This window comes from Cyanothece sp. BG0011 (genome assembly GCF_003013815.1).
GTDB lineage: Bacteria > Cyanobacteriota > Cyanobacteriia > Cyanobacteriales > Microcystaceae > Crocosphaera.
On sequence record NZ_PRLH01000054.1, the window covers coordinates 1 to 43,107 of the forward strand.

The 43,107-nt window shown below is 38.0% G+C and carries 38 protein-coding genes, 1 tRNA gene and 2 pseudogenes; 17 read left to right on the forward strand and 24 right to left on the reverse strand.

Translation table 11 applies throughout. The features are described 5' to 3' along the window. From C4E06_RS07975 to bchD, 3 genes are all read right to left on the reverse strand, one after another. Positions 1–690, reverse strand: a 690-nt coding sequence (locus tag C4E06_RS07975; protein WP_198648410.1) for an AvaI/BsoBI family type II restriction endonuclease, incomplete at its 3' end; no start/stop codon positions are given. After that, positions 687–2,099, reverse strand: coding sequence for a DNA methyltransferase (locus C4E06_RS07980; RefSeq protein WP_107667590.1), 1,413 nt, complete (start codon positions 2,097–2,099; stop codon positions 687–689). The genes C4E06_RS07980 and C4E06_RS07975, both read right to left, overlap by 4 nt. Before the next feature lie 89 nt (positions 2,100–2,188). Further along, positions 2,189–4,210, reverse strand: coding sequence for a magnesium chelatase ATPase subunit D (gene bchD / locus C4E06_RS07985; protein ID WP_107667591.1), 2,022 nt, complete (start codon positions 4,208–4,210; stop codon positions 2,189–2,191). Positions 4,211–4,488: 278 nt separating this feature from the next. On the opposite strand from bchD, the gene C4E06_RS07990 reads away from it, so the two are divergent. Together C4E06_RS07990 and C4E06_RS07995 are read left to right on the forward strand one after the other, a co-directional pair. After that, positions 4,489–4,974: an allophycocyanin subunit alpha-B gene (locus C4E06_RS07990; protein ID WP_107667592.1), complete on the forward strand. Its 486-nt coding sequence runs from the start codon at positions 4,489–4,491 to the stop codon at positions 4,972–4,974. Positions 4,975–5,155: 181 nt separating this feature from the next. Beyond that, a complete protein-coding gene (locus C4E06_RS07995) occupies positions 5,156–5,674 on the forward strand; it encodes a hypothetical protein (protein WP_107667593.1) in 519 nt (172 codons plus the stop codon). A gap of 11 nt (positions 5,675–5,685) precedes the next feature. On the opposite strand, the gene C4E06_RS08000 is transcribed toward C4E06_RS07995, so the two are convergent. After that, entirely contained in the window at positions 5,686–7,254 is a 1,569-nt protein-coding gene (locus C4E06_RS08000; protein ID WP_107667594.1) for a hypothetical protein, read from the reverse strand. 178 nt (positions 7,255–7,432) lie between these two features. On the opposite strand from C4E06_RS08000, the pseudogene C4E06_RS29510 reads away from it, so the two are divergent. Both C4E06_RS29510 and hemJ read left to right on the forward strand, forming a co-directional pair. After that, positions 7,433–10,956: pseudogene (locus C4E06_RS29510) on the forward strand (AAA-like domain-containing protein). A 113-nt stretch (positions 10,957–11,069) separates the two neighbouring features. Beyond that, positions 11,070–11,633, forward strand: a complete 564-nt coding sequence (gene hemJ / locus C4E06_RS08010; RefSeq protein WP_107667595.1) for a protoporphyrinogen oxidase HemJ — start codon at positions 11,070–11,072, stop codon at positions 11,631–11,633. Positions 11,634–11,905: 272 nt separating this feature from the next. Here hemJ and argS read toward each other — a convergent pair whose 3' ends face one another. Further along, positions 11,906–13,663 (reverse strand): arginine--tRNA ligase, encoded by a 1,758-nt coding sequence (argS, locus tag C4E06_RS08015; RefSeq protein WP_107667596.1) that lies wholly within the window; start codon positions 13,661–13,663, stop codon positions 11,906–11,908. 153 nt (positions 13,664–13,816) lie between these two features. Between argS and C4E06_RS08020 the strand changes: the two genes are divergently transcribed. The 4 genes from C4E06_RS08020 (at position 13,817) to C4E06_RS08035 (ending at position 18,488) form a co-directional block, all read left to right on the forward strand. Beyond that, the gene (locus tag C4E06_RS08020) at positions 13,817–14,689 is read left to right on the forward strand and encodes a GGDEF domain-containing protein (RefSeq protein ID WP_107667597.1); all 873 of its coding nucleotides are present in this window, start codon (positions 13,817–13,819) and stop codon (positions 14,687–14,689) included. A gap of 1 nt (position 14,690) precedes the next feature. Continuing rightward, on the forward strand, positions 14,691–15,998 hold the full coding sequence (locus C4E06_RS08025; protein WP_107667598.1) for an alkaline phosphatase PhoX: 1,308 nt from the start codon (positions 14,691–14,693) through the stop codon (positions 15,996–15,998). Positions 15,999–16,547: 549 nt separating this feature from the next. Beyond that, complete coding sequence (locus C4E06_RS08030) at positions 16,548–17,579, forward strand: AI-2E family transporter (RefSeq protein WP_107667599.1); 1,032 nt, start codon at positions 16,548–16,550, stop codon at positions 17,577–17,579. Between the two features lie 6 nt (positions 17,580–17,585). Next, positions 17,586–18,488 (forward strand): amino acid ABC transporter substrate-binding protein, encoded by a 903-nt coding sequence (locus tag C4E06_RS08035; RefSeq protein ID WP_107667600.1) that lies wholly within the window; start codon positions 17,586–17,588, stop codon positions 18,486–18,488. 1 nt (position 18,489) lies between these two features. On the opposite strand, the gene C4E06_RS08040 is transcribed toward C4E06_RS08035, so the two are convergent. The 4 genes from C4E06_RS08040 to C4E06_RS08055 form a co-directional block, all read right to left on the reverse strand. Beyond that, positions 18,490–19,389: a F0F1 ATP synthase subunit gamma gene (locus C4E06_RS08040; protein ID WP_107667601.1), complete on the reverse strand. Its 900-nt coding sequence runs from the start codon at positions 19,387–19,389 to the stop codon at positions 18,490–18,492. A 195-nt stretch (positions 19,390–19,584) separates the two neighbouring features. Beyond that, on the reverse strand, positions 19,585–20,022 hold the full coding sequence (locus tag C4E06_RS08045; protein WP_107667602.1) for a hypothetical protein: 438 nt from the start codon (positions 20,020–20,022) through the stop codon (positions 19,585–19,587). Between the two features lie 186 nt (positions 20,023–20,208). Continuing rightward, positions 20,209–20,670, reverse strand: a complete 462-nt coding sequence (locus C4E06_RS08050) for a type II toxin-antitoxin system HicB family antitoxin (protein WP_107667603.1) — start codon at positions 20,668–20,670, stop codon at positions 20,209–20,211. Next, positions 20,657–20,806, reverse strand: a complete 150-nt coding sequence (locus tag C4E06_RS08055; RefSeq protein ID WP_198648415.1) for a type II toxin-antitoxin system HicA family toxin — start codon at positions 20,804–20,806, stop codon at positions 20,657–20,659. Before C4E06_RS08055 ends, C4E06_RS08050 begins: the two co-directional genes overlap by 14 nt. Positions 20,807–20,962: 156 nt before the next feature. Here C4E06_RS08055 and C4E06_RS27710 point away from each other — a divergent pair, with 156 nt between their 5' ends. After that, entirely contained in the window at positions 20,963–21,115 is a 153-nt protein-coding gene (locus C4E06_RS27710) for a hypothetical protein (RefSeq protein ID WP_198648416.1), read from the forward strand. On the opposite strand, the gene C4E06_RS08060 is transcribed toward C4E06_RS27710, so the two are convergent. The 5 genes from C4E06_RS08060 to C4E06_RS08080 all read right to left on the reverse strand — a co-directional run bounded on the left by C4E06_RS08060 (position 21,102) and on the right by C4E06_RS08080 (position 25,512). Further along, on the reverse strand, positions 21,102–21,437 hold the full coding sequence (locus tag C4E06_RS08060; protein WP_107667604.1) for a hypothetical protein: 336 nt from the start codon (positions 21,435–21,437) through the stop codon (positions 21,102–21,104). The genes C4E06_RS27710 and C4E06_RS08060 overlap by 14 nt on opposite strands. A gap of 26 nt (positions 21,438–21,463) precedes the next feature. After that, positions 21,464–22,183: a hypothetical protein gene (locus C4E06_RS08065; protein ID WP_157951125.1), complete on the reverse strand. Its 720-nt coding sequence runs from the start codon at positions 22,181–22,183 to the stop codon at positions 21,464–21,466. A gap of 391 nt (positions 22,184–22,574) precedes the next feature. Next, positions 22,575–22,647, reverse strand: a tRNA-Ile gene (locus C4E06_RS08070). A 101-nt stretch (positions 22,648–22,748) separates the two neighbouring features. Next, positions 22,749–24,539 (reverse strand): fatty acyl-AMP ligase, encoded by a 1,791-nt coding sequence (locus C4E06_RS08075; protein WP_107667606.1) that lies wholly within the window; start codon positions 24,537–24,539, stop codon positions 22,749–22,751. A gap of 172 nt (positions 24,540–24,711) precedes the next feature. Next, entirely contained in the window at positions 24,712–25,512 is an 801-nt protein-coding gene (locus tag C4E06_RS08080; RefSeq protein ID WP_107667607.1) for a hypothetical protein, read from the reverse strand. A gap of 361 nt (positions 25,513–25,873) precedes the next feature. Here C4E06_RS08080 and C4E06_RS08085 point away from each other — a divergent pair. After that, positions 25,874–26,287: pseudogene (locus tag C4E06_RS08085) on the forward strand (helix-turn-helix domain-containing protein); the annotation flags it as partial. Here the strand turns inward: C4E06_RS08085 and C4E06_RS08090 are convergent. Beyond that, entirely contained in the window at positions 26,259–26,918 is a 660-nt protein-coding gene (locus C4E06_RS08090) for an MBL fold metallo-hydrolase (RefSeq protein WP_107667609.1), read from the reverse strand. The pseudogene C4E06_RS08085 and the gene C4E06_RS08090 overlap by 29 nt on opposite strands. A gap of 113 nt (positions 26,919–27,031) precedes the next feature. Between C4E06_RS08090 and C4E06_RS08095 the strand changes: the two genes are divergently transcribed. Continuing rightward, a complete protein-coding gene (locus C4E06_RS08095; protein WP_107667610.1) occupies positions 27,032–28,528 on the forward strand; it encodes a site-2 protease family protein in 1,497 nt (498 codons plus the stop codon). 101 nt (positions 28,529–28,629) lie between these two features. Here C4E06_RS08095 and C4E06_RS08100 read toward each other — a convergent pair whose 3' ends face one another. Then, positions 28,630–29,667: a metal ABC transporter solute-binding protein, Zn/Mn family gene (locus C4E06_RS08100; RefSeq protein ID WP_107667611.1), complete on the reverse strand. Its 1,038-nt coding sequence runs from the start codon at positions 29,665–29,667 to the stop codon at positions 28,630–28,632. Between the two features lie 48 nt (positions 29,668–29,715). Here C4E06_RS08100 and C4E06_RS08105 point away from each other — a divergent pair, with 48 nt between their 5' ends. From C4E06_RS08105 to C4E06_RS08115, 3 genes are all read left to right on the forward strand, one after another. After that, complete coding sequence (locus C4E06_RS08105) at positions 29,716–30,465, forward strand: metal ABC transporter ATP-binding protein (RefSeq protein ID WP_107667612.1); 750 nt, start codon at positions 29,716–29,718, stop codon at positions 30,463–30,465. 32 nt (positions 30,466–30,497) lie between these two features. Continuing rightward, positions 30,498–31,373: a metal ABC transporter permease gene (locus C4E06_RS08110; RefSeq protein WP_107667613.1), complete on the forward strand. Its 876-nt coding sequence runs from the start codon at positions 30,498–30,500 to the stop codon at positions 31,371–31,373. A gap of 88 nt (positions 31,374–31,461) precedes the next feature. After that, complete coding sequence (locus C4E06_RS08115; protein WP_107667614.1) at positions 31,462–32,262, forward strand: DUF4198 domain-containing protein; 801 nt, start codon at positions 31,462–31,464, stop codon at positions 32,260–32,262. A 41-nt stretch (positions 32,263–32,303) separates the two neighbouring features. Here C4E06_RS08115 and C4E06_RS08120 read toward each other — a convergent pair whose 3' ends face one another. The 3 genes from C4E06_RS08120 to hemB all read right to left on the reverse strand — a co-directional run bounded on the left by C4E06_RS08120 (position 32,304) and on the right by hemB (position 35,404). Next, the gene (locus C4E06_RS08120; protein WP_107667615.1) at positions 32,304–33,371 is read right to left on the reverse strand and encodes a WD40 repeat domain-containing protein; all 1,068 of its coding nucleotides are present in this window, start codon (positions 33,369–33,371) and stop codon (positions 32,304–32,306) included. Next, a complete protein-coding gene (locus tag C4E06_RS08125) occupies positions 33,359–34,330 on the reverse strand; it encodes a GTP-binding protein (RefSeq protein ID WP_107667616.1) in 972 nt (323 codons plus the stop codon). Before C4E06_RS08125 ends, C4E06_RS08120 begins: the two co-directional genes overlap by 13 nt. An 84-nt stretch (positions 34,331–34,414) precedes the next feature. After that, positions 34,415–35,404, reverse strand: a complete 990-nt coding sequence (gene hemB, locus C4E06_RS08130; protein ID WP_107667617.1) for a porphobilinogen synthase — start codon at positions 35,402–35,404, stop codon at positions 34,415–34,417. A gap of 95 nt (positions 35,405–35,499) precedes the next feature. Here hemB and C4E06_RS08135 point away from each other — a divergent pair, with 95 nt between their 5' ends. Then, complete coding sequence (locus tag C4E06_RS08135; RefSeq protein WP_107667618.1) at positions 35,500–36,720, forward strand: FAD/NAD(P)-binding protein; 1,221 nt, start codon at positions 35,500–35,502, stop codon at positions 36,718–36,720. A 1-nt stretch (position 36,721) separates the two neighbouring features. Here the strand turns inward: C4E06_RS08135 and C4E06_RS08140 are convergent, their stop codons facing one another. Further along, positions 36,722–37,618: an alpha/beta fold hydrolase gene (locus C4E06_RS08140; protein WP_107667619.1), complete on the reverse strand. Its 897-nt coding sequence runs from the start codon at positions 37,616–37,618 to the stop codon at positions 36,722–36,724. A gap of 289 nt (positions 37,619–37,907) precedes the next feature. On the opposite strand from C4E06_RS08140, the gene C4E06_RS27715 reads away from it, so the two are divergent. Further along, positions 37,908–38,198, forward strand: a complete 291-nt coding sequence (locus C4E06_RS27715; RefSeq protein ID WP_198648418.1) for a hypothetical protein — start codon at positions 37,908–37,910, stop codon at positions 38,196–38,198. 2 nt (positions 38,199–38,200) lie between these two features. Beyond that, positions 38,201–39,298, forward strand: coding sequence for a rhodanese-like domain-containing protein (locus C4E06_RS08145; RefSeq protein ID WP_198648419.1), 1,098 nt, complete (start codon positions 38,201–38,203; stop codon positions 39,296–39,298). A gap of 225 nt (positions 39,299–39,523) precedes the next feature. Here C4E06_RS08145 and C4E06_RS08150 read toward each other — a convergent pair whose 3' ends face one another. From C4E06_RS08150 to C4E06_RS08165, 4 genes are all read right to left on the reverse strand, one after another. Then, positions 39,524–40,690, reverse strand: a complete 1,167-nt coding sequence (locus C4E06_RS08150) for a zinc-dependent alcohol dehydrogenase (protein WP_107667620.1) — start codon at positions 40,688–40,690, stop codon at positions 39,524–39,526. Positions 40,691–40,885: 195 nt separating this feature from the next. Beyond that, positions 40,886–41,305, reverse strand: a complete 420-nt coding sequence (locus C4E06_RS08155; protein WP_107667621.1) for a hypothetical protein — start codon at positions 41,303–41,305, stop codon at positions 40,886–40,888. A gap of 32 nt (positions 41,306–41,337) precedes the next feature. Next, a complete protein-coding gene (locus C4E06_RS08160) occupies positions 41,338–42,030 on the reverse strand; it encodes an SRPBCC family protein (RefSeq protein WP_107667622.1) in 693 nt (230 codons plus the stop codon). A 493-nt stretch (positions 42,031–42,523) separates the two neighbouring features. Further along, positions 42,524–43,107, reverse strand: a 584-nt coding sequence (locus tag C4E06_RS08165) for a GTP-binding protein (protein ID WP_198648420.1), incomplete at its 5' end; no start/stop codon positions are given.

The window sequence follows — 43,107 nt, forward strand, 5'->3', positions numbered from 1 at the left end:
TAATGACATGAGTTTTTTATTCTTGCCTCTTATAAATTCCTCTGGTTTAGAGTTAAGTAAACAAAGATCAACATTTTTTTTAACAATGGGAACAGTGAGGTTATAAATCAAAGTTCGGTACTGATTATTCTTCTTCCAAGACAGTCCTTTTAAAAATATTTCAACATCAGCATCATCTTGAGAACCGACTAACCATTCTTTTGATTTTGAATGTAAATAGCAATAACTTATCCCTTGTAAACTTAGCGTTGCTATGAGCATCCTAGTAATTTTTCTTTCACCTAATACACCTCCTAAATTTCTTATAATTCCTCCTAATGAGTCACCTCGTGTTAATAAAAAACGGTAAACTAACTCATCAACAAAATTTTCTCCTGCTGGTTCAAGAAAATTGTCAATCAGTCCTTTTATAGCTTCATTTTGATCATTTTCTGTTAGATACTTTTTGGCTTTATCAGAAATACCTGAAGCAGTTAATAAAGCTAATTTTATTTCAGTAACATTAATTAATTCAATTGGACTTTCAATTTTGGAAGCCATAGATTTTAGAGCTTTTGCTTCTTCAACAAATGGAGTAGCTTTTCTATTTTTTTCTAATGCAAGAGAAATAAAACCTGCTCTTGTTTGTTCATAAGATGTTACTAAAGATTCCCAAGAACTCAAATGTTTTTTATAATCAAGATTGGTCATTTTTTTCTCCATACATAAACACACTTTCTTAAGGGTTTTCTTCCATGAGTTCCCATTTGTTGACTACTGTTTCCTTTACCATTTGGTAAAACTAAAATTTTTTCTATCATAAATCCTAAATTTTCAGCAATTTTAGACAATATTAAGTCAACGGGTATACTGGCTCCAGCATAACGAACATTATCATTAACCATAAATAAAAATCCATCATCTTTTAGTATTCTAAAAGATTCTTGTATCACACATGACATTTCATAAAAGTAACCCTTAACCATTCTTAAAATACCGTTATTATTTAGCTTTTTAATTTCTTTTTGATAGTATAAATAACTCAGAATTGTTTGAAAAAGTTGCTCGTTATCACAAATTTTAATTGCTTTTTTCCAATCTTTATTAATTTCGAGTAACGCTTTTTCCTTATTTTCAACTGTACAACTTAATAACTCTTGTCTTAAGTGTCTTAACTTTTCTTCATCGACTCCTAATAAAGCTAATTCTAAGGCATAGGTTCGAGTATAATCATATCGATTACAATAAGGAGGTGAGGTAATAATTGCAGTGTATTGATTAGCTTCAATTTTCGGTAATATATTTAAACAAGATCCTTGATATAACTTAATATCACCAGATTTTATTAAGTTATCATTAAATAATGATAATTGTTTTTCATCACCTTGCAAATCATTAATAATTTCCTCAAGCTTAATAGTAATAGCTTCTTGAAAATTATAAATTTTTCCTTTATCAAACGGACGACTTTTTATTTGTCTTCCCGAACGATAATCCCATCGTAAATATTGACCATCCTTTCTGGTAAAACTGACAGATTCAAGAATACTTAAAAGTGCTGTTAACAAAATTTTCTGAACCACTTCAGATTCTCTTTTGATTGTATATAAATATTGTCTTACCTGAATTTCTGTTTCTTTTGGATAAGCGCCTTTAGTAATTTTTAAAAAAGTTAAGTCATCTAAACCTTTTGACTGTTGCCAAGGCTGATTTTTTTGCCAATATTTTAATCTAGATATTTCAGAAGTTTGTGCTTTATTCACTCCATGTATTTTATTTTCAATCAGTTCAATTCCAATAGGTAATAACTCAATTCCCTCAGTATTATATCCTAATTCAGATGCTGCAAAAAGGGTTGTTCCTATCCCGGCAAAGGGGTCAAAAACAATTCCCCTTTGTACTTGATAGTCTTGCAGTAGAAATTTAACTAAACGTGATGAAAACGCTTCTTTATATTTATACCATCGATAGAAAGCTTCTGTCTTATTAGCTTGAAAACTAACCAATGTTCTATCTAATTTATTGTTAACTACTAAGACATCGTTAAAGTGTCTTAAAAGTTGTTCATCTAAGCGATTAATAGTAAATAGTAAATTTTCGGATTTTGGATCAGCTATCATCTTAATACAATGAAAGGTAATACTTTTACTTATATCCTAATCTTTTAGGGATAATTGGTTGTTGATGACGGTCTTATCCCTATTTATTTCTACTTTAAATCAGCGATCGCTCCTCTGGCCATCTGTGCGATCGCTTGATCCGTTGCCCTAGGTAACTGATAATAAGTCCCTCCGGCGGTTTGGGCCAACTCCTTACCAAACCCGGTCGAAACAAATTTTTTCTCCGTATCTATCACCAATAATTTAATGCCTAACCCCCGAATTTTTCCGGCAATATCTAACAATTCTTGTTTAATATCGGGCTTTTCTCCTTCGGGTATGGGTTCCCCTAAGGACTTAGATAAAGGAATATTTCCCCGTCCATCGGTGATGGCAACGATCACCACTTGACCAATATCCCCGGACATCTTTGCATTCATCCCCACATGAACCGCCTGAGTTAACCCGTGGGCCAAAGGTGAACCACCGCCACAGGGCAAGGTTTCCAGGCGTTTACGGGCTAAAGAAATGGAACGGGTGGGGGGTAACAATACGTCTGCTTGTTCCCCTCTGAAGGGGATTAACGCCACTTGGTCCCTGTTTTCATAGGCTTCTGTTAAGAGACGCATCACTGCACCTTTAGCGGACTGCATCCGATTCAAGGCCATGGACCCCGAAGCGTCCACCACAAACACGATCAAAGCCCCTGCTTTCCTTGCTAAACGCTTAGAACGGATATCCCCCTGTTCAACAATGACATTGCGGCCAGGATACCTTAACCGTCGGGCTTTTTGATAGGGGGCAGCCGCCCTTAAAGTGGCATCGACGGCAATCCGTCTCACTTTCCCTTTAGGTAACATGGGTTTAACGTAGCGTCCGCGATCTTCAGAAAAGATCAAACCTCGACTTCCAGAATTTCCTTGATTTTGGGCCATCTGTGCAAAGTACAACACACTGGGATCTAAGATGACCCCTTCGATATCAAACACGAAGTCGTCAGGAATGCCGGGGGGTTCTTGTTCCGGTTCTTCGTTGTTGTCTTCTTCCTCTTCTTGTTCCTCTTGATCTTGGTTAGACTCATCTTGAGGTTGTTGGGGTGGGGGAGGAGGAGGAGGAGGTTGAGGGGCATCCTCTGGAGGAGGTTGCATCATGGTAGAACGGGGGACGATCACCAGTTCTACCGCCCGTCTGAGGTCGTCTGAATTGATGGTATTTCGTCCATCTAGGGCGGCGGAAGCTTTAGCGACGCGAACGGCAAACAGTTCGGCGCGATGGCCTTCTACACCCCCTCTGATAGCCTCCTCGACTAAATATTGAATTTGATCAGGGGTAATGATCACTTCTTTTAACCATTCTCTAGCGAGGATAATTTGAGTTTTAATGTCGTCGATTTCGTCGTCATATTGAGCGAGAAAGGTTTGAGGAGAGTTAGCATAGTCGAGGGCTTGGTTTACGGCTTGTACTCGTTGATCCAGGGCTAATACGCCATCTGCTGATAAGGCGATCGCAATTCTATCTAATAAATGCCGTCTTAATGGTCCTTCTTCGGGGTTATAAGTGGCGATAAGAATAGGTTGACAGGGATGTTGAAAGCTGATCCCTTCCCTTTCTATTTGGTTTCTGCCGTCGGTTAATACGCTGAGGAGTTGGTTAGAGATTTGATCGTCTAACAGGTTAATTTCATCGACATATAACACCCCTCTATGTGCCTGTGCCAATAATCCTGGTTGAAAGATCGCTTCCCCTTGTTTCACGGACTCTTCTACATCAACTGATCCTAATAATCTATCTTCTGTGACACCAATGGGAACTTGAATGAAGGGGGCGGGTACGATTTCGGTGGGGATATTTTCAGCAGAGGTGTTTAAATATTGTTCTTGGGTGTTGTCATCCCAGTCACTGGGTTTATTGCGATCGCAGTTAAAGGGATTATCTTCTATTCTTTCAATGGGGGGTAAAAGGGCGTGTATTCCCCTGGCAAGCACTGATTTTGCAGTGCCTCGTTTTCCTGCAATGACCACACCCCCTAAACCTGGGTCCACTGCTGCTAATAATAGGGCAAGTTTGATGGCTTCTTGGCCAACAACGGCAGTTAGGGGAAAACTCAAAGGGGGTCTAGTAAGGGTAGGCATTCGAGAATGTGCATGAACTATTAATGCCAATGTATCATGAACCCTGTCCGTAAATATACCACTGTCGGAGTTTAATCCCATTAAACTCTTCTACAACTTTTATATAAATTGTTGGTGTACACACGGCGACTGATAGGACTGTATTTTAGGGTTTGTTGGTGAACATTTGTATTAATGGAGAGGAAAGATAATCTAATCTGTACTATAAGATTCCTGTGCGTTTGTCCTCGTTTTCAAGATAAACTACAGTATGATATAAGATTGTTGTTGATATCATTATGAGTGTAGTTAGCCAAGTTATTCTAAAAGCAGACGATGAACTCCGATATCCTAGCAGTGGTGAACTCAAGGGTATCCAAGCGTTTTTAAGTACAGGAGAACAGCGTGTTCGCATCGCTGAGACCCTTGCTGAAAACGAAAAGAAAATCGTTGATCAAGCTCAGAAAAAATTGTTTCAAAAACGCCCTGATTTTCGCTCCCCTGGCGGGAATGCTTACGGCCAAAAGCAGTATAATCAGTGTTTACGAGATTATGGCTGGTATTTACGTTTAGTCACCTACGGGGTGTTAGCAGGAAGCAAAGAACCCATTGAAAAAATTGGTTTGATTGGTGTTAAAGAAATGTATAACTCCTTAAATGTTCCTGTTCCTGGGATGGTAGAAGCGATTCGCTGCCTTAAAGAAGCAGCTTTAGGACTATTGAATAATGAGGATGCAGCAGAAACTGCTCCTTACTTTGATTATATGATTCAGTCCATGTCCTAACATTGCATTGATGAAACTATAGCACTATGCACTGAGAGATAGGCGATCAATCTGAACATTGTCTTGATTTTAATGTGTGGTGCCATAGAGCGAAAAGACACGAGCAACTCGTGTCTTTTTTGATTGCAAGAAAAATATAAATTTTTGCTGATGGCTCCATCTTCATCGGTACAATAAAACTATGGCAAAGTTGATTCGTCTTCCTTTCTTTTGTATCGCTATTGTTATGCTAACCTATGGTTCGTTTGGTTGGTATGTTGCCCAATCTGCGAGTCCCTGGAGTCATTGGTTAGCTTCTCAAGGAGAAGCTTGGGGATGGGTTTTAGAAGACGACACTATCTTTTTACTGCTTCACATTTTTGCAGGGACTCTAGTTCTCGTAATTACCGCTAGTTTAATAGCACCAGTGGCTATTATCACCATTCTATTTGGCAGTAGTTTTAAATCAGATAATAAAGCGATTATAGCCGTTTTATTGTGGTCTTTTGTTGTGGTGATGATGCTGCGTTGGATTGCTATTTCTGCTCACCTATTGTTGTTAATCTCGGCTGCTATTTTAGCTAAATTAGAATTACAAAAACTAGGGTATTCCCAATGGAAAGTGATGTCCATTTTAGTGTTCATCTGTTTGGGAGGATTTACATTAGGTTTGTTGAGTTCGTATCATGTTGATATTAGAAATTTGATCATCAATTACTAGCTCAGCATCAATTATCGATATTGAGTCATTTGTGTGGGTTGTGCTTGATGAAGGGCGCGGGTTTGTTCTAAAATATTCTCAATACTTTCTTGGGAGAGATTTTGAACATAATTAATTTTAATTTCTTCTAGTAAATCATTGAGTAAAGATTCAATTTGATCAATACTGTGTTCTGCTTGTAATTCAGTTCCTAAAGACTTACTAAATTTCTCAACTAATTTCTCTAACAGTCGATCAAATTCGGGATCTTCAATTAATAATCCTTGTAGTCCCCCTTCTAACCCTTGATACAGTTGAGAAACTAATCGTTCAGTTAATTGGTGCTGCATAACTTTAACCCCTGGAAGGTTCTCTAAACCCCGATAAGCGGGGGTTTGGGTTAAAGCTTTATCGACGTTATATCGTAAAAATTCTTCAGCTTCGGGGCGAATTTCAGGAATGACTTTTGTAATGACTAAATTAGCCATCAGTTTAACTAATTCTGAGGTTTCATTAACATCATTAATATCGATATATTCCTTAGTATTTTGTCTTGTTAAAATCTCCCGAACCGTTCCATCCTGAATGGTTCCTTGAATTTGGTTAACCACTTGAATAATAACGACTTCGGTAATATCTTGGGCAATTCCTGCTACAAACCCTTGACTTGCTTGTTTTTTAATGGCTTTTAAATCGATTAAGTTTGATTGATCTAAACGAACAATTAAAGGAATAATTCTCAGGAAACGAAGGATGGGAATTAATAAGAAAATATCGTACCAACGCCATAACATCGCATCAAACCAGCTAACCCCTGTATGACGACGACTAATATACCAAGTGCGGGCTAAAAATTCCGTTAAAAATAATAGGAAAAATGGAAAATCAATTAAACCAAAGTTTTCTACAGGTTCCCCATTTTCTCCTACAGGGCGAAAGTAATTAGTAGCAATTAAAGGAGCAATTTCTTGATCAAAAAAGTTAAGTTCGTTGCGCCAACCATTGCGTCGAAAATTCTCCTCACTCCAAAACTGCTCAAAAGCATCTTTTGCAGAACTTGCTTCTGTGTCAAAAACGTGTTCTCGCATCTTATTTTTAATCCGTTCTAAAGTTCCCGTCTTATTAGCAACTTGAAAGGGATTATCGGCGATCATTTCTCGACTTCTTTCTCGAAGATCCGCTAATATTTCATCAATATTAGATCGAGATTCTCTATTTTCTGCTATGTTAGAATCCGTAAATGCCTGTTGAGTAATAAGCTCATTAACGGCTTCGCTTAAATCTTCTACTCTATCTAAATATAAGGCAGTCTCTCGATAGGGTTCAATACCTTTGATAATATCATATTGGGTAATAACATCGGAAACCGATTGAGGAATAACTTTTAAAGGGGGTTTAGGAATTTCTCTCTCAAAAGCACCAAGTTTTATATAAAACTGGGCCCTACCTTGTAACCAAAAATCTCGTAAAGGAATATAAGTTAAATCAAAAATGACTAAGATATAATTCACTAAAACGATCAAAGCCATGATTTTTTCAAACCAACGGCGAGGACGAAAAAATTTTTTTTGAGATTCAGAAGACACTTTTGTTATTGTCATATAAAAATTATACCACCCTCGAAACTTTTATTAAAATAGGAGCTAGACTTATTATAAAGGAACTTTCTTATTTGTCTAGGAAGTCTTATATAATAGATTAAAATCAACCAGACGGAGATCACAACTTAGCTATTTTTCTTGTAATATTCTTACACCCTAACATTAATTAGAATTAATAATGACTGCAAATCTTCAAAAATCTTATAATTATAAAGTCGGTGGAAGTCTAGGGTTTGATCATCCTACCTATGTAGAAAGACAAGCAGATACAGCTCTTTTTACAGCATTAAAAGAGGGAAAATTTTGTTACGTTTTTAACTGTCGTCAGATGGGAAAATCGAGTTTAAGGGTGCGGGCAATGCACCAACTTCAAGCACAAGGAATGAGTTGTGCATCTGTGGATATTACCAGTTTAGGTAGTGATATTAGTCAAAAACAATGGTACAGTGGCATCATTACCCAATTATTTTTAGGGTTTAATTTAATTGGCAAAGTTAACTTAAAAGTTTGGCTCAGAGAACGAGAAGACTTATCAGGAATTCAAAAATTTAGCGAGTTTTTAGAAGAGGTTTTATTGGTTCATTGTTCAGGAGAAAAGGTTTATATTTTTATCGATGAAATTGATAAGGTTCTCAGTTTAAATTTTTCTTTAGATGACTTCTTTTCCGTCATTCGTTTCTTTTATAATCAAAGGGCAGAAAATCCAAAATTTGAACGATTAGTGTTTGCCTTATTTGGGGTAGCCACTCCCACTGATTTAATTCAAGATAAAACTCAAACCCCTTTTAATATTGGTTTTCCCATCGAATTAACGGGTTTTACCTCAGAAGAAATAGAACCCCTTGCCCCTGGTTTAACCCCCCTTACTGACCATCCTCAAAAGGTTTTAAACAGTATTTTATATTGGACGGGGGGACAACCTTTTTTAACCCAAAAAGTCTGTGATTTACTCTTAACGCAATCAGCCATTATTCCCCCAGGACAAGAAAAGAATTGGGTCGATAAAATGGTACAAGAATTTATAATTGAAAATTGGGAATCTAACGACGAACCCGTACATTTAAAAACGATTAGAGAGCGTCTTTTTAGGAATGAAAAAAAAGCCGGACGACTCTTAGGAATGTATCAACAAATTTTACAACAAGGGTTCCTAAAAAGTGATGAAAGCCCCGAACAAACAGAATTGAGACTATCGGGGTTAGTGGTTAAAAAGAATGGTAAATTAATCGTTTATAATCAAATTTATCAAGAAGTTTTTAACGAAGAGTGGGTTAAAAAAGAACTAGAAAAGATTAGACCTTATTCTGAAATGTTGACAGGGTGGGTTAATTCTAACTATGAAGATAATTCTCGTTTATTACGAGGACAGGCGTTAAAAGATGCCTTAACTTGGGCAATGGATAAAAGTTTAAGTAACCTCGATTATAAATATTTAACCGAAAGTCAAAACTTAGATAAACGAGAAGCAGAAATCAATCTAGCAACCCAACAACAAGCCAATGAAATTTTAACCAAAGCAAATCAAAAAGCACAACGAATGATCCGTTTAGGGATGGGCATTTTAGCCGTTTCTTTGGTGGGTGCAACCATTGCCTTTAATCAAGCCTGGATAGCCTTCCAAAAACAAAAAGAAGCACAAATGGGAACCCAATTAGAACAAATTGGAGATAGTGCCTGGCGACAATTTGAGTTTGAACAATTAGAAGGATTAGTATCAGCCATAGAAGCCAATCAAAAGTTACAAACCTTAGTCAAAGATAGACGACTCTTAGAAGATTATCCCGCTACTAGCCCCATTTCAGCACTGGAACAGATTCTCAACCGTATTCAAGAAAAAAACAAATTGATCGGTCATCAAGACGCTGTTAATAGTGTTAGCTTTAGTCCCGATGGTCAATGGATAGCCACCGCTTCGAGTGATGGAACCGTTCGTTTATGGAACCAACAAGGACAACAAAAAGCCATTTTAAATGGTCATGAAGGTAATATCTATGGGGTGGCTTTTAGTCCCGATAGTCAAACCCTGGCCACTGCAGCCCAGGATAATACCGCTAGAATATGGGACTTACAAGGAAAACAATTAGCCGTTCTCAGGGGTCACACTGCCTCGGTTTATAGTGTCACCTTTAGCCAAGATGGTCAACGCTTGGCCACCACCTCACGGGACAATACCGCGAGAATTTGGGATAAACAAGGTGATCTCTTAGTGGTGTTACAAGGTCACACGAGATCAGTGGATGACGTGGCTTTTAGCGCAGATGGTCAATACATTGCCACCGCTTCACGGGATGGAACCGCTTAAATTATGGGATAATCAAGGAAATTTAATTGAAACGTTACAAGATGATCAAGTAGCGTTTTATAGCATTAGTTTTAGTCCCGATGGTCAGCGTATTGCTACCGGTGCCAGGGATGGAACGGTTAAAATTTGGGATAAACAAGGCAATTTGACCTTAACCTTGAAAGGCCATCAAGAATTAGTTAATAGTGTGGTATTTAGTCGAGATGGCAACTGGATAGCCAGTGGTTCGAGTGATGGAACCGCGAGACTCTGGAGTAACCAGGGCCAAGAAATCACTGTGTTAAAAGGGCATCAAGACCCTATTTATGATGTCGCCTTAAATCGTCAAGGCACAGAATTGGCCACCGCTTCGAGTGATGGAACCGTGAAATTATGGGCAGTTAGACAAACTCCTAACAATGGTTTTAATACTTTAGACACTTATGTGACCAGCGCCGACTTTTCTGAAGATGGTAAACTATTAGCGATCGCCGATGAAAGGGGTCAAGTTTATCTGTGGAATTTACAAGGAAAAAAGTTACGAGAATTTGAGGCACATAACAGTGGAATTAATGCCATTAGTATTAGTCCCAATGGTAAAATAATCGCCACGACGGGGACGAATGGGAATGTTAAATTATGGAATTTACAAGGTCAGTTATTAGGGGAATTAAAGGATAATAATGTACGAATTTATAGCCTTGATTTTAGCCATGATAGCAAAAGGTTAGCCATGGCCAATCGTTCGGGAGAAGTTTGGTTATGGGATTTAGACACCAACCCTTATCAATTGCTGAAAAAAATTCCAAGCCCATAATGATACCATTACCTATATCAGTTTTAGTAAAAACGCTCAAACCATAGCCACTTCATCTATAGATGGACAAGCAAAAATATGGGACTTAGACGGCAATTTACAACAATCTTTATCGGGCCATTCTGATCCCATTAATTGGTTAAGTTTGAGTCCTAATGGACAATATTTATTAACCGCTTCTGAAGATAGTACCATCAAATTATGGAATCAAACAGGAGAGTTAATGACAACTTTAAAAAGTGATTTATTTCCTATTTCTCGTGTTACCTTTAGTCCCAATGGACAATATTTTGTCACTGCTTCTCAAGATGGAACCGTAAGATTATGGGACCAGGAAGGAAAACTACATACAAAAATGAAAGGCCATCAAGAATCCATTGAAAGTCTGCAATTTACTCCTGATAATCAAACTATACTAACTATTGGTAGAGATGGCAAGGTCAAAATGTGGCCCGTCGAACCAGAATATGCCCGTTTAACCTCACTTTTAAACCAAGGATGTCAGTGGTTAGAAGATTATTTAGTCACCCGTCCCCAAGAACAAGAAAAATTGTCAAGTTGTTCGACTTCTAATATCAGTCAAATCAATAACCCATCGGAATAATTCCTATCTTAATTAAAAAAGTCTTAATTTTTATTTAAAATTGAGTCAAACTTGTCCCAAAACCGATAAAGTATGTTTCAGGGATTATTCAAGGAGAAATAGTTTAGACAATTATGGCATATTCTTGGTTCAAAGCGTTTCATTTAATTGGTATTGTCGTTTGGTTTGCTGGATTATTTTATCTCGTTCGTTTATTCGTTTATCATGCTGAAGCGTCAGAGAAAAAAGAACCGGATCAAAGCATTCTTAAAGAACAATATGAAATTATGGAGAAACGTCTTTATAATATTATTACCACCCCTGGCATGATTGTCACTGTCGCCATGGCCATTGGTTTACTTTCCACTGAACCTGAAGTTTTAAAGTCAGGATGGTTACATATTAAATTAGCGTTTGTGGCTTTATTATTGGCATACCATTTTTACTGTGGAAGAATTATGAAGCAGTTAGAAAAAGGGGAATGTCAATGGACGGGACAACAATTTAGGGCATTAAATGAAGCCCCCACGGTTTTGTTAGTTATTATTGTTTTATTAGCCATCTTTAAAAACAATTTACCTCTGGATTTAACCACTTGGCTAATTGTTGCTTTAGTGATTGCTATGGCAGCTTCTATACAATTATATGCTAAAAAAAGACGACTGGCTCAAGAAAAATTAAGTTCTTCTACGGATTAAATAGATTTGTAGGGGCTTAATAATATTAAGCCCCTACATAAGTTATTTTATTTTATTCATATCTTGCACCAGTACAGAGAAACTTGAAAATAAAACAAATAAAATCAATTATCAAGCAGTTATAGTCAAAAAAAACCCTGTTCCCCGTTCCCTATTCCTAACCCCCCACACCCCCCACACCCCCCTTTATAAGGGGGGCAGGGGGGGTTAGGGGCAGGGGGGGTAGGGGTAGGGGGAGTGTGGGAGATTATCGGAGGTACAAGATATGAGTTTTACATTCTTTCTAACACAGAAATGCCTAATAAAGACAACCCTAATTTAAGGGTTCTTGCGGTTAAATCACACAGTAATAAACGGGATGTTCTCACCGGTTCATCTGACTTTAAAACAGGACAATTCTCATAAAAACGATTAAATTTCTTACTCAGTTCATACAAATAGTCACACAGACGGTTAGGCAGTAAGGTTTTTTCTACTTCTTTGATAGTTTCACTCAGTTGTAATAGATATTTTCCTAGTTCAATTTCGGTGTCTTCTTTGAGAAGAATTTGTATGTTTTCCCCTAAGTTTTCGTAGTTAATATTCCCTTCTCTGCTAATACTTTGGATTCTAGCATAAGCATATAACATATAGGGGGCTGTATTGCCTTGTAATGCTAACATCTTATCGTAACTAAAGATATAATCACTGATACGATTTTGACTCAAATCTGCATATTTGACTGCGCTAATACCCACCGTTTCAGAGACATGGTTGATAAACGCCTCTGACTCTTTTCTCTCTTCTGTTTGTAAGCGATTTTCTAAGTCTTTTCGGGCATAATTAACCGCTTCATCTAATAAGTCTTTCAGTTTAACCGTTTCCCCGGAACGGGTTTTTAATTTTTTGCCATCTTCTCCTTTTACTAACCCAAAAGGAACATGAGTTACTTCTACACTATCGGGTAAAAAATTGGCTTTTTGGGCAACTTGAAAAACTTGAGCAAAATGATTGGATTGCCCGGCATCGGTTACATAAATAATGCGTTTGGCGTTATCTTCTTTGATACGGTATCTTAAGGCAGCTAAATCGGTGGTTGCATAGTTATAACCCCCATCCGATTTCTGAACAATTAAAGGTAAAGGATCACCTGATTTATTAGTAAATCCTTCTAAGAAAACACACTGGGCACCTTGATCTTTTTCTAAGATGCCTTTTTCATCTAAAGCCTTAATAACATCGTCTAAATAAGGGTTATAAAACGATTCTCCTCTTTCTGTTAATTGGACATCTAAACGATCATAGATTTTTTGAAATTCTCGACGGGATTGATCACAGAGTAACTGCCAAGCTTTTTGACTTTCTTCGTCTCCTGATTGCAATTTTACCACTGCTTCTCTGGCCGCTTCTTGGAACTTAGGATCTTCATCAAATCGTTTTTTTGCTTGTTTATAAAAGTTGACTAAATCCCCAATTTCTAAAACATCAGCTTGGGTTAAGGCATCGGGATAAACTTCTTTTAAATAGGTAATTAACATCCCGAATTGAGTTCCCCAGTCCCCTACATGATTCAGTCTTAAAACCTGATAGCCCAAAAATTCTAAAGTCCGCGCAATACAATCACCGATAATGGTTGATCGTAAATGTCCCACGTGCATTTCTTTGGCAATATTAGGGCTAGAAAAATCGACAATGACTTGATCAGCATCCTCTACTTTTTCAATGCCTAAACGCTGATTCTGATACAAGGATTTTAATTGACTTTCTAAGTAACTGGGTTTCAGTTTTAAATTAATAAAACCAGGCCCCCCAATGGTAGGAGGTTCACAAATAGTATCTAAGGATAAATTATTAATAATAATTTGAGCAATTTCTCTGGGATTTTTTCCTAATTTTTTAGCTAAAGGAAGGGCAATATTAGCCTGATAATCTCCATGTCTAAGATCCCTCGCTGTGGTTACCTGGGGATCAATTTCTTTAAATTCTTCACCAAAGGACTTGACTAAAGCGTCTTGAAAAATCTGGGTTAGTTGTTCATTAATAGAAGTCATAATACTGAAAAATATCTTCGTAACATTTAACGACTTTTTTAGCTTTTTTAGCTTATCATAATTAATAGGGTAATAACTATAAATTGATCACAAAGATTTATCTAAAGGCTTATCTCTCCATTTACCTAGATAAGAAAACAGGGAAAAATAACTATGAAAAACAATTTAAAGAAAATTACCCAAATCTTAGATAGTCTACCCCCATCTTTGATTATCGGTTTGGGTCTACTTTTAGTTGCTGTTATTACTGCTCTAGATTACTCCATAAAAATTGATCTAGGTATTTCAATTTTTTACTTGTTTCCCATTGCTTTAATAACCTGGTATAGTAATAAAAAAATAGGGCTGATTTTCTCTTTTATTTCTTCTCTTTGTTGGTTTTGGGCTGAAAACAACATTAGCAAAAATCCTCAACTGTGGTTAGAAGAATGGAACGCTGTTGTTAGATTGTCTTTCTTTATTATTGTAACCTATTTATTATCAGAACTTAAAGCAGCTTATGAAAGAGAGAAAACATTAGCCCGTACTGATGGTTTAACAGGAGCAGTGAATCGGCGTTTTTTTCGTGAAATCTTAGGACAGGAAATTGAGAAACTTTCTCGTTATCATCATCCTTTTACTTTAGCCTATTTTGATGTCGATAATTTTAAAAAGGTCAATGATCAATGGGGTCATAGTCAAGGAGATTATTTATTAAATGCCATCGTCGATATTGTTAAAATTAATATTAGACAGACAGATACCCTTGCTAGACTAGGAGGAGATGAGTTTGCCTTGATCTTATTAGAAATCGATTATGAAAAGGCGAACCTTGTTTTAAACCGTATTCAAGCAGAACTTTTAATCATGGCTGAATTAGAAAAAATGCCAATTAGCTTTAGTATTGGTGCTATTACTTATTATACAATTCCTGACTCTATTGATCATGCCATTGAACAAGTGGATCATTTAATGTATTATGTTAAAAATAATGGTAAAAATGGACTCAAACATAAACTTAATAATCAAATAAAAATAAGACAATAAAATGGCTCTATCTCGTAGAAATTTTCTGACTTTAACAGGGTTAAGTTTTACCAGTGTTGTTGCTGCTAATTCCTTAAAAAATTACTACCATCTTGTGGCTAAGGGAAACCCCACCATCACTGATAAATTTGGTCAATTAATTCCTGATCCTAATGGTATCTTGGATTTACCTAAAGGGTGGCAATATCAAGTGATTTCCTATGGCGGAAAATCCATGCATGATGGTAATATTGTTCCTCCTGCTTTTGATGGCATGGCAACTTTTTCGGGTAACAATGATGAAATCATTTTAGTTCGCAACCATGAATTAAGTCCTAATTCTCCCTATGGAGTTAACGGATTAGAAAATGATAAATATGACCCCATTTCCCAAGGAGGAACAACCACTTTAATTCTCAATAAAGACGGCAGTTTAAAACAAGAATTTGCCTCTTTAGCAGGAACCAATCGCAATTGTTCGGGCGGTACAACCCCCTGGGGTTCTTGGATTAGTTGCGAAGAAGATACCACGATTTCTACCATAAAATCTCCAGATAATTCTCATCCAATCATTAAGAAACATGGATATAATTTTGAAGTCCCTTCCCTAGGAAAAATGGCAACAGCAAATCCCTTAATTGACATGGGAAGATTTCGCCACGAAGCCATTGCCGTTGATCCAAAAACCGGTTACATTTATCAAACCGAAGATCAAAACGATAGTTGTTTTTATCGCTTTCGTCCTCATGAAAAAGAAAATTTACAAAAAGGGGGTATTTTAGAAGCATTAGTCATTGAAGGAATGCCAAGAATTGATACTAGCAAAAATTATCCCATTAATGAACCGAAATCGGTGCAATGGGTACAGCTTGAAACCGTTGATCCCGATGAAGATACCTTACGTTATGAAGCCCAAAAAAAAGGGGCTGCAATTTTCAAACGAGGAGAAGGTATTTGTTTGGCAAAGGGTGAGTTTTATTTTACTTGTACCAGTGGGGGAAATGCAGAAAAAGGTCAAGTTTTTCGCTATAATCCGGTTGAGGAAACTATTAGCCTATTTGTTGAATCCCCTGGTGCAGAAATCTTAGATTATCCCGATAATTTAGTTATGTCTCCTTTTGGGGATTTAATCCTCTGTGAAGATGGTTTAGGGGAACAATTTTTAATCGGGGTGACTCCAGAAGGTCAATGTTATAAATTAGCTCGCAATGCTTACAATAATAGTGAGTTCGCTGGTGTTTGTTTTTCTGGCGATCGCAAAATCATGTTTGTTAATATTTATTCTCCCGGACTAACCCTCGCTATCCGGGGCGATTGGTCAACTATTTAAATCTTAATCATAAGAATAGTCAAGAATGTCTACAACATAATCTCCCCGACTCCCCACTCCATCTAAAGTTTCTGCCTTGGAGGGTTAGTCTTCAAGGCGAACTCAGCTGATTATGTCTTGAATTATTGATAAAAATTCTCATCACTGTTGACAAATATTTTTAATAAGCCTATGATGAAATCAATAAGTGTTCTCCTCTCAAGGATGGATCGGCAGGTGGAATCGTTCAGCAATACCAGAAACGGTTCCCCTATTTTTTTTATCTATCGTGCTACCCACTGGGCAATGGGGAATGGACAAGGGTTCTCCCCCTCACAAAAGGGGGAGTTAGAGGGGGTGGCAATAGTAGATTCGATAACAGTTTTAAGGTTAACGAGTGTCCTAATTTTTTGTAGTGCTATATTGTTTAACTGACAAAGCTTTCTATGGTGTATTGATGAGATGCACAATTAAATCAAATCAAGATATAATCAATCCAGTTTCAAGCTTGATGAATAAGTGTAACGTTTATTATTATCCCCGTACTTAAAGAACAGTCCTTAAAATTCCATGAATCTTGGTCAGTGGCTTGGCTTATCTAGTTTAATTATATCTGGTTATATTCTTTGGCAAATTAGACAGGTATTATTATTGGTATTTACTGCAGTTGTTTTTGCTACGGCGTTAAATCGCTTGGTTAAGTGGCTTGAACAATTTAAAATTAGACGTAACTTGGGCATTATTATTGTTGTCATTGCCATTGTCATTTTAGGTCTTTTATTTGGTTGGTTAGTGGTTCCTCCTTTTGTAGACCAATTTCAAAAGTTACTCGCACTCTTCCCTACAGTTTGGGAGAGGTTGCGAACGAATTTAATTGTGTTATCAGAAACCCAAAGTCGTTTTGATTGGTTACCCCAACCCCCTTCTTTAAGGGATTTATTGACTCGTTTACAACCTTTATTAACGGATATTTTTACCAATTTTTTCACTGTCTTTTCTAATTCTTTGGTCATTATTTTACAATTAATTTTTGTTTTTTTCTTGACAATTACAATGATTATACAACCTCAAAACTATCGTCGTTTATTTTTAAAACTATTTCCTTCTTTTTATCGTAAACGAGGGGAAGAAATTTTAACTCTTTCAGAAATAGCATTAGGAAATTGGTTAACAGGGGTGACCATTAATTGTTTGTTTATTGGCATATTAAGTGGTGTTGGGTTATGGTTATTACAAGTTAACTTAGTGTTAGTTCATGCCTTATTAGCCGGGTTACTTAATTTTATCCCGAATGTGGGTCCTGCCACCAGTGTGATTTTCCCTTTAATGGTTGCTCTATTAGATAATCCTTGGAAAATTTGGGCGATTCTGATTTGGTATTTTATTATTCAAAATATTGAAAGTTATTGGTTAACCCCTACCGTTATGGCTAAACAAGTATCTTTGCTTCCGGCAGTCACCTTAATGGCTCAAATCTTTTTCGCTCAAACCTTTGGTTTGTTGGGGTTATTATTAGCTCTTCCTTTAGCTGTTGTGGCTAAAACCTGGATTGAAGAAGTTTTATTTAAAGATATTTTAGATCCTTGGAATTCTGCTAACTAAAAAATCATGAAAAAATTGTTTTTAAATTTATCATTGATTAATTTATTGCTACTCTTATCCTGTGCGTTACCTACCTCCGCTCAAGAACAAACAGTGTTAGAAAAAATTGACGAAACCGGTTTATTAGAAGTTGGCATTAGAGAAGATGCCGTCCCTTTTGGTTATCGAGATATTAACGGAAATTTAGAGGGATTATGTTTAGATTTTATTGCTATTTTAAGAGAAAAATTAAAAGAAAAACTGAATAAAAAAGTGATCGCTATTAAATTATATAAATCAACCCTTTATAATCGCTTTGAATTAGTGAGCGATCGCATTGTGGATCTCGAATGTGGACCTAATACCATTCGAGAACTGCCTGAATATCGAATACAATTTTCTCAACCCTTTTTTTTAACAGGAACTCAATTATTAGTTAGCACAGAAAAAGCTAAAAGAATTAATCCGAACCGAAATTTACGAAATGTTGATATTGGGGTATTAAGAAACACCACCAATGAACAAATCATGGCCGAAAAATATCCTTTAGCTAACTTAGTTCCGTTTCAAGGAGCCACAGGAAGAGCTAGAGGAATACAAGCATTAAGAGCAGATAAAATAGATGCTTTTGCCAGTGATGGTATTCTTTTGGTGGGAGAAGCCTTGATACAAGATTTAAGACTAGGTCTTGATTATACTTTAGTGCCAACCAATCCCATCGATTGCGAAGAATATGGACTGATTTTACCGGATAATAATCCCGAATGGTTCAATTTTATTAATTCAGTCATTAACACACCATCGGTAACCAATATTTATCAAGATTGGTTTGGAGAAATCGCCCCACAACTTGAGTCGATTCGATTATTTTGTCAGGGAAATAGGATATTAGAGGAAGTAGAAGAGTCCGAAGAAATCAGAGAAGAATAATTTAAGTTAAAGCTTCAAAACCCGCCACCACATCTAATAATTCTGAGGTAATGGCACTTTGACGTTGACGACGATATTGACCATTGAGTTCGTCAAGATGTTCTTCTATATTTTTCTGGGCCGACTGCATCGCAGCCAGACGACTGGCGTTTTCACTGGCCAAGGAAGCAGCCACCGCACGATAGAGAGACACAAAGAGATATTGGCTAATAAGTTCTTTAAAAAGGTCTTGCCAGTTCATGGTAAAGGTGGGAAGGGTATCAGTGGGCCAGTCTTTTTGTTCTAAGGAGCGTAACCAATCTCGATCAAGGGGTAATAATTGTTGAGAAGAGGAACGATAGGAAGATCCCGAAGTGGGTTGATTATAAAAGAGTAAAATTTTACTTATTTTATGTTTTTCTTGCCAATTATCCAGCATTAATAATATATCTTGTACCGTTTCCCCGATGCCTTCTACAGAAGTGGGTAACATAAATTGATTGGCCAGTTGATAAGAACTGGTTTTAAAATAAGGCAGTAAACGAGATCCAACGGTTGCCACAAAAAGATTTTCTGGCTTAGATAAGGATTGGAGCTTATCTTTAGCGTATTTAGCCATATTTTCATTAAACTGACCACATAAGCCTTGATCAGATCCTAAAATAATGGCTCCAATGTTGGGGTCAGGAAGATTGTTTTTTTCTTTTATGGTTAAAACAAGGGATTTTCCTGCAAAATAACGATCTTTTGCCAAAATTTGAAACCCCATCTCTACAGTATGATTATATTCGGCTAAAGATTCCACTGCTTGTTCATATTGTCGAATACTAACAGCCGCAAGGGCCTTCATGGTTTTCACTACCGAATATAAATCTTGAACACTATCAAGGGTTGCTTTGAGAGATTCAGGGGTTTGAGACATGATGTTAACTGATACCTATTTCCTAAAGTTTAAACATTTTAGTCTGTAGGTTGGTTCAAGGGACGAAACTTAACTCATAGTTAACCATATGTGCAGCAATGAAACCCAACTGACCAAATCAGCGATCGCTAATTTAACTCGCGCTATTAATTTAACACAAGTTTTTTTGTTTGATTTGTGATTAATTTGATTAAACTATTGTTGTGAAGCAATTGGGCGTTCACCGTCAATATCTAAGGTATCCACGACCTCATATTTATTAGCCATAATAGGACGAGTTCCGTCTGCTTCAAACGTATCAACAACGTTTGTGTCACTATTATTTATGGGACGTTCCCCATCTATTGGTAACGCTTTGTCTGCTTCTACATTATCAGAATATGCCAGACCATTATTGTCTATATTTAGAACTTCGTTTACTTCTGAATCTGTATTGCTTGTCAAAGAAAGTTTAGATTCATGATTATCAGAATCATTCTTTTCAGTGGTTTGATTGCGTGTTACATAATCAAAACCTTTAACGATTGGACGAACCCCATCCTCCTCAAACGTCTCTACTATTTCTACTTCTCCACTTTCGATGGGACGAATACCATCTGCTTCAAACGTTTTATTTTCTTGCGGTTTAACCATACTAAATATTTCAAATTGCTATTTTATTTAAGAAACATTGTATCGCAACACAACAATAATTAAATCTAACTAAGGTGTTATATTTTTAAGGTGTCTATACTAAATTACTAATTAATACCAAAGCGAAAAATTAAGGATAAGTAGGTTGGGTAGAGGGACGAAACCCAACTCATAACCTCTGAAAAATTAGGGACGAGTCGAAGTGATAGTAAGAGAAATTTGTTGACCTAACGCTTGTAAAGTACGTTCTATGGTAGGAAGTTTGGTGCGATGATGAGGATCGAGAATTCTACGAACTTCTTTTTCATCAACATTGAGTAAAGAAGCTAATTGTACTTTAGAAAGGCTAGATTCTTTCATAGCGAGATAAACAGAAGCTTTGAGGGCAGTTTGAATGGGAAGATAAACCTTGTATTCATCCTCCGTTAAAGGTGATGGAATGGGAATGTCCCGTTGATCGTCAATACGGGCTGCGATCGCTTCTTCTAGACAATCACTAGCTTCGATTAAAGCTGATTCTACATTATCACCTTGAGTAATTGCCTCTGGTATATCTCTAACAGTAACTATCCATCCACCATCACTTTCAGGCGTTAATTTAACCCCGTAGCAAAACCGACTCATTGTCACACCTTTAGATAATGTCATCTTCTTCTAAACCTAACTGTTTTAACATCGCTTTGACTGTGCCTGTTTTGAGTTCCTGTGACGGATTTCTAACAATTGTTAATTTTTCACCGAAGTATAGAGTAACATGGCTCCCTTTTCCCCGCTTTTTATCCACATAAGCCTCAATGCCCCGTTTTTTGCTAACTTCTTAATTTTTTTAATAAACTCATTAAAGCGGATCTCTTCGAGATCGTACTAATTATTTTCATGGTCAAAATTAGGGTATCAATGTTAATATTGAGCCAAGTCAAGCCAAGCTCAAGTATCTCTTATGTTTACAGTAGAACTTAAAAACGGACAAACTGTTCAAGTTCCTTTGGAAGAACTTGAAACTTTTTTAGAGCAAAACAGAGAGCAAATAAAAATACAAAAAAAACAAATGAAAAAAAGACACAAAGCTAAAGAAGCAATCAACAGTAAATAATAACGGTTACATTAGCAGTCTTGGAAATGTACTCTCCTCTATCAAGCTGTTCCTCTGTTTCGCTTAAATAAATTTTACATTTTTTGAAAATTCTGTATTTTGTGTTTGGATCGTCTCGACTTGATGGAATATAGTCAATTTCTTGTCCTAACTCCACATAGACAGGAAAAACCTTGGCTCGTCTAATTTCACCGTACACATACCCGTCATTTTCGGCTGCGTCAAATTCCTGACTAGGGGTTTTGACTTTTAAAACCACTTTCTTTACCTTCTTATAAAGATTAACTAAGTTTAAGGCTGCTTTTAAACCTTTTCGTTTCAAATCAAAGCAAGGAAAAGAATAGACGACTAGCTTGTACTATCGATAGGCGGTTTAGATTCCAAAATGCTTAAAACTTCGTCAAAATCGACTGTATCACTGATTTGAGATGGTTTTGTATCTTCAAGTTGTTTCTCTAGTTGCGTTACACGATTTCGCAGACTGGCTATCTCTTGAGCCATCTTTTGAAGAATTAACCCGATATGCTTTTCTGAACTATTTAGATTCTTTAAATCTTGTTCTTGTAGGGATGATGTTTGTATATATTCATCGTCAGAGATTGATTTTGAAGCTTGATCAAAACTAGCTTCTGAGCTTGGTTCATTCAAAGGCCTTTCTTTTTCTGTTAGATGGCGATCTTCCTCAAGATTGGATAACTCTTTCTCTTTTATCTCTTGAGAAACTAGATCACGATCATGAGAGCTTAAACTATGTTGTCCCTTGTTTAAATCAGCAATGATTTCTGATTTGTATTTTTCTGCAAGAGAAAAAATATAAGGGGGATAAAGTCTATTTTCAGTACCAGGTTTATTGCTTTTATCGAAAATTCCCATCTGAGCCAACTCATGAGCCCGTTTCAAGGTAGCTGAACGAGACAGTCCCGAAACTTCTGCTAATTCCTTAGCTGTCAGTGGGACAGGTTCTTGATTAACAACTTTTTCGATCATCTTCCAATGATGCTCATCTAGTTGCAATTGCCAGGGAATCCGATGATTAGACATTTTGGTTGGACGGGTTTCTTGAAACATCAGAGGTTGATGTTCTATACTGGAATAGGGCAAACTTGACATATTAAGTATGTCCTGAAAAAAATACAATTTTTTGGAGGGCAATATGATCTTTTGGCGAAGACAGCATTTTTGCCCTCTTTTAAGTTAGCACAAAAAAAATAAAAGAAGCAAGCTTTAAAAGCGAAATAAAACTTTTTTTATTTCGTTCAACGCTATAAGATTAAAAGCTTGAACTTATTTTAAATCAGCGCACTGCTTTGCGGATCTCTTCGAGATCATTTTCTTGCCATCTATTCAATAGCTTGATCTGTTGCTTCGGGTAACTGGTAATAAGTGTATGTAGGTTGGGTAGAGGCACGAAACCCAACTCATAACATCTTTGTTATCGTTTATTAATGCAATTAAAAAATCCAGGGTGCAGGAGTTGAACCTGCCTAGCACGAATTATGAGTTCGTTGCCTAAACCGCTCGGCCAACCCTGGAAATAAGGCTAAATAATTTTAGCCCTTATCAATTATAACGTTTTTGGGACTTAGGTTCTAGATCCCCCCAAACCCCCCTTACAAAGGGGGGCTAATGAAGCTTATGAAACAGTCGTAAACTGGTTCATAACTTCAGTATTCTCACTCCAAACCGCAGCAATATTAATGGTTCCATTCAAGAAGTTTTGACGACAAGCGCGACGCTGAATTTTTCCACTGGCGGTTTTTAATACAGTTCCAGATTTAGCTAAAACAATGGCATAGGTTTGGATTTCGTGTTCTTCGGCAATTTCTTGACGAATATCTCCGAGTAATTGCTCAAAGTCTAACTCTCCGCTTCGTCTTTCCAACTCCTGCACAATCACTAATTGTTCTTCTCCGTCGACTTCAACAGAAAAAGCAGCCCCATAGTCAGAGCGAAAAACAGGGTTAAGATGTTGGACACTCCACTCAATATCCTGGGGATAATGATTGGTTCCTCGGATGATAATTAAGTCTTTCATCCGTCCTGTAATATAGAGTTCTCCGTCTTTTAAAAACCCTAAATCCCCTGTTCTTAAAAACGGACCTTCTTGAGTATCTTTAATATAAGCTTGAAACGTTTCTTCGGTTGCCTCTTTTCGTTGCCAATAACCCTGGGCTACACTAGGATCAGCTACCCAGATTTCTCCCACTTCATCCTCAGCGCAACGGGTTAAGGTATCGGGGTTAACGATCGCAACTTTCGTCTCACACACCAACTGCCCACAACTGGCCATGATACGAGTTCCTTTTTCCTGTTGGGGATCAGCCTCTACAATTTTATCCTGTTCTAAGGCCGACGCATCTAAACAGGCAAAGACGGGATGGGTTCCTTTGGGTTTACTCGATACCAGTAACGTATATTCGGCTAACCCATAGGCAGGGGCGAAGCTTTCCCAGCGAAACCCACAAGGGGAAAAGGTTTCAACAAAATTCATCATCACCCTGGGGTTAATGGGTTCGGCTGCGTTTCCGGCTGCTTGCCAACTACTGAGATCGAGTTGTGCCATATCTTTGCTTCTTAAGCGACGTAAACAGAGATCATAGGCAAAGTTAGGACCTTGGGAATGGGTGACTTTATACTTGGTAATGTTCTTTAACCATTGAATAGGACGTTTGATAAAAGAAAACGGAGACATTAAATAACAAGGGGTTCCGTTGTACAGAGGAACGGTTATTCCCTCGACTAACCCATAGTCATGAAAATAGGGCATCCACGTATGGGTAATACTGTTTTCATCGTAGCCACAGGCCCGTTGTAAATAACTGGCATGGTGCATTAAATTGAAGTGAGATAACATCACCCCTTTAGGCGTTGAAGTCGAGCCAGAGGTATATTGTAAGTAAGCTAATTCATCTTTATCCACTTGGGGATCTTCCCACCCCTCAGCCAGGGATAAATCCACCGTGGCCGTGTCGATCCACTTCATTTGTTCAAATTCGGGGAATTCCTCTTTAACGTCTTCTACCAGGGATAAAATCGCGTCTGTCGTGAGGGCAAAGGTAGCGTTTGCATCTTGAACAATAGACCGCAGACGGGGTAAAGTCCGTTTAAGTCTTCCTGACTCCGGTGGGGGGACAGGAATAGCAATGACACCAGCATATAAACAGCCACAAAAGGCTGCAATGACTTCTAACCCTTGGGGATATAAGAGTAATGCTCGTTCTCCTCTGGCCTGATATTTTTGTAGTAAGGTGGCGATCGCTTTAGCCTGTCGATCTAATTCTCCATAGGTTAAGGGTGGGGTTTCTTTTTTTCCGTCGATTAAAAAGGTGTAAGCGTGGCCGTTGGGAGTTTGATCAGCCCTCAAACGCAATAATTCGATTAAGGTGGTGGGAGTGGTTAAAGATTTTTCTAAGCTTTGAGTCATAGTATTTTTGAAGAAGGAGTCAGAATTAATTATTAATATCGACTTTTTACCCCAAAAAGACGAGCAAACGTCCGAGGGTAAAAGAAGGTTCAATTTACCAAGAAACTGTATCAATTCTAAAGGAAATCTTCACATTGGCAAGTCCCAATTACCAGTTATCAGTTACTTATACTTACGACAGGGAAGACGAACTACGACGAGATGTTGAATGATGGGTCTGGGTAAGATTGAGTCCTTCTTCTGATTGTTCTATCACTAATAAAGGAGTGGGTTTAGCTTTTTGATCCCAACTAATTAACACCACTTGTCCTTGAATGGCCGGTTGCCAATTTTCGTTGGTGGTGATGGGGGATAAAAAGTTTTCAATACATTCTATAATTTGACTAACGGTTGAAGCACTCGACTGAACGGGTAATTTCATCAATTTAATGGAAATGCGAAACAAAACCCCTTTATTCCATTGTCCTTCTTGAGTTTCCACTTCGTAGGTGACATCAAAACTTTCATCAATATTTCGTCCCCCTGCAATGACTCCGGCCTGGACTTTATCGGTACTGGGCCGCAAGGCTGCACCAATTAATTGAGTGACTTTCATTTTTATTTGATTGATGATGACATAGTGAAAGACTTCTTCATCCATCCGCATTCGTAAATAATCTAAATTAAACTCCCTAGCATAGACGAGATCGGGGTTCCCCTCCATTTTTCTAATAGTCACTAGGGCGAGTTTTAACTTTTTTTTGAGGTCTTTACTTTTAAACTTTTCAAAGTTTAACGCTTTTGTTTTTTGTCGGAGTTGCCATTGACTATAAACCAATAAAACCGCTAACATGGCCCAAAGGGCAATGGTGCTAATCATCCACAGGTGTCCACTGGAACCATAAGAACCAGCCGAAGGAGTCACAGAAGGATTAGACGGAATTTCTGTGGTTTGTGCAAGTAGTGGTCGATGAGAAAACCCTGAAGAAGACATAGGGATGATTGGGGATATTGTCTTGTATATCTTAAGAATTCCCAAAAGTGTGGGTAAATGATGCTTTTGGCGAGGAAAATTTTTTTAGCTGACCGGGGAGAGCCTTCCTCTAGTACCTGATTTAGGGTATAACGAGTAACAATTAGGTAAAATAATCACCTTAACGAAGTCAGAAGTCAGAAGTCAGAAGTTCCTCGCTTCGCTCCGGCTCTATCGAACAGAAGTTGTTTTTGAGACAAGGATTTAAGCCTCGCCTCAAAAACGTTTCGCTTTAAAAAGCCAGGTTTTAGACCCTATTCTCTCGATAAATCTTTTCCACCTTGAGTCTGTTATAATCGAACCGTCTGGAACTTTTCAAAAAATGCTACTAGGTTTTAGAACTAAGCTAAAACTCAATAATCGACAAAAAACCATCATGGCTAAACACGCAGGTTATAGCCGTTGGCTTTTTAATTGGGGACTAAAAGCTTGGAGTGTGACCTATCAAGAGGGATTAAAACCCACAGCCAATAAACTTAAAAAGTTCTACACCAATTATGTCAAACCATTATATCCGTGGCAATCACAATTATCATCAAGAGTTTATCAATATGCGTTTGTGGATTTAGATAACGCTTTTAAAGGTTTCTTTAAAGTAAAAGGAACTGGTTATCCTAAGTTCAAAAAGAAAGGAATTCACGATAGTTTTACTCTGGATAATTGTGGGAAATGGATAGGGTTAGGGTCAACGAGAATCAAGTTACCCTTTATTGGATTTGTTTCAACTTATGAAGCAGTCGTTCATAGGCGTGATCAATTAACCCTTTACCCCGTAAAAAGCCTGTATTAGCCCCAGGACAAATATAATGAAGGGTATCAAAAGAAAAGCGATCGCATAATTGCGCCACACTTTGCAGTTGACGACCCCAATGAAAGGTTTTCTCTAATTTTAAGGGAACGGGATTACCATTTTTCTCAGGTAGTAAATGCCGTCCGGTGAACAAAACCCCTCCATGTTGTTGCCAATACAGACAAGATGATCCGGTGGAATGGCCAGGGGTCCAAATCCCCGTTATCCTCTCGGTAATGATGATTTCCCTTTCAAAAGAGGTGACGGGTAGGGTGGGCAACAAATAAGCTTCTTGTTCTTGAATGATAATCTGACACCCTAAAGCTTGCTGCCAGGATTTCAGAGAAGGGCTAATGCCTCCACGATGGGTTAAAAATAGCCATTGTACCCCTCCCTGTTGCTGTAGAAACTGAAGATGATCCTCATGATAAGCAGGACAATCGATCAAGATGTTACCAGAGTTTTCTACAATGAAATAGGAAGTTCCCCCTAAAATCTCTCGATTGGGGGCAAAAGCCAATAAACCGTCTAACAATAAACGGGGGGGTTTGGGAGTTTTAATAGTGTTTAAATTCATTTATGTTGACAACTTCTCTACAATAGAAATATAAGTGCTATCCCTGTATTATTCCTCAATTAGTTTAATTATCTCTAGAAAGAACAATCCTTCATACAAGCTCAACTGTCAATATGTGGTTACTATTAATTATTTTAGGCGCAATTACATACTATCTCGTCAAGAAAACCGTTGCTCCCATTACTCGCACTCCCATCTGGATTATTTGGTTAGTGATGATGATGCCGGCGGTTGTTTGGACGGTGTGGTATGAACTCAATGGAGAAGATCAACAAATTCCTCTGCTTTGGATTATCGTCCCTTTAGTTATTTGTTTTACTCTCTATGTCTGGTTAATTGGACTCGGTAAAATTCCCTCCTCTGAGCAACCTAAAGAACCGATTCAAGACTCACCCCCACCCCTTCAAAACTTAGACAAACCCACCGAAGAAACGGAGACAGTTCGTCCTATCACCGCCACCGAAGAAAAATCTTTACGGGATTGTTTTCCTTGGGGGGTCTATTACCTACAAAATCTAGATTATCGTCCTCAAGCTATTCTCTGTCGAGGCAAACTGCGCACCGCCCCTGAAAAAGCCTATACTTCTATCAAAACAAATATTGAACAAGTGTTTGGCGATCGCTTTTTAATCCTCTTTCAAGAAGGATTACAAGGAAAGCCCTTTTTTGCTTTAGTTCCTAACCCTTGGTCAAAAAAGGACACCCAAGACAATCAAAGCAAAGAAAAGTTAAAACGTCCTTTATTTGCCCTAGGATTACTATTACTAACCCTATTAACCACCACCCTTGTGGGAACGATTTCCATTGTCGGGGTGGCTCAAGAAACTATCAGCAATGATCCCAGTGTCTTATTACAAGGATTACCCTATAGTTTAGGGTTAATTACTATTTTAGGGGTTCATGAATTCAGTCATTATTTAACGGCTGTTCGCTATAAAATTGCCACGACGTTACCCTATTTTATTCCCATTCCCTTCTTTCTGGGAACCTTTGGGGCATTTATTCAAATGAAATCCCCGACCCCCAATCGTAAAGCTTTATTTGATGTGGGGGTGGCTGGTCCTTTGGGGGGTTTTATTATGACCCTTCCTCTTTTATTATGGGGAATTTCTTTATCGGAAATCGTGCCGATGCCGACGGATGAAAATGCTTCTTTACTAAATATTGAAGCTCTCGATCCTCGATTTTCTTTCCTGTTTGCTATTTTAGTCAAATTGGTTTTAGGCAGTAGTTTTATGGCAGGAAAAGCACTTCATCTTCATCCTTTAGCCGTGGCTGGTTATATCGGATTAATTGTCACCGCACTTAATTTAATGCCCGTAGGACAATTAGATGGAGGTCATATTGTTCATGCTATGTTTGGACAAAGAACGGCGGTGATTGTCGGTCAAGTGACTCGGATTTTTATGTTAGTCTTAGCCATGATTCGGCCAGAATTTTTAATTTGGGCAATTTTGTTATTTTTAATGCCGATTATGGATCAACCTGCTCTTAATGATGTGACCGAATTAGATGACGTACGGGATTTTGTGGGTTTATTTTCTTTGACCTTATTAATACTTATTTTATTACCTGTCCCTGGTGCTATTAGTCATTTATTACAGATTTAACAGGGGAAATCAGTTCATTTTTCCTGCTCAAGAATTCTCTTTTGTTCTTTGGGAGATAGACTAATTCTTGTATCGTTAATGTTAACTTCTGCCTCCTTCAACTAATTAATTACTTTAGATTCAAAGGACTGATAAGTTCCCCCTAATCCTGTCACAATGGTTTTGGTATTAGAAATTAACATTTTTTGATAACTATCTCCCCTTGTTCCTGTTTCTCCTAACCCGTCAGTGTACAGTGGTTGCTCAGCAACCTTGATATTGGCTTCTTTGGCTACCGTTTCAATTAATTGAGGATTGACGGTATTTTCAGTAAAAATAGTCGGAACTTGGGTTTTTTTCACCTCTTTGACCAGTTCACTAACTCGTGAGGCTGTGGGAGACTCTTCTGTACTAAATCCCTCTAAGGCTCCCTCAAAGGTTAAATCATAAGCATTGACATAGTACCCTAATGCGTCGTGGGTTGTCACTAATTTTCGTTGTCCGACAGGAATGGTAGCAATTTGTTCTTTAATCCAATTATGAATTTCGGTTAATTCTTGAGTGATTTGACGCTGATTTGTTTGATACTGTTGCGTATAATTCGGCTGTAAAGTTTCTAATTGTTGGCTAATAACTTGTACTATTTTTATGCCATTATTGGCATTATGCCAAATATGAGGATCGGGAACAGTTTCTGTGACTTGATCTCGGTTTTCTTCATGTTCATGTTGATGTTCATGATCATGTCCATGATCATGTCCATGATCATGTTCTTTTCCCATTAACGGTTGAGAAACAGCTTGTTCATGAACCGCTATTTTCGGAGTAGGATTATTACTGGCTTCGATTAATTTGATTAAGCTGGCATCAAAATTATAACCCCCATATAAGATCAATTGAGCTTGATCAATGGCCTGTCGATCTTCTGGAGTGGGTTGATATACATGAGGATCTACCCCCGGACCCAGTAAACACTGGAGATTAATGGTTTCTTGTGCCAGTTGCTCAGTCAGATCGCACAAGATACTGGTGGTAACCACAACTAAGGGACGATTATCTACAGGAGTTAAAGCCTCTGGTTGGGACGTTGTACAGCTAACTAACCCCATTAATAGGGTGCAAGGAATTAAGGGATGACTTAATTTGAAAAGACTTAACATAAGTTTCTTGATCTACTATGATAATGATAATCATTCTAATCAAAGATTATGTTAGAAGTCCAGCATCTGGGAGTTAACTACCGAGGGGTGGTGGCTGTAGAGAATATCAGCTTTTCTTTAGAGCCTGGGGAAATTGTCGGGATTATTGGGCCAAATGGAGCCGGAAAAAGCTCTTTAATCAAGGGTATCTTAGGATTAGTCCCTCTAGATCGAGGAAAGGTCAGATTTCGGTCTCGTGCTTTATCGAAACAATTGGCACAAGTGGCTTATATTCCCCAAAGAAGCCAGATTGACTGGGATTATCCCATTACTGTGCAGAATGTGGTCATGATGGCCAGAATTCGTCATACGGGTTTATTTAAGTCTATTTCTCGCCAGTCTAAAATCATCGTTCAAGAAGCCTTGATGCGAGTGGGAATGTGGGAATTAAAAGATCGTCCTATTGGAGAGTTATCAGGGGGACAACAACAACGGGTATTTTTAGCCCAAGCATTAGCCCAAGAAGCAGAATTATTCTTATTTGATGAACCCTTTATTGGGGTTGATAAAAAAACTGAAGCGATGCTTTTTGAAGTGTTTGATGAGTTAAAATCATCGGGAAAAATTTTATTAGTAGTCGGCCATGAATTACGGGAAACAGCAAGGGAATATGATCGATTTTTATTGATAAATAAAACCTTAATTGCCAATGGTTCTCCCAGGGAAGTGATTACGGCTGAAAATATTCAAGAAGCCTATGGAGATAATGTTATTTTCTTAAATCGTAATTCTCATCATTTTTCCTCTGGAATCCGTTAACCTAATTATTATCATTTAAACTGAATTAAATTATGATTAATTTATTGCTCGAACCGTTAACCTTTGAATTTATGAGAAATGCCCTAATGATTATTATTTTATTAGGGATTCTTTGTGCTGTAACTGGTAGTTATTTAATTGTCCAAAAGATGGGATTATTAGGAGATGTTATTGCCCATGCGGTGTTGCCAGGATTAGCGATCGCGTTTTATTTAGGGATCGATATTTTTTTAGGGGCATTTATTTCGGGACTCTTAAGTACCTTAGTTATTTCTTGGATTCAATCTCAATCAAAAATTAAAGTTGATGTAGCGATGGCATTAGTTTTTTCTGGTTTTTTAGCGTTAGGAATCATGTTGATTACTCTATTAAAAAGTAAAATTGATCTTCATAGTTTTTTATTTGGTGATATTCTTGGTGTAACCCAAAATGATTTTTTTAGAACTTTAATTATTGTTGTTTTTATTGTAATTTTTGTCAAGCTTTTTTATAAAGAATTATTATTTTATACCTTCAATCCTTTGGGCGCACAAGCGATGGGATTACCTGTTAAATGGATTCATTTAGGGTTAATTTCTGCCATTACTTTAACCATTATTGCTAGTATGCAAGCGGTGGGGGTTGTGTTAGTGGTTTCTTTATTAGTGGGTCCAAGTATTACCGCTTATTTATTGGTAAAAGAACTCCATCAAATGATGTTTCTCGGGGCTATTATTGGCAGTTTAAGTGGCATGATGGGAATTTATCTGAGTTATTACTTAAATGTACCATCAGGGGCAGCCATTGTGTTAGTGGTAACGGGTTTATTTTTATTAGCTTTATTAGTGAGTCCTTCCCAGGGAATTTTAACTCGTCCTGAAGTTATTTATCAAGTTAAAAAACTTTTACAAGGCTTAAAAAATACTTAAAAAGTTATAGAAATACCCCCCTGTAGGATTGTAAAATGATTCAAAGTTTTTATAAGATTTATTGTGATGTTTTAGTTAGGTATTAGTTATGCACTCGTTTACAAAAAAACTATTTTGGACAATTGCTTTATCACCATTATTAATCAGTCAACCTGTTTTTGCTCATGTGATTTGGTTTGAGTCACTCAATAATAATCAATACGAAATTATTTTCGGTCATCCTGAACTTAATCAACCTGAACCTCTTATTTTAGATAAGTTCAAAGAAGCTACAGCCTATGATGAAAATAAAATGGTCATTCCTAGTACAACTATGTTTGAGAATGACCGTTTATTCATTAATACAAATACTTCTGTCGCAGCTTTAACTGCATTTTATGATAATGGTTTTTGGCGACAAAATCCCGATGACACTTTTGATAATATTACTCAAGAAGAAGCAGAAGCAATTAACTACGAAAATGTTTCTCAATTTGTTAAATATGCTAAGGGAATATATCAGTGGAATGATCCCTTATCACAACCTTTTGGCTTACCCATAGAAATCATAGCTTTAGAAAATCCATTTCAGTTACAAGAAGGAGATGATCTGCCTATTCAAGTATTATTCCAAGGAATGTTAATTGATAATCCTTTAGTGGAATATTTAGGGCAGACAATTAGTATTAACGAGGAAGGAATTGCCTTGATTCCGATTGGTGCATCAGGATTACAAGTGATTGAAGCAAGTTATACTGATCCTAACTCTGAAAATCCGACAATTTCTTATGCTGCAACCTTTACCGCACAATCTGTTCCTGAACCACAATCTTTAGGATTATTAATAACAACAATGGCGTTAGGAATTAATCGAGGCTTAAAAAATCGAAAGAAGAAAAAAATGCAATGATTATAATTGGGTTTTAATACTAAATTTCTAACATTTATTATTTAGCCAAATCCTCGACCTCGATAGGATTTGGCTAACAGAAATAATACTCCTTTTTGTCCTCCTATCACTAATTTTTGTCCCGAAGGATGCCATTCTAACTTAGAAAATCCTTCTGAGGTTTCTTGGGAACGTTGGCTTAATTGTTTTGCTTTTTGCCATAATAATAATTGTCCATCTTCTCCCACTGATCCCAATAATAAACTATTCGGTTGAAACCGTGAATCGGTAATCATATCTTCGTGGCCGATTAAACCCCATGATAACCAACCATCTTCATCATTTTCTTCTTTTTTCCAAATAACGATTTCCTCCAAACAAGCAACAGCTAATAAAGGGGCAATTCCTGATTTAATATTAGACCAAGTTACATGACGAATTTTTCCCCCGAACCCTGTCATACGCCAAGGAATTTCCTCTTGCCAACGCCAAACTAAGACCGTATTATCTAAACAACTAGCAGCCAAATAGTCTCCATCCTTTGACCAAGCGATCGCCGTACAAGCAGCCGCCATTTCTACTAAAATCGGGTCATCTTCCCATTGATTAGCGTTCCAAATTTTAACCCCACCATTACCAGCAACTGCTAAATTTTCGCCCGATGGATGCCAACTCATCCCTAACACAGAAGAGGTTTCAAAGGGTAACGTGGTGATAATTTTTTCAGCTAAAACATCCACAATTTGTACATAACGGCCTAAACTAAAAGCGAGTTGATGTTTAGTCGGATGCCACGCTAAATGATCAATCCATTGGCCTTGTTTTCCCCAAGGATTAATTAACTCAATGTGAGGTGTAATTTTCCAGATGCTTACCTTTCCTTCTTGTCCGGCTGCAGCTAAAAATTGACCGTCATGGGAAAATTCTAAGCAATCAATTGATGTTTCTTGAGGAGATAAAATCAAGCTATTTTCTTCAGTTTTGAGATTCCATAATAATACTTCTCCTGCCCCAGAACTAGCTGCTAAATAATCCCCATTTGACCAGGCTAAATCAGTTACATAATCTGAAAGTTGACCCGTCCATTGTAATTCAAATAAAGTGGGTAAATTTGCTTTTAAACCAAACACGCTTTCAACTCCTCTTTTAACTGCATCTCATCTAAATTACGACCAATAAACACTAATTCATTTCTACGAATTTCTTCAGGTTTCCAAAGGCGATCAGGTTTAGCGTTTAACAACATATGAACCCCTTGTAAAACTAATCTTTCATTCATCCCTGCAATATTAAGAATTCCCTTCATTCTAAAGATATCTTGCCCTTGAGTTCTTAATAAATTACTGATCCAATTACTGACTTTTTCCATATCTAATTGTCCTGATTCTACAAAAGCAACAGAATAGACAGAATTATCATGTTCATGGGCATCTTCTGATAGAAAATTAGGATCAATTTCTAGGGCATAGTCTAAATTAAAAGCTTGAACCCCTAACAAGTAATTCATGGCAATTTCAGTATTTTGGGTTTGATATATTTTCGCCATTCGATTAATTTCTCGAAGTTTTTTCTCTAATTTATTGAGTTCTTCTGAGGTTACTAAATCAATTTTATTGAGCAAAATAATATCAGCAAACGCTATCTGTTCTTGCGCTTCATCTGCATCCCAATGCTGTTCTATATGTTTCGCATCAATCACAGTTACAACGGCATCTAATTGTATTTTATCCCTCATATCTTCATCCACAAAAAAGGTTTGAATGACTGGGGCAGGATCAGCCAAACCGGTGGTTTCAATGACAAGATGATCAAATTTATTCCGTCGTTTCATCAAATTACTAATAATCCGAATTAAATCCCCTCGAACAGTACAACAAATACAGCCATTGTTCATTTCAAAGATTTCTTCATCAGCATTAATAACTAATTGATGATCAATGCCAACTTCTCCAAATTCATTAACAATAACTGCTACTTTTTTACCGTGTTCATGGGTGAGAATACGATTTAAGAGGGTGGTTTTGCCTGCCCCTAGGTATCCTGTTAAAACCGTTACGGGGACAGTGTTTAACCCTTCTACAGCTACCATCTTTTTTCTCCTTTATCTAAAATGATAATCATTTTCACTATTTTAGCGCAACATTCAAGAATAATAATCATTCTCAAAAATTGTTTAAGGCTGTAACATTAACGCCACTTCCTTGGCAAAATAGGTCAAAATCAAATCAGCCCCGGCTCGTTTCATACTGGTTAAGGTTTCGAGGATCACTTTTTTCTCATCAATCCAACCTTGTTGACCAGCAGCCTTAATCATGGCATATTCTCCACTCACATTATAGGCAACCACCGGCAAATGAGTATAGTCTCGTACCCGACGAATAATATCTAAATAGGCTAAAGCCGGTTTAATCATCAGTAAATCTGCCCCTTCTTTAATATCTAAAGCAATTTCTTTAATCGCTTCTCTACTATTGGCAATATCCATCTGATAAGTCTGTTTATCGCCAAATTTGGGGGCTGAAGCTAAAGCATCCCGAAACGGGCCATAATAAGCAGAGGCGTATTTTGCAGAATAGGCAAGAATTCCTACATTGATCCAGCCCTCAGCGTCTAAAGCCCTGCGAATTGCCCCGATTCTACCATCCATCATATCAGAAGGTGCTACTAAATCCGCTCCGGCTTCGGCATGGGATAAAGCCATTTTGACTAATACTTCAACCGTTTCATCATTGAGAATTTGCCCATTTTCCACAATTCCATCATGGCCATAGGGAGAATAGGGATCTAAAGCAACATCAGTAATCACCATTAATTGAGGAATTGCTTGTTTAATGGCTTTAACCGTGCGTTGAACTAGCCCATTAGGATTATAGCTTTCTGTTCCTTGATTATCCTTCTTTTCATCAGCAATAAGGGGAAATAAGGCGATTCCCTGAATCCCTAAATTAACCACATCTTGTAACTCTTTGAGCAATAAATCAAGAGAATAACGGTAGCATTGGGGCATAGAAGGGATTTCTTGCTTTATATTATCCCCTTCCATCACAAATACGGGATAAATCAGGTCATTAACTGTTAATTCTGTTTCTTTTACCAAACGACGTAAGGCTTCAGTACGACGTAAACGACGGGGACGATGGATGAGGGGGTGAGGTGCAACCATAGTTTGCTTTTAGAAATGATAATCATTATTATATTGACAAAAGCATCAAAATGAAATGATAATCATTATCATAAAAGTAAAGAAATATTAAAAGAATGACAGTAAAAGCGTTACCGAAACAAATAGATATAGGGATTATCGGGGCTGGACCGCAAGCTTTAACGTTAGTCACGCATATTTTGCAGAAAAAGGCCAAATTTCGCCGTCGTATGGTGGTTTTAGACCCTAGTGGCAGTTGGTTAAGTCAATGGCGACATCAGTTTGCTGCCCAAAACATACCCCATTTAAGATCCCCGGCGGTACATCATCCCCATCCTAACCCCTATCAATTGAGAAAATTTGCCGAACATCGTTCACAAGAATTATTTGCCCCTTATGACTTACCAGGGACAAATTTATTTAATGATTTTTGTGAGGATCTTGTTAAAAATTGGCAGTTAGAAAATTTAGTTTATTCTGATAAAGTTACTGGAATTTTGCCGATCAAAGTTCGCTCATCTAATGGATTTCAATTAATTTTAGAAAGTGGTAATCAATTAATTGTTCGTCGAGTTATTTTAGCGACAGGAGGCGGAATTCCTCAATTTCCTAAGTGGGTAAATGAAATTAAAACACCCTATCCTCAAGATAGATTATTACATTCTCAGCAGATAGATTTAAGAACAGTCAAATTAAAAAATAAACGAATTTTAATTATTGGTGGAGGCTTAACTTCTGGACATTTAGCAGTGGGGGCAATTGAGCAAGGGGCTAAGGTTATTTTAATGGCAAGACGACAGTTAAAAGAAAAATTATTTGACGCTGATCCAGGTTGGTTAGGACCGAAATATTTAAAGGATTTTTATTTAGAATTGGACTGGGAAAAGCGATGGAAACTGATTCATCAAGCCAGAGATGGGGGATCAATGACTCCTGCTATGATGTTAAAATTAAGACGGATGACAAGGGATAAACCTTTAACCCTTGAAGAAAATTGTCAAGTGATTAAAGCTGATTGGAAAGATAATCAATGGCAAATAAAATGTCAAGATGAAAAACATTTTTCTTGTGATCAAATTTGGTTAGCCACAGGAACACAATTTAGGGTTAATGAGCATCCTTTGTTAACTGATATCCAGAAAAATTATCCCATTCCATTAATTAATGGATTGCCTGTTTTAGATCAATATTTACGTTGGCCATCCTTAGAATTATTTATGATGGGAGGTTTATCTGCTTTACAACTTGGTCCCGTTGCCCGTAATTTAGCAGGGGCCATTAAAGGGAGTCAACGCATTGCTGAAGCTTTAGTTAAGCCAAGTTTAGCTATTTCTTGATTTATAGAAAATTTTTGATGTTTTCTGTTACTAATTCGGAAAACTCTTCAGAGATTCCTAGGGTTCCCGGTAACGAAACAGTTTTAACTTGATCAATTGTGTTAATCGCTTCCATTTCTTGTTTAGAATAGGGGGGAGATTGTTCAGCAATAATGGTTAAAATAGGTTGAGATAAAGATTCAATTAAACTGAGAAAATCTTCCCTAGTTTCTATGGGGTCTAATGTTCCTGTGACAAAAGCAACCGGCGCAAATCTAGCCCCTTTTTGTTGGGTAATATTGCGTTTATTACTAATAAATTCATCGGTTAATTTTGTACTATCAGTATAAACATGACGGCGATACATGAACTTAAGAAAACCAGGGGTTGTATTTAGATAATAAAGAAACTGTCCAATAATAGGGGTTCTGACTAAATTTTTTATTGAGTTTCTGATACTTTGGGGGACTCCCATTACCCTTAAAGGGCCGCGCCAAGTTGGGGCAATTAAAATCAGTTTACTAACCGTTTCAGGAGCAATTTTTGCTAATTCTAAAGCATAACCAACCGTATGACCCGCAGCAATAATAATCACAGGTTGTTGAAACGTGGCGTTAACAAAATCTTTAAGTAATTGATGGTAAAGTTGAGGATTATAATCTAAAGCTGGCCGTTGAGAGTCCCCAAATCCTAACCAGTCTAACAAATAAACTTGATATTGTTGGGCTAATAATTGAGCAATTCCTGCCATTTCTGTGCGACTTGAAACGGTACTAAAAGCAGGTAAGAGTAAAATAGGATTTCCTTGACCTAATGTTTCATAAGTCACTTGAAACTGTTCATTTTGCCAATGCCAAGTATATTGATTGATAGTTCCTTGCGTATTGATTTTTGAGGCTTGAATCGTATTCATAAACATTAGTTATTGTCAACTGTTTGTAACAAATATTAAAGAAAATAATCGGTTATTATTGATCTGATGAGCTAATAACCAATGATGGCAATTATAACAAAGTTTCTATCAAGATAGGGTGGGCAGTGTTGACTTTTATTTTAGAACTTTTGTGACGGTTTTGTTAAGAAAGTAACCATAAATCTGTTGAAAGAAAGAGGATCAATATTTTGATGTGGGATAAGATTCCCAAAGAAGCACTCAACAAAACATTTAAAAGTGAATAAAAGTTGATAGCAATTTTTGAGGAAAAACAATGTATTTCCAGCAATTTTATTTAGAAAGTCTCGGTCATGCCTCCTATTTCATTGGCTCAGAAAAAACCGGTGAAGCCTTGGTATTAGACGTAAGAAGAGATGTAGACATTTACTTTGAAGCAGCTCGTTCTCAGGGGATGCAAGTTAAATATGCTGCCGATACCCATCAACATAACGACTATCTGAGTGGCATTTGTGAGTTGCCCGAACGTGGAGAAGTGCAGTTAATCGGGAGTGGGCGTGCCAATTTAGGTTATAAGGTGCGTTCGATGGGGATGGCGATCGCTTAGAAATGGGAGAAGTGGTCTTTGAAGTCTTGCATACCCCCGGTCACACCCCCGAACACATTAGTTTATTGGTCCGCGATCGCTCTCGTGGTGAAGAACCGGTCATGTTGCTTTCTGGAGGGGCATTGCTAGTGGATGATGTGGGGCGACCTGACTTATTAGGGTCTGCTGAGGATATTCAAAGCCACGCCAGTCAACTGTGCCAGACACTACAAGGCAAAATCCTCAATCTACCGGATTACGTGCAGGTTTATCCGACTCATGTGGCTGGTTCCCTTTGTGGGGGCAGTATTGGCAGTCGTCTATCGACGACCATTGGTTACGAACGACGGATGAATCAGATGTTAGCGAGTATTGCCTCTAAAGACGAGTTTGTTGAGCAATGTATTAATTTAGAGCAACTTCCTGCCGTTCCGCCCTATTGGTCACGGATGCGAAAACAGAATCAGCAAGGGCCACCCTTATTGGGAGTCCTCGTTAATCCTCCGGCCTTAGATGTCGAGCAATTTAATCGCTTGCGTTCTCAAGGGATGATTGTTTTAGATTGTCGTTCCCCAGAAGCTTTTGCCAGTCACATTCCTGGCGCGCTCAACGTTTACCATAGTTCGTCTTTTGCCACTTGGGCCGGTACCATTTTGCCTCCCGATGTGCCGATCATTTTAGTGCTAGAGAAAGCAACTGACCTTTGGGATATCTGTTGGCAGTTACTCCGTATTGGTTACGACTTGCCAAAAGGCTGGTTAGCAGGGGGTATGAAAGCCTGGCGGACTGCAGCCAAAGAACTGGAATTTATGCCTTTAATGAGTGTGCGAGATTTGAGTCGGCAGCGTGAGGAGCTATTTGTACTAGATGTCCGTCAAAAAACCGAATGGCGAACCGGACATATTAAAGGAGCAACCCATATTACAGGGGCAGCATTACCCGAAAGATATCAAGAAGTCCCCAGAGAAAAAACTGTGGCGGTTGTTTGCGGCAGTGGTTATCGTTCCTCCGTAAGTGCAAGTTTGCTTAAACACAAAGGATACAACAATGTGGTTAATGTCTTAGGGGGAATGGCTGCCTGGAAAAACGCTGGCTTAGAGACAGTTAAGGAAGAAACTTAGGACTTAAAACCATAATGGGTAGAATATAAGCTCATATCTTGCACGCCTTACAGAAAAACTCAACAACAAAACAAAGAAAATCAATCCTGTTCCCCGTTCTCCTGCCCCCTAACCCCCCTGCCCCCCTTATAAAGGGGGGTGTGGGGGGTGTGGGGGGTGTGGGGGGTGTGGGGGGTGTGGGGGTGTGGGGGGTGTGGGGGGTGTGGGGAAGGTGCAAGATGTGAGTTAAGGTTTAAGGACAACTTTAATACAATTATCTTTCTTATCCCGAAAAATTTTATAAGCGTCGGGTGCTTCTTCTAAGGACAAACGATGAGTAATGACAAAGGTTGGATCAATGTCACCCTTTTCGATACGTTCTAATAAAGGAAGCAAATATTTATGAACATGAGTTTGGCCCGAACGCATGGTTAATCCTTTGTTAACAAAAGCTCCCATGGGCATTTTATCGATAAATCCCCCATAAACTCCAGGAACTGACACTTTGCCCCCTTTTCGACAAGCTGCGATCGCCTGTCTTAGCACCAGAGGTCGTCCTGTTTCCATGCGAATGGCTTGTTTAACTGTGTCGTACATCGCCATAACCCCGGTACCGTGGGCTTCCATCCCCACTGCATCAATGCAACAATCAGGGCCTCGTCCCCCGGTCATTTCCTTGAGGGCAACACCGGCATCCATTTCTTCATAATTGAGAATTTCAGCCCCACCGGCCTCAGCCAGTGCTAAACGTTCGGGAATGCGGTCAATGGCAATCACCCGTTCTGCCCCTAACATCAGTGCGCTACGGATGGCAAACTGACCCACCGGGCCACATCCCCAAACCGCGACAATTTCCCCTGGTTGAATATCACAGTTTTCGGCAGCCATATAACCCGTAGGGAAAATATCCGTTAAAAAGAGAACTTGTTCATCACTTAAACTTTCTGGCACTTTGAGGGGGCCCACATCAGCAAAGGGAACTCTAACATATTCTGCTTGTCCCCCGGCGTAACCCCCTAAGAGGTGGGAGTAACCAAATAATCCAGAAGGAGAATGACCATAGAATTTTTCGGCCATCCAAGCATTGGGATTAGAATTATCGCACAACGACCATAGATCACGGTTACAGAAGAAACAGTTACCGCAAGAAATGGTAAAAGGAACCACCACCCGATCGCCTTTTTTCAAATTCTTGACCTCTGGGCCGGTTTCGACCACTTCCCCCATAAATTCATGGCCGAGGATATCCCCTGACTGCATGGTAGGAATATAGCCATCATACAGATGTAAATCAGAACCACAAATGGCAGTAGAGGTAACTTTAATAATGGCATCACGGGGATTCAAAATTTTGGGGTCTGGAACATTATCAACCCGAACATCTTGGCTTCCGTGCCAGCATACGGCTTTCATGGTAAATTCTCCTAGTGTTTATTAATTTTCTGAAAAAAAAGCAAGAGGCATAGAAACTTCTTAATTTGTCCTATTTTTATCTCCCCTGCTCCCTTCCTCGCGCGTTCCCTTGCGCCGTAAGACGGCGCGGGGTCGCTCGTCTCCGGAGCTCCCCTGCAATCCCAACTTAGGATGTTTGCGATCTACTGAGTATTGCTATTCCTCGGTATAACGTTTTAAAGTTGGATTTTTCTCAGTTTTCTGGTCAATGGGTGCCGTGTTTGATGAAGTTCCGGGTAATTCGTCCCTAAGGGTTTTCATCTTACTTTTACTACTTTTTTTCGGTTGTGGTGAATTTTTGCCATCTTTTAAAACGGCTGATTCAACGCCACCGGGTAAATTTTCGATACCGACAGAATTACGAGTTTGATTAACAGTTTTATTTTGACTAGAGTTAACTGCGTGAGCCACTTGAATCGGATAAATAGCAAGGCTACACAGTAAAACAACAGTGATTATGCCAACTTTTAACCAACGTTGAAATAAATTGTTTTTCAAAAAAACAAGAAACGGGGGGTTACTTTTTGTTTGATTAGGGTTTAAATGAGGAAAAAGTAAACTAACAATCTTATACATAATGATTCGCTCCAAAATTTTAGACAATAAGTTTAATTTCCTTGAGGTTGTCCCTCAATGGTTGCAATTTCTCCCGCTTCCATTAACTGTTTAAAGCGGTTAAGTTCATCTCCAATTTGTTGTTCAGGTTCTTCTCCAAACAGTTTGGCGATCGCTGCTGAGATCGCACCCCCAGGAGGCTGATATTCCATCACCACTTTGACCTCGGTTCCTCGTCCACCGGTTGCTGGTTGAAAGCGGACAAAGCCAGAATTTTCGATGTTTGCCCCTTCATCCGATGTCCAAGCAATAAGATGATTGGGTTCATCGTTGATAACGATGGCATCCCATTCAATCGTTTCATTAAGGGGGGCGTTAGCGACCCAATGGGAATGACGTTCATCTTTGACCACAACGGATTGTAGATGAGTCATAAAACGGGGTAAATTTGCAAAGTTACGCCAAAAATGATACAAATCTTCGGCAGAGCGGTTAATCGTTACCGTTTTTTCCACACGAATAGCATGATCAAGCCCGATCGCATCTTCTACCTGCTTCAAGGTGCTTTTTTTCTGGACTCCTTGATAAACTAAGCCACCTCCGGCCACGGCGGTTAAAATGCCTTTTAGCGATCGCTGTTGCAAACCAGCGAGAACCAACGCACCACCGCCAATAATTGAAGTCCACCGTTCTAAGTCTGTAGCCTGTTGCTCAGTGGAAGTCTGGGTACTCAAAGACTTTTCCATATTGACGACTCCTCCTAGGAGTGGTTTTTGCTATGTAGTCACATTAACAGGCACACAGAAGCTCTTCTTCTCTCTAAGGAAAGAAACTTGATCGCAATTTTGTAGGTTGGGTTGAAGTATGAAACCCAACAATATTAAGGACTTTTCATTAAACGTCAAGGAGTCAAAAAATTAACATTTTCTTGGAGTAACTTTCAAATACAAGGAAAATGGTCAGGTAAAATGACAATGACTATATAACATGAATCTCGTAATAAATATAGTGCTACGCACGCTTGGAATAGGCAAGGGTTCTCCCCCTCACAAAAGGGGCAGTTAGAGGGGGTGGCAATGGTTGATTAGATAACAGTTTCAACGTTAACAAATATCCTAAGCTTTTTTGGACTGCCATATAACGATAATCAAGCTATGAGTTGGGTTTCGTTCCTCTACCCAACCTACATACTATCATTTAGAGAAAAATCTACGAAAAACATTGCCTACCTTAACCCCTTTATGCTAAACACTGATTAAGTTTTTCTCTCAGCATTTTCCCATCTAAATTACGTCCAATTAATACTAATTGATTACGAGGTGTCGTTTTCCAGTCATCAGCATTCATCGTATAACGTTTTCCGCTAAGTTGAAAAATATGGCGTAATTGACTTTCTTGAAACCATAATATTCCTTTTGCCCGAAAAACATTAGTGGTCAAATCATCGAGAAAAAAGGTTTGAAATTTCTCTACAATAAAAGGGCGATCGCTTTCAAAAGCAATAGAAACAAATCCATCTATGGTTAAATGATCAGAATGGTGATGGTGATGATCATGATCATGTTCGTGATCATGGTGATGATGATGTTCAGTGGTGTCTTCTATCCTAAAATTTTCAGCATGATTAACATCAATATCGAGAATTAAAGGAAGAGGAACTTGTGTATATTGACTATGAATAATTCTCGCCCCTGACTTAATTTGATTAATATCTGTTTCTAATTGTTTAACTTTTTCATCTGAGACTAAATCGGTTTTATTGAGCAGAATAATATCACCATAAGTAATCTGACGTAATGCAGCTTCACTTTGAAAATGTTCAG

Bases quoted from the DNA above. Each gene is read 5' to 3' on its own strand.
- C4E06_RS08030 (WP_107667599.1), top strand. From the start codon at position 16,548: ATGAATCTTGGTCAGTGGCTTGGCTTATCTAGTTTAATTATATCTGGT.
- argS (WP_107667596.1), bottom strand. From the start codon at position 13,663: ATGACTTCTATTAATGAACAACTAACCCAGATTTTTCAAGACGCTTTA.
- bchD (WP_107667591.1), bottom strand. From the start codon at position 4,210: ATGCCTACCCTTACTAGACCCCCTTTGAGTTTTCCCCTAACTGCCGTT.
- C4E06_RS08095 (WP_107667610.1), top strand. From the start codon at position 27,032: ATGTGGTTACTATTAATTATTTTAGGCGCAATTACATACTATCTCGTC.
- C4E06_RS08160 (WP_107667622.1), bottom strand. From the start codon at position 42,030: ATGGAAAAGTCTTTGAGTACCCAGACTTCCACTGAGCAACAGGCTACA.
- C4E06_RS08105 (WP_107667612.1), top strand. From the start codon at position 29,716: ATGTTAGAAGTCCAGCATCTGGGAGTTAACTACCGAGGGGTGGTGGCT.
- C4E06_RS08145 (WP_198648419.1), top strand. From the start codon at position 38,201: ATGGGAGAAGTGGTCTTTGAAGTCTTGCATACCCCCGGTCACACCCCC.
- C4E06_RS08155 (WP_107667621.1), bottom strand. From the start codon at position 41,305: ATGTATAAGATTGTTAGTTTACTTTTTCCTCATTTAAACCCTAATCAA.
- C4E06_RS27715 (WP_198648418.1), top strand. From the start codon at position 37,908: ATGTATTTCCAGCAATTTTATTTAGAAAGTCTCGGTCATGCCTCCTAT.
- C4E06_RS08040 (WP_107667601.1), bottom strand. From the start codon at position 19,389: ATGTCTCAAACCCCTGAATCTCTCAAAGCAACCCTTGATAGTGTTCAA.
- hemJ (WP_107667595.1), top strand. From the start codon at position 11,070: ATGGCATATTCTTGGTTCAAAGCGTTTCATTTAATTGGTATTGTCGTT.
- C4E06_RS08115 (WP_107667614.1), top strand. From the start codon at position 31,462: ATGCACTCGTTTACAAAAAAACTATTTTGGACAATTGCTTTATCACCA.
- C4E06_RS08045 (WP_107667602.1), bottom strand. From the start codon at position 20,022: ATGGTTAAACCGCAAGAAAATAAAACGTTTGAAGCAGATGGTATTCGT.
- C4E06_RS27710 (WP_198648416.1), top strand. From the start codon at position 20,963: ATGTTTACAGTAGAACTTAAAAACGGACAAACTGTTCAAGTTCCTTTG.
- C4E06_RS08110 (WP_107667613.1), top strand. From the start codon at position 30,498: ATGATTAATTTATTGCTCGAACCGTTAACCTTTGAATTTATGAGAAAT.
- C4E06_RS08035 (WP_107667600.1), top strand. From the start codon at position 17,586: ATGAAAAAATTGTTTTTAAATTTATCATTGATTAATTTATTGCTACTC.
- C4E06_RS08065 (WP_157951125.1), bottom strand. From the start codon at position 22,183: ATGTTTCAAGAAACCCGTCCAACCAAAATGTCTAATCATCGGATTCCC.
- C4E06_RS08090 (WP_107667609.1), bottom strand. From the start codon at position 26,918: ATGAATTTAAACACTATTAAAACTCCCAAACCCCCCCGTTTATTGTTA.
- C4E06_RS07980 (WP_107667590.1), bottom strand. From the start codon at position 2,099: ATGATAGCTGATCCAAAATCCGAAAATTTACTATTTACTATTAATCGC.
- C4E06_RS08140 (WP_107667619.1), bottom strand. From the start codon at position 37,618: ATGTTTATGAATACGATTCAAGCCTCAAAAATCAATACGCAAGGAACT.
- C4E06_RS08125 (WP_107667616.1), bottom strand. From the start codon at position 34,330: ATGGTAGCTGTAGAAGGGTTAAACACTGTCCCCGTAACGGTTTTAACA.
- C4E06_RS08100 (WP_107667611.1), bottom strand. From the start codon at position 29,667: ATGTTAAGTCTTTTCAAATTAAGTCATCCCTTAATTCCTTGCACCCTA.
- hemB (WP_107667617.1), bottom strand. From the start codon at position 35,404: ATGGTTGCACCTCACCCCCTCATCCATCGTCCCCGTCGTTTACGTCGT.
- C4E06_RS08020 (WP_107667597.1), top strand. From the start codon at position 13,817: ATGAAAAACAATTTAAAGAAAATTACCCAAATCTTAGATAGTCTACCC.
- C4E06_RS08135 (WP_107667618.1), top strand. From the start codon at position 35,500: ATGACAGTAAAAGCGTTACCGAAACAAATAGATATAGGGATTATCGGG.
- C4E06_RS08000 (WP_107667594.1), bottom strand. From the start codon at position 7,254: ATGACAATAACAAAAGTGTCTTCTGAATCTCAAAAAAAATTTTTTCGT.
- C4E06_RS08050 (WP_107667603.1), bottom strand. From the start codon at position 20,670: ATGACATTATCTAAAGGTGTGACAATGAGTCGGTTTTGCTACGGGGTT.
- C4E06_RS08075 (WP_107667606.1), bottom strand. From the start codon at position 24,539: ATGACTCAAAGCTTAGAAAAATCTTTAACCACTCCCACCACCTTAATC.
- C4E06_RS07990 (WP_107667592.1), top strand. From the start codon at position 4,489: ATGAGTGTAGTTAGCCAAGTTATTCTAAAAGCAGACGATGAACTCCGA.
- C4E06_RS07995 (WP_107667593.1), top strand. From the start codon at position 5,156: ATGGCAAAGTTGATTCGTCTTCCTTTCTTTTGTATCGCTATTGTTATG.
- C4E06_RS08150 (WP_107667620.1), bottom strand. From the start codon at position 40,690: ATGAAAGCCGTATGCTGGCACGGAAGCCAAGATGTTCGGGTTGATAAT.
- C4E06_RS08025 (WP_107667598.1), top strand. From the start codon at position 14,691: ATGGCTCTATCTCGTAGAAATTTTCTGACTTTAACAGGGTTAAGTTTT.
- C4E06_RS08080 (WP_107667607.1), bottom strand. From the start codon at position 25,512: ATGTCTTCTTCAGGGTTTTCTCATCGACCACTACTTGCACAAACCACA.